Genomic DNA, 55,822 nt, shown 5'->3' on the forward strand with positions numbered 1-55,822 from the left:
CATCGCGCGGCGTATGGAGGACGAGGGGGTCCCGTCGGGCACCCCGGACGTCACCGTGGGCTGATACACCGAGGAGGGGAACCGACCATGCCGTTTCTGGAGAACATCCGGGGCCCGCACGACCTCAAGGCGCTCACCGGTGAGGAACTGGAGGCGCTCGCCCAGGAGATCAGGGAGTTCCTGATCAAAGCGGTGGCCAGGACCGGGGGCCATCTGGGACCGAACCTCGGTGTCGTCGAGCTGTCCATAGCCCTGCACCGCGTCTTCGACTCGCCCGCCGATCGCATCCTGTGGGACACCGGGCACCAGTCCTACGTCCACAAGCTGCTCACCGGCCGTCAGGACTTCTTCAAGCTCCGCCACAAGGGCGGGCTGTCCGGCTATCCGTCACGGGCCGAATCCGAGCACGACATCATCGAGAACAGCCACGCCTCCACCGTGCTGGGCTGGGCCGACGGCCTCGCCAAGGCCAACGAGGTGCGCGGTGGCACGGACCATGTGGTCGCCGTCATCGGGGACGGGGCGCTGACCGGCGGGATGGCCTGGGAGGCGCTCAACAACATCGCCGCCGCCCGGGACCGCCCCCTCGTCATCGTCGTCAACGACAACGAGCGCTCCTACTCGCCGACCATCGGCGGACTCGCCAACCACCTCGCCACCCTCCGCACCACCGACGGCTATGAGCGCTTCCTGGCCTGGGGCAAGGAGGTGCTCCAGCGCACCCCCGTGGTCGGCCAGCCGCTGTACGGATCGCTGCACGGCGCCAAGAAGGGGTTCAAGGACGCCTTCGCGCCGCAGGGCATGTTCGAGGACCTCGGGCTGAAGTACGTCGGCCCCATCGACGGCCATGACACCGAGGCGGTCGAGTCGGCGCTGCGCCGCGCCAAGCGGTTCCACGGCCCGGTCCTCGTCCACTGCCTCACCGAGAAGGGCCGGGGCTACCGGCCCGCGCTGGAGGACGAGGCGGATCGTTTCCACACCGTCGCCGCGATGGACCCGCTCACCTGCGCGCCGCTGACCCCCTCCGGCGGCCGCTCGTGGACCTCGGCGTTCGGCGAGGAGTTGGTGCGGATCGGCGCCGAGCGGCCCGATGTGGTCGCCCTCACCGCCGCCATGCTGCACCCCGTGGGCCTCGCCGACTTCGCCGAGGCGTACCCCGAGCGGGTGTGGGACGTGGGCATCGCCGAACAGCACGCGGCGGTCTCGGCGGCCGGGCTCGCCACCGGCGGACTCCACCCGGTCCTCGCCGTCTACGCCACCTTCCTCAACCGCGCCTTCGACCAGCTGCTCATGGATGTCGCCCTGCACAGATGCGGGGTGACCTTCGTGCTGGACCGGGCCGGTGTCACCGGCACCGACGGGCCCAGCCACAACGGCATGTGGGACATGTCCGTCCTCCAGGTGGTGCCGGGGCTGCGGATCGCCGCCCCGCGCGACGCCGACCAGCTCCGCGCCCAGCTGCGGGAGGCGATCGACGTGGCCGACGCGCCGACCGTCATCCGCTTCCCCAAGGAGTTGGTGGGGGAGCCGATTCCGGCGATCGACCGCGTCGGCGGGATGGATGTGCTGCGCCGGGGCGAGGACGTCCTCCTCGTCGCGGCCGGGGTGATGGCCGACGTCGCGCTGCGCGCCGCCGAGCTGCTGGCCGGACGCGGCATCGGCTGTACGGTGGTCGATCCGCGCTGGGTCAAGCCCGTCGACCCCGAGCTGCCCGGACTCGCGGCGCGCCACCGGCTGGTGGCGGTCGTCGAGGACAATGTGCGCACCGGCGGGGTGGGCGCGGCGGTCGCCCAGACCCTGTGTGACGCCGAGGCCGACCTGCCGGTGCGGACGTTCGGCATCCCCGAGACGTTCCTGGCCCATGCCAAGCGCGGTGAGGTGCTCGCCGACATCGGGCTCACCCCCGCCGAGATCGCGGGCCGGATCGGGGCGGCCCTGACCCGTATCGACGCGGTCCCCCCGGAGCGGGCGGGCGCCCCTGCCGGGGCCCGTACCGCCGCCGGGGGCCGTACCGCAGCCGCCAAGGAGAGCCAGGCATGACAGCAGCCGAGCAGCAGCGGCGTTCGGGCTTCGACCTGGGCAAGCTCCTGGCCGAGCGGGCGTCGGAGCGGTACGACCTGCACACCCGGCACCTCAACCACCAGTTGCCCCGGATGCTGCACACCATCGGCTTCGACAAGGTCTACGAACGGGCCGAGGGCGCGTACTTCTGGGACGACGAGGGCCAGGACTACCTCGATATGCTCGCCGGCTTCGGGGTGATGGGCCTGGGCCGCCACCACCCCGTGGTCCGCAAGGCGCTGCACGACGTCCTGGACGCCGACCTGGCCGATCTGACCCGTTTCGACTGCCAGCCGCTGCCCGGTCTGCTGGCCGAGCGGCTGCTGGCCCACGCCCCCCATCTGGACCGGGTCTTCTTCGGCAACAGCGGCACCGAGGCCGTCGAGACGGCCCTGAAGTTCGCCCGCTTCGTGACCGGCAAGCCGCGCGTCCTGTACTGCGCCCACGCCTTCCACGGGCTGACCACCGGCTCGCTGTCGGTCAACGGCGAGGACGGCTTCCGCAAGGGGTTCGCCCCGCTGCTGCCCGACACCGCGATCGAGATGGGCGACCTCGACGCGCTGGAGCGGGAGCTGGCGCGTGGGGACGTGGCGGGGTTCGTGGTGGAGCCCATCCAGGGCAAGGGGGTGCACGAGACCCCGCCCGGCTTCCTGCGCGCCGCGCAGGAGCTGCTCCACCGCCACAAGGCCCTGCTCATCGTGGACGAGGTGCAGACCGGCCTCGGCCGCACCGGGGACTTCTTCGCCTACCAGCACGAGGACGGTGTCGAACCGGATCTGGTGTGCGTGGCCAAGGCACTCTCCGGGGGCTATGTGCCGGTCGGCGCGACCCTCGGCAAGGACTGGATCTTCAGACGGGTCTACTCCTCGATGGACCGGGTGCTGGTCCACTCGGCCAGCTTCGGCTCCAATGCCCAGGCCATGGCGGCCGGGCTCGCGGTCCTCGCCGTCATGGAGGACGAGGAGGTGGTGGCCAACGCCCGCCGCACCGGTGAGCTGCTGCGCGACCGCCTCGCCGCGCTCGTGGACCGCTACGAGCTGCTGCACGACGTCCGCGGCCGGGGGCTGATGATCGGCATCGAGTTCGGCCGACCCAGCTCACTGGGGCTGCGCAGCCGGTGGGCGATGCTCCAGACCGCGCGCAAGGGGCTGTTCGCGCAGATGGTCGTCGTACCGCTGCTGCGCCGCCATCGCATCCTCACCCAGGTCTCCGGCGACCATCTGGAGGTCATTAAGCTGATTCCGCCGCTGATCATCGGCGAGCGGGAAGTGGACCGTTTCGTCGAGGCGTTCACAGCGGTCATGGACGACGCGCACGAGGGCGGCGGCCTGATGTGGGAGTTCGGCCGCACTCTCGTCAAACAGGCGGTGGCGGGCCGCTGACCGACGGGGGACCGGCATGATCGACGCGACCGCCGTGCGGGCCGTCAACGCGATGACGGCGAGGTGGGCGCGGGCGGCCGTGACGGACGAGGGCACGGTCCTCGCCGCCGCCGGGGTCTGGCCGCTGCTGGCCCTGCTCGCGGGCGGTGCCGGTGGCCCCGTCCGCCAGGAGCTGGAGGGCGCGCTGGGCGTCGGCGCGGACGCGGCGACGGCACTCGGCGGCGAGGTGCTCGGGGCGCTGGACGGCATGGCCGGCGTCGACGCGGCCACCGGGCTGTGGACCCGTCGGGACCTGCCGATCCGGCCCGGGTGGGAGGCCGCGCTGCCGCCGGGCGTACGCGCCACGCTGACCGGGGACGGTGAGCGCGACCGCAAGGAGCTGGACGCCTGGGCGTCCCGGCGCACCCGGGGCGCGATCACCGAGATGCCGGTGCCGCTCACCCCCGCCACCCTGCTGGTGCTGGCCGGAGCGCTCACGGTGCGGACCGACTGGGTACAGCCGTTCCGGCCGGGCCCGCTGGTGCCGAGGGGCGGACCGTGGCGGGACCGGTCGCTGGCCGGGCTCACCCGGTTCACGGAGGACCTCGACGGGGCGCTGCGGGTCGTCCCCGACACCCCGGCCGGCCCGCTCACCCTCTCCGGGGTCGCGGGCGGCAACGGGCTGGATGTGCATCTGGTCCTCGGCGCCGAGGGCGTTCCCGGCGGCGAGGTGCTGGAGGCCGGGATCGGCGCGGTGGCCGGGCGGTGCGAGGGGCGGCCCGGCTCGGCGCTGCCGCCCGGTGAGGCGGGGCCCGGGGTCCGGGTCATGGAGGTCCCGAGCCGGGACCCCACGCCCCGGATGGCGCTCACCACTCCGCGGTTCACCGTGAAAGCGCGGCACGATCTGCTGCGCAGAGCCGGGCTGTTCGGGCTGCGCACCGCCCGGGACGCCTCGCGCGGCCACTTCCCGGGGATCAGCCCCGCCGCGCTGGCGCTGTCCTCCGGAGAGCAGTCCATCACCGCCTCGTTCAGCGCGGAGGGCTTCTGGGCGGCGGCGGTGACCGCGTTCTCCCTGGCCCCCGGCTCGGCGCCGCCGCGGCGCACGGCGAAGCTGATCAGTGTGCGGTACGAGCGGCCGTTCGGCTTCCTTGCCGTGCACCGCGCCAGCGGTCTGGTGCTGACGGCGGGGTGGGTCACCGAGCCCGAGGCCGGGCCCGCCACCATGTGGTGAGCCGTAGGGCCCCAGGGCCCTACGGGCTCACGGGCGCGCCGTCAGCCGGTGAGCAGCCGCTCCCGCAGCCGCTCGCGCCGCTCGGGGTCGAGGCCGAGCCCCTCGGCGAGATAGCGCTCGGTGCCGCCCCAGGTCTCCTCGATGGTCGCGAAGGCCGCCGCCAGATATTCCGCGCGGGCGTCGAAGAGCGGCAGCAGCAGCGCCATGACCTCGGGGGACATGGGGTCGGAGCTGTCCGAAGGATCGCCCTTGCGCCAGATCTTGTAGCGGCGGTGGGCGGCGGCCGATTCGAGGTAGTCGGCCTCGATGGTCTCCTGGTCGACTCCGAGGGCCAGTAGGGTCACCGCGATGGACAGCCCGGCCCGGTCCTTGCCGGCCGAACAGTGCATCAGCACCGGTGAGCTGTCCTCCGCCATATCGCTGAGGATCCGGCCGTGCTCGACCAGCCGGGTGGTGATGATGGAGCGATAGGAGCCGATCATGCGCTTCTCGGCCCGGCCCTCGGAGAGCAGCTCGCGCAGGGTCTTCAGATCGCCCTCGCGCACCATCGTCCAGAACCCGGCGCCGTCGGCCGGGTCGGACAGCGGCAGATTGACGTTCCGGACCCCGCGGAGCGTGACGTCCGGGCCCTCCAGCTTGATGTCGGCGGCGTTGCGGAAGTCGAAGACGGTGTGCAGTCCGAGCGCGTCGAGGAAGGCCGTGTCCGCCTCCGTGGCATGGGCGAGATGGCCGCTGCGGAACAGCACACCCGGGCGTACGCGGCGGCCGTCGGCAGCCGGCAGTCCACCGAGATCACGGAAGTTGCGTACCCCCACCAGGGGTGTTTCGGCCTGGGGGACCTGCGGCGACTGTGACTGCTGCGGCACGGGCTCTCCTTCACGATCGGCCGCCGACGCGGCTCGTCGACAGGTGGCTGAAGCTGACCCTACGACATGGGTGCAACAGGCAATCGGCCCCGCGGGAACGCGGGCATCGGGTGGCCTTCGAGCCCTGCTCGGCGGTGGTGGCCGGATCGATCCGGGCATGCTGGCCCGACCGACCGGCTGTGGACCTCCGGCGACCTCGGCGCCGCCGTGTTCTGCCTATTCCGCCTTTGCCGAAACTGACCAGGTGGGATAGATCACCCCACGTCAAGCCCTGGTTACGGTGGCGTAAGTCACGCCATCGGGTGAATGATGTCCCGACGTGGCAGACGATAAGGAGAGATTCAGCAACGGTTCCATCGGGTCGTACGCAGCCGTCGGCGACAGCTTCACCGAGGGCGTCGGCGACCCCGGTCCTGATGGGGTGTTCGTCGGCTGGGCCGACCGGCTCGCGGTCCTGCTGTCCGACCAACGACCCCAAGACGATTTCCGCTACGCCAATCTGGCCGTACGCGGTCGACTCCTTGACCAGATCGTGGCGGAGCAGGTGCGGCGCGCCATTGAACTCGGCCCGGATCTGGTCACCTTCTGTGCGGGCGGCAATGACATCCTGCGGCCCGGCAGCGACCCCGACGATGTCGCCGACCGCTATGAGACGGCCGTCGCCGACCTCCGGGCGCGGGTGGGCACGGTGCTGCTGTGCACGGGCTTCGACACCAGAGGGGTGCCGGTGCTGCGCCATCTACGGGGCAAGATCGCCACGTATACGGCGCATGTGCGGGCGATCGCCGACCGCCATGGCTGCCCGGTGCTCGACCTGTGGTCGCTGCGCTCGGTGCAGGACCGCCGGGCCTGGGACGCCGACCGGCTGCATCTGTCGCCGGACGGTCACACCCGGGTCGCGCTGAGGGCCGGTCAGGTGCTGGGGCTCGACGTCCCCGCCGACCCCGATCAGCCCTGGCCCCCGGAGGGCCAGCGCACCGCGGCCGAGGTGCGCCGGGACAACATCCACTGGGCGCGTGAATATCTGGTGCCCTGGATCGGCCGACGACTGCGCGGAGAGTCGTCGGGTGACCATGTGGAGCCCAAGCGGCCCAATCTGCTGCCGCTGCGGCACTGAACGTTCCGTGACCCGAAGCGGTCCCGGAGGAATAGGGGCAGACCCCCGTTGGCGCCCCGCGGTCGACCACCTGGTGCGCTGTCGCTGCCCCTATTCCCTCGGCACCGCTCGTACGTCGCGTCGTCGCCGGGCCGCTAGACCGAGACCGCCAGATACGCCCAGACCGCGCGGCCGGCGCCCCCCTGGTTCGGCCTGACCCCCCATGCCTCGGAGAGGGCCTCCACCAGCATCAGCCCACGGCCGCCCTCCTGGTCCGCGCTCACCGAGCGGGCCTCCGGCACCGTGCGCGCGCACCCCTGGTCGGCCACCTCGAGCCGCAGCCGGGTGCCTATGAGCTGGAGCGAGCAGCGAACCTCCTCGCTGGAGGTGTGGCGCACCGCGTTGGTGAACAGCTCGGAGACGATCAACTCGGCGCTGTCCAGGGTGTCCTGGTCGATGCCCCATGAGCGCAGCCGCCGGACGACATGCCTTCTCGCCTCGCCGACGGACGTGCTCAGCGCCGGAAGACGAAACACGTCGTGGCGGGGCGGAGCGACCACGATGCCGCCGCGCCCTAACCGGAGAGCCTCATAGGAAGGAGCCACGCCGACACTATGCTCTGTCACGCTCGCGTATGGCAAGGTTCAATCTGTAAATTACAGAATCGCAAGCGCAGGCTGTTCGGAATGCTGAGCCCATGCCAGACTGCTGTGTCGTGAAGGTACTTGGAGGGGGACGGTAGTGGCGGATGCGCGGGCGGGCGGAGCCCCGACCGTCCTGCGAGTCGTGCTCGGAAAACGGCTCCAGGACCTTCGGGAGAAGGCCGGGCTGTCGTTCGAACAGGCCGGGCGCGCACTGGATGTCACCCATGCCACGATCCGCCGGATGGAGAAGGCCGAGGTCGGCCTGAAGCTCCCGTACGTCGAGAAGCTGCTGCGGACGTACGGCGTCGCCGACCCCGAAGAGGTCGAAGGGTTCCTCTCCCTCGCGCGCGAGGCCAACAAGGCCGGCTGGTGGCACCGGTTCCGTGACGTCCTGCCGGAGTGGTTCAACACCTTCGTCAGCCTCGAGGTCGAGGCCAATCTGATCCGGGCCTACGAGCCGCACTACATTCCCGGGCTGCTCCAGACCGAGGACTACGCCCGCGCGGTGCTCCGCGCGGGCATGCCGCATGCGCCCGAGACGGAGATCGAGCGCAATGTCGCCCTCCGTTTGGAACGCCAGGCCCTGCTCACCCGGGACAACCCGCCGATGCTGTGGGTGGTCATGGACGAAACCGTGGTGCGCCGCCCCATCGGCGGCGCCGAGACCATGCGTGCCCAGATCACCCGGCTGATCGAGGAGGCCGAGGCCCCTCATATCCGGTTGCAGATCATGCCGTTCGACGCCGGCCCGCACCCGGCGATGTACGGTCCCTTCCATATCTTCCGGTTCCCGATCCCGGAGCTGCCCGATATCGCGTATACGGAGACGCTCGTCAGCGGCTCCTACTTCGACCAGCGCGATGATGTATCGGCGTTCCTGGAGGCCCTGGACCGGATGTGCGCGCAAGCCGCGCCTGCACAGACGACTCAGGCCATTCTGAGTCGCATTCGCAAGGAGATCTGAACGATGGATCGCATATGCGGGAACCGCCGCGTCTACAGCGGCATGCCGGCCAGGGAACTCGGCAGCGAGGGCTGGCACAAGCCATGGAGCGGCGGCAATGGGGGAAGCTGCGTCGAGGCGATGAGACTGACGGACGGGCGGGTGGCGCTGCGCCAGTCGACCGATCCGGACGGACCGGCCCTGATCTACACCCATCTGGAGATGAAACGCTTCATCCAGGGGGCCAAGGCCGGGGATGCGGATTTTCTGTTTCTATGACGTCCGGCTCTGTGACGCTCATCGTGACCACACGGGGATCGAGGGGGAAACAGTGTGACCGACCGACCACGAAGCGCCCGGCGGGGGCGGCGCCGGGACGCGCTCCAGCACACCGCCCGCGAACACGTCGTACAGCGGAAGCGACTCCAGGTGCACATAGCCGATATGGCAGTCGCAGACGGCCAGCGGACAGGGACGGGGCCGTAGCGCCGCGCGGTACGACCCGTCGTAGAGATTGCCCAGCTCGGTAGGGACGAAATGACAGCGGCGCACCGTGCCGTCGCCGTCCACCGAGACCACCGAGGCGCCGGTTCTGCATGGCAGACCGGCGCTTCGGTGCGGATGGCGGCTGTAGCCGAAAAGCGGATCCAGCGTGGTCCACTCCGCCGCCTCGGTGTCCGTGTAGGTGTGGCCCTCGGCCGCGTTCACCCACAGGTACACCTGGCCGGGGAGGTCGGCGCGCAGCCTGCGGGCATGGTCCAGATGGGCGGGCTGCGGATCCGGACTCGGACCAGGGGACGGCCGTCCGGCTCGCCCTGCTGGACGCGGTGCTGGGGCAGCATGACGCGCCCTGGCCGGCGGCCGTCGCGGACGAGGCGGAGTCCGATCCGCTGGCCGGTGTCGCCGCGGTCGCCCGCGCCGCCGGCTGGTGGTGGCCGTACGAGAAGGCCGTGATCGTCGCGGAGCGCCCGGTGGAGCTGCACCGCGACGAGGCGGGCCGGCTCGACCGCGGCGACGGCCCCGCGCTCGCCTTCCCCGACGGCTTCGCGCTGTACGCGTGGCGGGGCATGCCGGTGCCCGCGGAGTTCCTCGGGCGGCTGGGGGAGTTGACCCCGGACCGCATCCGCACGGAGGAGAACGCGGAGCTGCGCCGGGTGATGCTGGAGCACTACGGCTATGAGCGCTATCTCGAGGAGTCCGGAGCGCAGCCGGTGCACCGCGACGAGACCGGCGTCCTGTGGCGTATCGCGCTGGACGGGGACGAGCCCGTGGCGATGGTCGAGGTGGTCAACTCCACGCCGGAGCCGGACGGTACGCACCGCACGTACTGGCTGCGTGTGCCGCCCCGCGTCCGGACCGCCCGCGAGGGCGTCGCCTGGACCTTCGGGGTGGACGCCGATGCCTACCACCCCGAGCGCGAGACCTGATTCCCGATCCGGTGGCGGTTCCGGTTCCGCTCAATTACTCATCCGGGCACAAAGGTTTGGTCTATACCTTGACTGGTATAGACCAAACCGCTTGAGTGTCCCTCAGAGTTCCGAGCCCCCCCACACGAAGGAGATCGGCCTCATGTGGAACCGACGTGTTCTGGCACCGCTCGCGGCGACCGCGGCGGTGTGCGCGAGTGTGCTTGTCATGCCCATGGCCTCGGCCTCGGCGGCGGGGACGACCGCCCAGGCGGTGTGCGCCCACCCGAACGGGGTGGCGGAGGAGTCCTGTGCCTCCGTGGATCAGCAGGCGGCCGCCTTCGTGGTGAGCGAGGCGCAGTTCAACCAGATGTTCCCGAACCGGAACTCCTTCTACACCTACCAGGGCCTGACCGACGCCCTGAGCGCGTACCCCGGCTTCGCCAACACCGGCAGCGACACCGTCAAGAAGCAGGAGGCGGCGGCCTTCCTGGCCAACGTCAACCATGAGACCGGCGGCCTGGTCCACGTCGTGGAGCAGGACACCTCCAACTACCCGCACTACTGCGACTCGAGCCAGCCCTACGGCTGCCCCGCGGGCCAGGCCGCGTACTACGGCCGTGGGCCGATCCAGCTCAGCTGGAACTTCAACTACAAGGCCGCGGGCGACGCCCTCGGCATCGATCTGCTCGGCAACCCCTGGCTGGTGGAGCAGGACGCCGCGGTGTCCTGGAAGACCGCGCTGTGGTTCTGGAACACCCAGACCGGGGCCGGTTCGATGACCCCGCACGACGCGATGGTCAACGAGCGGGGCTTCGGCGAGACCATCCGCAGCATCAACGGCAGCCTGGAGTGCAACGGCGGCAACCCCGGCCAGGTGCAGAGCCGGATCGACGCCTACCAGCGGTTCGTCCAGATACTCGGCACCACCCCCGGTTCCAACCTGAGCTGCTGACCGGCTGCTCATCGGCAGCTGATCGGGACCGACCTGGACTGACCTGGACCGATCTGGACCGATCGGCCGTTGAGGCCATCCGGTCGGCTGCCATGCGGTGAGCGGCCATCCGGTCGGAAGCGAGGAAATTGAGGTGCGCCGCTCCGCCGCCGCACGCCAGCCTTGAGTACATGGCGTGGACGGTGACGTACGACCTCGAGGAGTTCCGGGCCGCGGCGGGCGGCTTTCTGCGCGCCCGCCCGGCCCGGCACACCACTCTGCTCACAGTCGTCTCCTCCCTGGTGGCTGCGGGCAGCGGCAGATATGGCGACCAGCCGCCGGTCTACGGCTGGTGGACCGGGGCGGGCCCGGTGGAGGGCGCGTTCCTGTGCACCCCGCCCTACCCCCCGCTGCTCTCCGAGCTGTCCGGCGAGGCGGCCCGGGAGCTCGCCCGCACCCTCGCCCGGGACGGTGAGCGGCAGATCACCGGGGTGAACGCCGGGCGCGAGACCGCCGAGACCTTCGCCACCGCCTGGCAGGCGCTCACCGGTGCGGTGAGCGGTGTCGAGCAGGCCCACCGGCTCTACCGGCTCGATGGCCTCACCCCGCCCGACCCCGCCCCGCCGGGGCGGCCGCGGACCGCCACCACCGCCGACCGCGATCTGCTGATCACCTGGTGCGAGGGGTTCGCCCGCGAGGCCGGCGCGCTGAGGGGCGATGCCGCCGCCCAGGTGGACGACAAGCTGGGCCACGGCGGGATCACCCTGTGGGAGCTGGACGGCCGGCCGGTGGCCTGCGCCGGGATCACCCGTACGGTCGCGGGCATGGCCCGGGTCGCCCTGGTCTACACCCCGCCCGAGCTGCGCGGCCGTGGCTACGCGGGCGCCGCCACGGCCGCCGTGAGCCGGGCCGCGAGGGACGCCGGGGTGAAGGAGATCCTGCTCTTCACCGATGTCGCCAACCCCACCAGCAACGCCCTCTACCAGCGCCTCGGCTACCGCCCGCTGGAGGACCACCTGGTGTTGTCCTTCTCCTCCGCCTCCTCGGCCTCCTCGGCCTCTTCCGCCCCCTCGGCCGGGCGCCGCGATCCGGAACAAGGTCACCCCTCGTAAGAGTTGTGTCATTGCAGCCCGACGGCACCGTGCGTCGGGCCGCCCCGCCCTCTCACCCTGGAGGATTCGTGACCGGCTCCCATCCGACACGTTCCCGGCTCACCGCCGCCCTGCGCCCCGCCGCCTTCGGGGCGGATCCCGGTGGGGAGCGGATGGAGCGCATCCGACGGTCGCCGAACTTCGCGAACGGTGTGTTCGTCAACCCGGTGGGCGCCCGCACCGTTCCCTCCGGCTCGATGCTGAAGTTCGCGTCCACCTACTTCCGCAAGGAGGAGCGAGTCCGCAGGGCCCCGGCCGGGACCGTGCCGGTGCACCCCACCACCGTCGCCGATCTGGCCACCCCGCCCGCCTCCGGGCTGCGGCTGACCTGGATGGGGCACTCCAGTGTGCTCGCGGAGATCGACGGGCGGCGGGTGCTGTTCGACCCCGTCTGGGGACAGCGCTGTTCGCCCTTCTCGATGGTGGGGCCCAAGCGGCTGCACCCGGTGCCGGTGCCGCTGCGCGAGCTGGCGCCGGTGGACGCGGTGGTCATATCCCATGACCACTACGACCACCTGGACATGCCCACGATCCGGGGGCTGGTGCGCAGCCATGCGATGTTCGTCGTCCCGCTCGGGGTCGGCGCCCATCTGGAGCGCTGGGGCGTCCCGGCCGACCGGATGACCGAGCTGGACTGGAACGAGTCCACCGAGGTCGCAGGGCTCACGCTCACCGCCACCCCAGCCCGCCACTTCTGCGGTCGCGGGCTGCGCAACACCCAGCACACCCTGTGGGCCTCCTGGGTGGTGACCGGCTCCGGGCACCGGATCTACCACAGCGGGGACACCGGCTACTTCCCCGGTTTCGCGGAGATCGGCGCGGCGCACGGGCCGTTCGACGCGACCATGATCCAGATCGGTGCGTACTCCGACTACTGGCCGGACATTCATATGACGCCCGAGGAGGGCATGCGCGCCCACCTCGATCTCCAGGGCGGGGACCCGGCGAAGGGGATCATGTTGCCGATCCACTGGGGCACCTTCAACCTCGCCCCGCATCCGTGGGAGGAGCCCGCCGACGGCACGGTGACGGCGGCGGAGGCGACCGGGGCCAGTGTGGCCGTTCCGCGTCCGGGCCAGCCGTTCGAGCCGGCGCGCGGGCTGCCGCTGGAGCCGTGGTGGCGGGCGATCGCGGCGCGCCCGGTGCGGGAGGCGCCGGCTCGGGCCGAGGGCGCGGCGGAGCCGACGGCCGCCGCCGGTGTGTCCGGGGCGAAGGGGGCGACCGGAGCGGGCGCGGACCCCGCGATGCCCATACCCCAGTCGTAACAAGGCGGTTGGTACCGCCCGTTCCGGGTCGGATCGGCGCGGGGCTTCTTTGTCGATCGGCGTTGATCGGTGTTGATCGGCGGCGAATGGCGTCGAAACCCTTGTGGTGGACACGACGTGCTCGGTTCAATGGTTAGGAAAGGTTCCTAACGGATCGCCTCAGGGGCCGGGGCTGCCCCGGTGCGCCCTGAGGCGGTCGCGCGCACTTCCCCCACAGTCGACAAGGAACGGAGTCCCCATGTCCCCCATGCCCAGGAGGATCGGCCTCGCGGCGGTGGCCGTCGCGGTACCCGCCGCGCTCGTCTTCACCGGCGTCGGAGTCGGGCAGGCGTCCGACCACCTGCCGTTCTCGTCGGACGTCCAGCGCCACTCGGCGCACAAGGCCGTCGCGGCGAGCGACCTGGACGACCCGGCGAAGAAGGAGATCGCCATGAAGCTGGTCTCCAGTGCCGAGAACTCCTCGCTCGACTGGCGCGCCCAGTTCGAGTACATCGAGGACATCGGCGACGGCCGTGGCTACACCGCGGGCATCATCGGATTCTGCTCCGGCACCGGCGACATGCTGGAACTCGTCGAGTACTACACCCAGCAGAAGCCCGACAACGCCCTGGCCAAGTACCTCCCCGCGCTGCGCGAGGTCAACGGCAGCGACTCCCACGACGGCCTCGACCCGAACTTCACCCAGGACTGGAAGCAGGCCGCCGGCGACAAGGCGTTCCAGGACGCCCAGGAGCACGAGCGCGACCGCGTCTACTTCAACCCGGCCGTCGAGCAGGGCAAGAGCGACGGTCTGGGCGCGCTCGGCCAGTTCATCTACTACGACGCGATCGTGATGCACGGCCCCGGCGACAGCCAGTACAGCTTCGGGGGCATCCGTAAGACCGCGCTGTCCAAGGCCAAGCCCCCGGCGCAGGGCGGCGACGAGACCGCGTACCTCAACGCCTTCCTCGACGCCCGTGTGGAGGCCATGAAGAGCGAGGAGGCACACAGCGACACCAGCCGGGTCGACACCGAGCAGCGGAAGTTCCTCGACGAGGGGAACTTCGACCTGACGCCCCCGCTGAAGTGGCAGGTCTACGGCGACTCGTACGAGATCAACTCCTGACCGCTCCACCGGTCCCCGCTTGCTAAGCGGGACACTGTCCCATATCTTCAATCGGGACAGTGTCCCGTTTATTTGGCGTGGGGATGGAGTACGGCTATGTCGACATATCTGCTGGTGCACGGAGCCTGGCACAGTGGGCAGTGCTGGGAGCGGGTGGTCCCGTTGCTGACGGCGGCCGGGCATCGGGTGCTGGCGCCGACGCTGACCGGCTACGGCGACACGGCGCATCTGGCGGGCCCGGAGGTGGGGCTGGATACGCATGTCGACGACATCGTCGGGCTGATCGCCGAAGAGGACCTCACCGACGTGGTGCTCGTCGGGCACAGCTATGCCGGGCTGGTCATCTCCTCCGCGGCCAACCAGCTCCCGGAACGGATCGCGAACCTGGTCTATCTCGACGCGATGGTCCCGGAGCACGGCGAGAGCGCGGCGGATGTCATGCCCTTCACCCAGGCCATGATTGACCATGCCCTGTCGTCCGAGAGCGGCTGGCGGATTCCGCCCATGGCCGGAATGGAGCCGTCCTCGGGCCTGTTCGGGGTCACCGAACCGGCAGATGTGGAGTGGCTGCGGTCGATGCTGTCGGATCAGCCGGTGCGCTGCCTCCAGCAGCCGGTACGGCTGGACAACCCGGCCGCGAACGCGATCCCGCGGACGCATATCCACTGCGTCGCCAATGTGCCGGAGGGCTTCTCCCGGCGGCCCGTCCCCGCGATCCAGCCCAACGGCACCCCGGCACAGGTGTGGGAGCTGGAGACCGGCCACGACTGCATGATCACCATGCCCGCCGAACTCACCGAACTGCTGCTCAAGCTCGGCTGAGCAGCCCTGGCCTCGGCCCGAGGCCGAGTCTCAGCCCGACGCCGCCTCCACCAGGGCGCGCATGATCCGTACGTCATCGCCCGCCTCCGGATGCCACTGGACGCCCAGCACCAACGCCTCCGCGTCCGGCAGCTCCACCGCCTCCACCGTTCCGTCGTCGGCGGCGTGGGCGGAGGGGGTCAGGCCCTTCCCCAGCTGGGCCACGGACTGGTGGTGGAAGGTGGGGACGGTCACCGGGTCCGGGAGGATCGCGGCGAGGAGCGTGCCCGGGACCGGCTTCACCTCGTGGTGGTCGAAGACCCCGGGCGTGCCCGAGTGGCCGTCCAGGTGCTGGAGGAGCGTGCCGCCGAGGGAGACGTTCAGCAGCTGGTGGCCGCGGCAGATGCCCAGCAGGGGAGTGCCCGAGGCCAGGGCCGCCTCGATCAGGGCCAGCTCCCAGGCGTCACGCTCCCGCGCGGGCGGGCCGGTGCGCGGATCCACCTCGGCCCCGTAACGCACCGGTTCCACATCAGGGCCGCCGGAGATGACGAGCCCGTCGAGGCGGGAGACCACGCCCGCGGCGGCGGCCGGGTCCTCGTCCGGCGGCAGCATCGCCGCCAGGCCGCCCGCCCGCTGGACGAGCCGGTGGTAGCCCGCGGGCAGCAGCGCGGCGGGGAGGTTCCATACGCCCCAGCTCGCCGAGGGTTCGAGATAGGTGCTGACGCCGATCAGGGGCTTGGACACCGGGGACTCCGATCTTCGAGGATCTGTTGCGGCTCGGGCTCGGTCACGGACGGTTCTCGGTCGCCGGACAGCGCTCACGGGACGGTGTTCAGTCGCGGGACAGTTCCGCCTCGGCCTCCGCCAGCGCGGCGAACTCCTCCTCCGGCGCGGCCGCCACCAGGCGGTGCCGACTGTAGAAGGCGAAGTAGGCCAGCGCCACAGCGTAGACGCCGAGCGCGATGAAGGCCGCGTCCTTGTCCACCAGGAAGGTGGCCACCAGCGCGGAGCAGGCCAGGACGAAGGCGATGGACGACGTCACGGTGCCGCCCGGGGTGCGATAGGGACGCTCGAGACCCGGTTCGCGGCGGCGCAGGACGATATGGGAGAGCGACATCAGGGCGTACGAGATGGTGGCGCCGAAGACCGCGGTGTTGAGCATCCGGGCGCCGTCGCCGGTCCACGCCGCGAGGGCGAAGCCGATGGCGCCCGGGACCAGCAGGCCGAGGAACGGGGCCTTGCGGCTGCTGGTCAGGGAGAGGAAGCGGGGGAGGTAGCCGGCCCGGGAGAGGGCGAACAGCTGCCGCGAACCGGCGAAGATCAGGGAGAAGAAGGAGGCCACGAGCCCGGCGAGGCCCGCGTAGTTGACGATGCGGGACAGCACCGTCGCCTTGCCGCCCGGCTGGAGCGCCTCGACCAGCGGATTGCCCGCGTCCTGTACGGCGCCGGAACCGCGCGCCCCCGTCGCCGCCAGAAAGGTGACCAGGGCGAGGAGCAGCAGGATGCCCATGGACCAGGCCATGGCCTTCGGCAGCGTACGGGCCGGGTCCCGGGTCTCCTCCGCCGCGAGCGGCACCCCCTCCACCCCCAGGAAGAACCACATGCCGAAGGGGAACGAGGCCCAGATGCCGAGCAGCCCGAACGGCAGCCAGGAGCCGGCGCCGAAGGCCGAATGGTCCACCGGGATGTTGTTGAGCGAGTCCGCGTCGAAGTCGGTGAAGGCGCCGACGGCGAAGATCAGCAGCGCGGCGACGGCGATGGCGGTCACGACCAGGCTGAACCGCAGGGCCTCGCCCACGCCCCACAGATGGATGCCGATGAAGATGGCGAAGCACGCCAGATAGACCGGCCAGCCGGACTCCAGGCCGAAGAGCCCGAGCGATTCGACGTAGTCGCCGATGAAGATGGAGATGGCGGCGGGGGCCAGGACGTACTCGATGAGGATCGCCGTACCGGTGAGGAAGCCGCCCCAGGGGCCGAGGGCGCGCCGCGCGAAGCCGTAGCCGCCGCCCGCCGTGGGGAGGATCGCGGCCAGCTCCGCCAGGGCGAACACCATGCAGGCGTACATCAGGCCCATCAGCAGGGCGGCGATGGCGAGGCCGCCGAAACCGCCCTCCGCCAGGCCGAAGTTCCAGCCGGAGAAGTCGCCGGAGACGACATAGGCGACGCCGAGGCCGGTCAGCAGCAGCGGCCCGGCGCTCCCGCGGCGCAGGGTGCGGCGCTCCAGATATGCGTCCTCGGGGGACGGCGCGGCGGCGCCGCCCGGCGGGGCGCCGTCGACGGAGGCGCGGGCGGATCGGGTGCGGGCGGATTCGCTACCGTCGGCCATGGGGGCTCCTGGTCCACACGAGGGGGCGATGGCAAAGGTGTGGGGCCATACCTTTGCCTTCCGGTCGGCGATGCGCAAGACCTCTGCGTAAAACCGTGGTTAAGGAGCCATTGCCCGGAGGGCTGGGGCGGGCCAAGAGAAGGGGCCGGGCCAGGACAAGGGGCCGCGGGCCAGGAGAAGGGGCCGCCGCGCCCGGAGAAGCGGGCCCGGCCAGGAGGCGGGAGCGTCGGACCCGGAAGTGGGCGCGTCAGATCAGGAAGCCGCGCAGCAGCGCCGCCGTGCCCTCGCAGTGCTCCCGCATCACCTCGCGCGCCCCGTCCGCGTCCCCGTCCAGCACCGCCTCCACCATCGCCCCGTGCTGGGCCTGGGAGTGCTCGAGGTTCTTCACCAGCAGCGGGATGCAGTCCAGCAGGTCGTTGACGGTCGCGCGGACGGCCGCGTACTGGGCGGCCAGCGACGGTGAGCCCGCCAGCTCCGCGAGCGTGAGGTGGAACATCGTGTCCAGCCGGCGGTAGTCGGCCAGCGGGGCGTCCCGCGTCGCGTCCAGGGCCGCCCGCAGCCGCCGCGCCTGCCCGTCGCCGCGCCCGTGCGCGGCGCACAGCCCCGCCGCGCCCACCTCCAGGACCTCGCGGAACCGAAGGGTGTCCTCGACGTCGACCGCCTCGACCCGGCGCCGCAGCTCGTCCTCGCCGCCCACGGCGGGCTCGGGCCTGGCCCGGACGAAGGTGCCGCCGTAGCGGCCGCGGCGGCTCTCCACCAGACCCTGGTCCTGGAGCACCTTCAGCACCTCGCGCAGGGTCACCCGGCTGATCCGCAGCCGGTCGGCCAGCTCCCGCTCGGCCGGGAGCCGGCCGCCGTCGGGGACCAGCCCCAGCCGCAGCACCTGGAGTATCTGCTCCAGCGCCTCCTCGAAGCCGTTCCCCGCGCGCACCGGGCGCAGCACCGGCGCCAGCCGGTCGTCCGCCGCGCTCCCGGGCCCACTCCCGCTCTCGCTCATCGAACCGTCCGCACCTACTTCCCAATCAATGGTCTGCGGTACTACCTTAAGGCCCACCCCGCGCCTCCGGCCCCTCCCCGGACCCGCGGGCTCCCCGAATCTCCCGCACTCCCCCGAGCCCCGCACCCCCCATTACCTCGAACTCCCCGAAACTCCCCGACGCAGGAGGCCCACCGTGGCAGACCGCACGCCCCCGCTCTCGGTCGACGAGCTGACCAGACTGGTCGCCGCCGGGGAGATCGACACCGTCGTCCTGGCCTTCACCGATATGCAGGGAAGGCTCCAGGGCAAGCGGTTCGCCGCCCGCTTCTTCCTCGACGACGTCCTGGCGCACGGCACCGAGGGCTGCAACTACCTCCTCGCCGTCGACACCGAGATGAACACCGTCGACGGCTACGCCATGTCCTCCTGGGAGCGCGGCTACGGTGACTTCGCCATGCACGGCGACACCGCCACCCTGCGCCGCACCCCCTGGAACCCCGGCACCGCCCTCCTCACCGCCGATCTCGCCTGGCACGACGGCAGCCCGGTGGTCGCCTCCCCGCGCCAGATCCTGCGCCGTCAGCTCGACCGGCTCGCCGAGCGCGGCTGGACCGCGTACACCGGCACCGAGCTGGAGTTCATGGTCTTCAAGGACAGCTATGAGCACGCGTGGAGCGCCGGCTACCGCGGGCTGACCCCCGCCAACCAGTACAACGTCGACTACTCCGTCCTCGGCACCGGCCGGGTCGAGCCCCTGCTGCGCCGCATCCGCAACGAGATGGGCGCCGCCGGGATGACCGTCGAGTCGGCCAAGGGGGAGTGCAACCTCGGCCAGCACGAGATCGCCTTCCGCTACGCCGACGCCCTGACCACCTGCGATCAGCACGCCGTCTACAAGACCGGCGCCAAGGAGATCGCGGCCCAGGAGGGCATGGCGCTCACCTTCATGGCCAAGTACGACGAGCGCGAGGGCAACTCCTGTCATATCCACCTCTCGCTGCGCGACGAGGCCGGGTACCCCGTGCTCGCCGACGACGAGGGCCCGTACGGCATGTCGAAGACCATGGGCCACTTCCTCGCCGGGCAGATCGCGGCGATGCGCGACTTCACCCTGCTCTACGCCCCGAACATCAACTCCTACAAGCGGTTCCGCCCCGGCTCCTTCGCGCCCACCGCCGTCGCCTGGGGCCCGGACAACCGCACCTGCGCGCTGCGCGTCATCGGCCACGGCCCCTCCCACCGGCTGGAGAACCGGCTCCCCGGCGGCGATGTCAACCCGTACCTGGCCGTGGCCGGGATGGTGGCCGCCGGGCTGTACGGCGTCGAGAAGGAGCTGGAGCTCCCCGAGGTCTGCACCGGCAACGCCTACACCGGCGGCGCCGAGCAGGTGCCCACCTCGCTGCGCGACGCCGCCGAGCTGTGGCGGAACAGCCCCATAGCGCGGGACGCCTTCGGCGACGAGGTGGTCGAGCACTACCTCAACATGGCGCGCGTGGAGCAGGACGCCTACGACACCGCCGTCACGGACTGGGAGCGCTTCCGGTCCTTCGAGCGCATGTGAGGAACCACCAGGTGAACGAGTCGCTGAACGAGTACCCGCATCGACACCCCGACGACCACCCCCATGAGCACCAGATCCTCAACCCGGCCACCGAGGAGGTCATCGCCACCGTCCCCGCCGCCACCCCGGGCGATGTGGCCGCCGCCGTCGCCCGCGCCACCGAGGCGCAGCGCGGCTGGGCCGCGCTCGCGCCCGCCGACCGGGCCCGGCTGCTGCGCCGCTTCGCCGCCGTCGTGGACGGGCGGATCGAGGAGCTGGCCGCCCTCGAGGTCCGCGAGGCGGGCCATCCGATCGGCAACGCCCGCTGGGAGGCGGGCAATGTGCGCGATCTGCTGGACTACGCGGCCGGGGGAGCGGAGCGGCTGAGCGGCGCCCAGATCCCGGTGGCCGGCGGTCTGAACGTCACCTTCCATGAGCCGCTCGGCGTGGTCGCGGTCATCGCGCCGTGGAACTTCCCCATGCCGATCGCCGCCTGGGGCACCGCGCCCGCCCTGGCCGCCGGGAACGCCGTGGTCCTCAAACCGGCCGAGACCACCCCGCTCACCGCGCTCCGCCTGGCCGAACTCGCCCTGGAGGCGGGCCTTCCCGAAGGGCTCCTCCAAGTGCTGCCCGGGGCCGGGCCGGTCGCGGGCGCCGCGCTGGTCGAGCACCCCGGCGTCGCCAAGGTCGTCTTCACCGGCTCCACGGCCGTCGGCAAGCAGATCATGGCCACATGCGCCGCGGGCGTGAAGCGGGTGACCCTCGAACTCGGCGGCAAGAGCCCGAACATCGTCTTCGCCGACGCCGACATCGAGCGCGCCGCGGCCTCGGCGCCCGGCTCCTTCCTGGACAACACCGGACAAGACTGCTGCGCCCGCAGCCGCATCCTGGTCCAGGCATCCGTCTACGACCGGTTCATGGAGCTGCTGGCGCCCGCCGTGACCTCCTTCGCGGTCGGCGACCCGGCCGACCCCGCCACCGCCATGGGCCCGCTGATCTCGGCCGCCCAGCGCGAGCGCGTACGGTCCTACGTGCCCGAGGACGCGCCCGCCGCGATCCGCGGGGACGCCCCGCAGGGCAAGGGGTTCTGGTACCCGGCCACCGTGCTGGAGGCCACCGGCCCCGGGGACCGCGCCGCCGTGGAGGAGATCTTCGGCCCCGTGGCCGTCGTCCTCCCCTTCGAAGACGAGGCCGACGCCGTACGGCTGGCGAACGCCACCGACTACGGCCTGTCCGGCTCGATCTGGACCCGGGACGTGGGCCGCGCCGTGCGGGTCTCGCGCGCCGTCGCCGCCGGGAACCTGTCCGTCAACTCGCACAGCAGCGTGCGGTACGCCACCCCCTTCGGCGGCTACAAACAGTCCGGCCTGGGCCGGGAGCTGGGCCCCGACGCCCTTGCCGCCTTCACCGAGACCAAGAACGTCTTCATCAGCACCGAGGAGCAGTGACGTGACCGAGACCCCCGTGTGCCGCCGTCTGGTGGGCCGTACCGCCGTCGTCACCGGAGCCGGCAGCGGTATCGGCCTGGCCACCGCGCGCCGCCTCGCCTCCGAGGGCGCGCACGTCGTCTGTGCCGATATCGACGAGAGCGCGGGCAAGGCCGCGGCCGACGAGGTCGGCGGGCTCTGCGTCCAGGTGGACGTGACCGACCCCGAGCAGGTCGAGGCGCTCTTCAAGACCGCCTTCGACACCTATGGTTCGGTGGACATCGCGTTCAACAACGCCGGTATCTCCCCGCCCGACGACGACTCGATCCTCACCACCGGACTCGACGCCTGGAAGCGGGTCCAGGAGGTCAACCTCACCTCCGTCTATCTGTGCTGCAAGGCCGCGCTGCCGTATATGCGGCGGCAGGGCCGGGGCTCCATCATCAACACCGCCTCCTTCGTGGCCGTGATGGGCGCCGCCACCTCGCAGATCAGCTACACCGCCTCCAAGGGCGGGGTGCTGGCCATGTCCCGTGAACTGGGCGTGCAGTTCGCCCGCGAGGGCATCCGGGTCAACGCGCTGTGCCCGGGGCCGGTGAACACCCCGCTGCTGAAGGAGCTGTTCGCCAAGGACCCGGAGCGGGCCCAGCGCCGGCTGGTGCACGTACCGGTGGGCCGGTTCGCCGAGCCGGCCGAGATCGCCTCCGCCGTGGCCTTCCTGGCCAGCGATGACGCGTCCTTCGTCAACGCCGCCGAGTTCCTCGTGGACGGCGGGATCGCCGGGGCATATGTCACGCCGTTGTAGTCCGGGTGCGTAGTCCGGCCATCCGCGGTGTACGGACCCCAGCCCTGGCCATAGGCTGACCGAGTGACCATGAACACGCCCCCCGGCTGGTACCCCGATCCCGGCTACGCAGGTAACGGCCCCGCCATGGAGCGATGGTGGGACGGCTCCGCCTGGACCGAGTACACCCGTGATGCCTCGGGCGCCGCGGACCTGGCCTTCGGCCCGCCGCCGATGCCCCCCTACCTGCCAGGGCAGCGGGGGGGCCGGGGCCGCGGGCCGAGGATCGCGGCGCTCTCCGTCGCCGTCGGCGTGGTCGTCGCCGCGATCGTCGGCGGCATCGTGCTGCTGGGCGACGGCGATGACGACGGTGGCAACGCCGCCCAGACCGGGCCGGCCCCCAGCACCTCCGCGCCGGACGACGGCGGCGACCCTGTCCCGGACGTCCCGGACAGCCCCTCCGACGGGCCCACCGGCACCCCCGGCACACCGCCCGACTACGACCCGAACACCGCCCCGGATCCGGGCAACGGCATCAGCCTGCCGGTGCTCACCGGCTGGCAGTCGGGGCGCAGCAGCTCCGGCGGCGCGGGCGTCACCACCTCCCGCTACCCGTGTCCGGGCGACCCGTCCACCGACTGTGTGCGCGGCGGCGCCTTCTCCCGGACCGCCGAGGGCTACAAGGCCACCTCCGCCAAGGGGATAGCCAAGGAGGACATCGCGCAGAACGCCGAGGAGTCCTACGGCACCGACCAGAACACCGACCGCAAGGCGTATGGCGGGATCACCTCCCACAAGCAGCTGAAGGCGTCGGAGGTCGAGGTCGCGGGCAAGGAGGGCTATCTGGTCCGCTGGAAGGTGGTGACGAAGAAGGGCGACGACGGCATCGTGCAGTCGGTGGCCTTCCCCTCGCCCACCATGCCGGACACGATGGTCGTGGTCCGCTTCGGATTCGACATGAGCGACAAGGCGCCGCCGCTCAGCGACATGGACAAGATCGTCAAGGGCATCGAGGCGCTGGCGGGCGACGGCCGGTCCATCTAGCCGCGCACGGCGCCCGGAAGGGGCCCTTCAGAGGAACGTCCGGCCCTCGCCCCGATACGTGGGCGCGTCGGCCACCACCCGGCCCTCCTCGATCAGCCGCAGCGTGTCGAACCGCTCGCACAGCTCACCGGCCTTGGCGTGCCGGAACCACACCTTGTCGCCGATCAGCAGATCGTCGGCGGCCGTGCCCCGCAGCGGGGTCTGCACCTCGCCCGGCCCCTCCATCGAGTCGTACACCAGCCCCTCCGGCAGATACGGCACCGGCAGCCGGTCCCGGCCCGCCACGCCCGACGCCGGATAGCCGCCGCCGAGCACCGTCACCACGCCCACCCCGGGCCTGCGCACCACCGGCTGGGCGAACAGGGCCGCCGGGCGGCCGCGGAAGGAGGTGTAGTGGTCGAAGAGGCGCGGCTGGTAGAGCCCGGAGCCGGCGGCGATCTCGGTCACCGCGTCCTCCGCGGCGGTGTGCTGCACACTGCCCGTACCGCCGCCGTTGACGAACTCCAGGTCCGCCACGGCCCGCACCGCGCGCACCGCCTCGGCCCGGCGCGCCGCGAGCTCCCGGCGCGCCACGCGCTGCATCAGCCGGACGGCGCGTGAGCGCAGCGGACTCCCGGGCACCGCGTCGCCCACGCCCGCCACATGTCCCTCGTATGCCATCAGCCCGACCAGCCGGAAGCCGGGGCGGCGGGCGATCGCCCGCGCCAGCTCGGCCAGTTGCTCCGGTTCGTGCAGCGGTGAGCGCAGCGTCCCGACCCGCACCCGCCCGCCGAGCATCCGCAGCGAGGTATCCAACTCCAGGCAGATCCGGACCTCTTCGGTCCCGGCGCGAACGCTGTCGATCAGATCGAGCTGGGCGAGGTCGTCCACCATGACGGTCACGGCCTCCGCCAGCTTGGGGTCGCCGGTCAGGGTGGCGAAGCCGTCCCGGTCGGTGGAGGGGTAGGCGAGCAGGACATCGTCGAACCCCTCGCGCGCCAGCCACAGCGACTCCGGGAGCGTGAAGCTCATGATCCCGGCGAAGCCGTCGCGGGCCAGGACCCGCTCCAACAGCGCCCGGCAGCGCACCGATTTGCTGGCGACGCGGATCGGCTTTCCTCCCGCCCGGCGGACCAGATCGCGTGCGTTGTCGTCGAAGGCTTCCAGGTCGACAATCGCCACGGGGGCTTCGAGATGGGCGGTGGCCCGGTCGTACCGGGCCCGTTCAGCGGCGGCAGCGGACATGGACGCAGCTTGCCAGACCGCTATTACCACTGGGTAGAGGGCGGCTGGTGTGCAGGGCCCCCGGCTGCCCGTAGAGTGTCGCGCACGCCACGACCGGCAGGTCAGCGGCGTGTTGTCCGTATACGGGCCCGCCTGCCCGAAAGGCGGTGCGGTGGCGCGGCGAACCGGACGGAGCCAGGTGAAACAGGTGTCGACGGGTGCGAGGGGGTGCAGGTGAGCACCGACGCGGAACAGGCGCACTCACCCTACGACACGCCCCCACCACGCCCCGCACATCCCCCGCGCACGGCGCCCGCACAGCCTTCCGCGCCCCCTCCGCGCCCCACCACCTCGCCCGGGTTCACCCCGGATCCGGACACCCCCGTCCTCGGCGTAAGAGCGAAGCTCCCGTATCCGAGAGGCACCGCCGGGGCGTCCGGCACCCGGATGCCCCCGCGCCCCTCCGCACCGCCGCGCGTCGGCGGGCTCTTCGCGGACGGCGGCCTCTTCGCGGACGGTGGGCGGGCCGGGCGGCGCAGACCGCCCAGCCGTACGGCGGCCGCCGCCGCGAGCCTCGTCCTCGGCCTCGGGCTGCTCGGCGGGGCGGCGGCCGGGAGCTGGCTGGGTGACGGCTCCGACACCCCGCCGTCCATCGCCGACACCTACGCCCACGCCCGCACCGTCTGGTACAGCGTCCCCGTGGACGACCTCTTCCCGCGCACCCTGCGCGGGAAGGGTGAGGGGCCCGGCGGCGCCGACCGCCTCTGGACCCGGATAGCCGTCGCACCGGACAGCAGCTGTGGCGGTGGATTCGATCCGCTGCTCGCCAAGGCGCTGGCCCCGGTGGGCTGCAAACGGCTGGTGCGCGCCACGTACACCGACGCCACCAGCACCAGCGTCACCACCGTCGGAGTGCTGATCACCACCTCGGGACCCACCGGGATGCGGGCGCTGCACCAGCGCTTCGTCGCCGAGAAGCTGGACGAGCGCAGCGATCTGATGCCTCGCCCGTACGCCGCCAAGGGCACCGCGGCGGCCGGTTTCGGCGATGAGCAGCGCGCCAGCTGGCGGATCCGGATCCTCACCGACGCCCCCGCCGTCATCTACACCGTCAGCGGTTTCGCCGACGGCCGTAAGGTCACCGACCCGCAGTCGGCGGGCGAGGCGACCCAGCGGGGCGCCACCTCGTCCCCCGCGCAGTCGGGCCTCGGCAACGATGCCCGGGGCATCGCCGACCGGATCGAGGCCGGATTCCGCCGGGCCCTGTCCATATTCACGGAGTCCTCGGAGTCCTCGGAGTCCTCGGAGTCCTCGGAGTCCTCGGAGTCCTCGGAGTCCACGGGGTCCTCGGAGTCCACGGAGACCACCTCATGACCGGGCTCGGGCGGCGCCTCGCCGTGGCCCTCGCCGCCGCCGGGCTGACCCTGGTGCCCGCCGCGCCCGCGGACGCCGACGGCATACAGGCCCAGGAGTGGGCGCTGGAGGCACTCCACGTCCAGGAGGCATGGCAGACCACCAAGGGCTCCGGGGTCACCGTCGCCGTCCTCGACACCGGCGTCGACGACGGCCACCCCGACATCGAAGGCCAGGTGCTGCCCGGCAAGGACCTCATCGGCTTCGGCGCCCGGCGCGGTGAGCGGGCCTGGGCCCGCCACGGCACCGCCATGGCCGGAATCATCGCCGGGCACGGCCACGGTGCGTCCGGCGGCGAGGGCGTGCTGGGCGTCGCGCCGAAGGCGCGGATCCTGCCGGTGCGGGTGATCCTCGAGGACTCCGACCCCGCCCGTAAGAAGGCCCGCTCGACCCGTGGCGGCGCGCTTGCCTCCGGTATCCGCTGGGCGGCCGACCACGGCGCCGACATCATCAACCTCTCGCTCGGCGACGACAGCGCCTCCGCCCACCCCGAGGCCGCCGAGGACGCCGCCGTGCAGTACGCGCTGCGCAAGGGCGCGATCGTGGTCGCCTCCGCGGGCAACGGCGGCGAGAAGGGCGACCGGGTCTCCTATCCGGCCGCCTACCCCGGGGTGATCGCCGTGACCGCCGTCGACCGCTACGGCTCCCGCGCCGCCTTCTCCACCCGCCGCTGGTACGCCACCGTTTGCGCACCCGGTGTCGACGTGGTCATCGCCGACCCCGACAAGCGCTACTACGAGGGCTGGGGCACCAGCGCGGCCGCCGCCTTCGTCTCCGGCTCCGTGGCCCTCGTCCGCGCCGCCCACCCCGAACTGAGCCCGCGCCAGGTACGGCAGCTCATCACCCGCACCGCCCAGGACGTCCCCGAGGGCGGCCGCAGCGACGACCTCGGCGCGGGCCTGGTGGACCCGGCGGCGGCGATCGCCGCGGGCGGCAAGATGAAGCCGGACGCCCAGCGGCCCGCCGTGGCCGCCGCCCCGAAGCGCTTCTTCGGCAACGGGCCCGGCCACGCCCAGGGCGAACACGAGGACTCCGGCCCCAACCAGATGGCGCTGCTCGCCGGGATCGCCGGGGCCGCCCTGGTCGTCGCGGCGGTCGCCCTGTGGCGCGGCTCGGGACCGCTGCGAGTGCCCCCGAGACTGCGCGCGCTGCTTCCGACGAGCCGTACGCGCTGAGCGGGGCGCCGGGCCGGGGCCCGGCGGCGGTCGTCGGCCGCGCTCGTTCCTGCGTGCCGCTTGCCGGGATCAACGGGCGTGGGCCACCGCTACGGCCGTACGCGCCACCTCTTCGACCAGCGTCACCCCGGCGCGCAGATCCGTATTGCCCTCGGAGAGCACCGCGAGCAGATGGGTGCGGCCGCCCGTGGTCACCGCGCCGATGCTGTTCACGACCCACAGCCCCGTGGCGTCGCGCGGCATCCAGCCGTTCTTCAACCGCGTCCCGCTGCCGGTGCCGTCGGCTGCGGCCGAGACGCCCCAGCTCTGACGGGCGGTGACGCGCCCCATGAGGGTCCGCAGATACGCCCGGGAGCGCACGCTCAGCGGGGCGGCGTCCAGGAAGACCGCACGCAGCAGGGTCAGCTGATCGGCCGCGGTGGTCCGCGTCAGCCCCCAGCGCCCGCGCTCGTCGCCGCGCGTATCGGTCAGCCCGAGCCGCGCCAGCGCCGCCTCGAGGCCGTTCGTCCCGCCGATCGTGTGCCACAGCGCCGTCGCCGCGTCGTTGTCGCTGTTCTCGATCATCACGGTGGCCTGCGAGCGCTCCTCGGCGGTCAGCCGCCGTCCCTCGTCCTGCGCCCCGAGCAGCAGCGCCGCGAGGATGCCGACCTTGACGACGCTCGCCGTGGCGTACGAACCGTCGCCATGGACCCCGCTCGCCCCCGACCCGGTCTCCAGGACGGCGACCGAGAAGTCCGCGCCGGAGCCCGCGGCCACCGGGGCCAGCGCGTCGGCGAGCGCCCCGCTCAGCCCGCCCGGACCGGACAGGGCCGGGCCGCCGTCGTCCACGCGCTCCACACCGTCTCCTTCGCTGCCGCCCCCGCCGAGGGGTGGGGGTGCGGGTGGATCTCCTCGCTGTCGATACCCTCATGGCGTGGCGCTCAAGAACATTCCCGACTCCGGCTTCTCCGACGACGACGGCTCCGCCGACCCCCGTCTGGCCGCGGCGCTCGCCGCCTGGGCCGATGACCGCTCGGCCGAACCGGAGGTGCTCGCCGCGCTCGCCGACGCCCGCCTGCTCGTTCCCGTGGTGGCGATCCTGGGGGAGGCGGAGGAGGCGGAATCCGGGCCGCGCGAAGCGTCGGTTGAGGGTGGTGGTGGGCGACGGGGATCCGGGCCGCGCGAAGCGTCGGTTGAGGGTGGTGGTGGGCGACGGGGATCCGGGCCGCGCGAAGCGTCCGTTGAGGGTGGTGGTGGGCGACGGGGATCCGGGCCGCGCGAAGCGTCGGTTGAGGGTGGTGGTGGGCGACGGGGATCCGGGCCGCGCGAAGCGTCCGTTGAGGGTGGTGGTGGGCGACGGGTGGGCGGACTGCGCCGGGAGAAGACGAGCGATATGGCGGTGCCCACGCTGGAGGCGCCCGGCGGCCGGCGCGCCCTGCCCGCCTTCACCTCGCTGGAGACGCTGGCCCGCTGGCGGCCGGACGCCCGGCCGGTGGCCGTACCGCTGCGCCAGGCGCTGGAGGCCACCGCCCATGAGAAGGCGGACACCCTGGTCCTGGACCTCGCGGGCCCGGTGCCGTACCAGCTGACCGGCCCGGCGCTGCTGGCCCTCGCCGAGGGCCGGACCAGCGCCGATCCGCTCGCCGACCCGGCCGTGACCGAGGCGGTGCGCACCGTGCTGGCCGCCGAGCCGGAGGTGCTGCGGGCCCATCTGGCCCCGGCGGCGGACGCCGACGGGATGCTCGCGCTCGCCCTGGCGCCGGAGGCGCCCGCGCGGGAGACGGCGCACCGGGTGGCGGGCGCCCTGGCCGCCGACGAGGTGCTGCGGGCGAGGCTGGTGCGCGGGCTGACCCTGGCCCTGCTGCCGCCGGACGCGAAGGTCCCCGGCGAACCGCTCTTCAGCCGCTGAGGAGGCGGGAGTCGGCGCTCCCCGCTCGGACCAACAGGCGAATCGTCCCGATTCCCCCCACAATGCTTAGGCGACTGGCGGTCGGAATCTGCGTGAGGAGAGCGCCATGGAGACGAGAACGGTCGTAGCGGAGTTCATCGGGACCGCGATGCTGGTCCTCTTCGGAGTCGGTTCGCTGGTCCTGGCGGGCGACTACATCAACGCCCTCGGGATCTCGCTCGCCTTCGGCTTCACGCTGATCGCGATCGCCTTTGCGTTCGGACGCATCTCGGGCTGCCACATCAATCCGGCGGTGACCCTCGGCGTGCTGCTGGTCAAGCGCATCGACATCCGTACGGCCGTCCAGTACTGGGTCGCGCAGTTCGTCGGCGCGATCGTGGGCGCGGCGGTGCTCTTCCTGCTCGCCAACCAGGTGCCCAGGCTCCAGACGGCGGACGCCTTCGGCAGCAACGGCTACGGCGGCCGCTCACCGGTAGGCATGGGCGCGGGCGGGGCCTTCCTCGCCGAGGTGCTGCTGACCTTCCTGCTGGTCTTCGTCTTCCTCACGGTGACCCACTCGGTGGCCCTGGTCGGCGCCGAACCGGTCCCGGTGGGCCTCGCCCTCGCCGCGGCCAACCTGGTCGGCATCCCGCTGACCTGGGCCTCGGTCAATCCGGCGCGCAGCTTCGGCCCCGCGATCTTCGCGGGCGGGGACGCGCTGGGCCAGCTGTGGCTGTTCATCGTCGCACCGCTGGTCGGCGGGGTGCTCGCCGCCGTGGTGCACCGGTTCACCCATCTCCATCCGGCGGGCCAGGCCGAACGGGAGCAGGCGCATCCGCCCCCGACGACCGGGCCGTGGGGACGGCTGCGCGGCGGCCATCGCCCCGAGGCGGGCGATACGGAGACCAAGGGCCCGGAGGCGGCCTGAGCAGAGCAGGCCGCTGCCGGGGCCGACTGCTGCCGGGGCGGGCCCCAGGGGCTGGGTCTGGTTGGGTCCCGGGGGCCCCAGGGGGCGGGTCCCGGCGCCGAGGGCCGGAGGCTGTCGGCCCCGAGGGGTTCAGCCGAAGACCGGGCCGGTGAACTTCTCGCCCGGCCCCTGCCCCGGCTCGTCCGGCACCACCGACGCCTCGCGGAAGGCGAGCTGGAGCGACTTCAGACCGTCCCGCAGCGGGGCGGCGTGGAAGGAGCTGATCTCCGTGGCGCTTGCCGTGACCAGCCCCGCCAGGGCGTTGATCAGCTTCCGCGCCTCGTCCAGGTCCTTGTGCTGGGGGCCCTCCTCGGCCAGGCCGAGGTTGACCGCGGCGGCGCTCATCAGGTGCACCGCGACCGTGGTGATCACCTCGACCGCGGGCACATCCGCGATGTCCCGGGTCATCCGGTCGAAGTCGGGGGCCGGCGGCTTCCCTGCGTTGGCGTCGCTCATGGTGGTCGGGGCTCACTTCCTGATGGATGGTGGGCCCCAGCCTAGGACGCCGTCCGCCGGGCGTAGGTACCGGTCGCGGGGAACGGTCCGTACCGGTCGCGGGGAACGGGCCGGGTGGCACCGACGACGGGTCCGGGTGACCGCTGGGTGATACATCCTGTGGCAGTGCTGGTATCGTAGATAAACGACCGGCTGGTCACTTGCGTGTCCGGCCCACAAGTGGAGGCTCCGCGCTCCCACCTCCCGATCCCCCGGGTCGGCAGGTCATCGGTCAGGCTGCGCCCCGCGGTGATATCGCGGCGGTGCTCCCGGTCAATGAGGAGCCCCGCCTGTGTACCGTCCGGGGCGTTTTGTGCGCCACGGCGCGGTGGTCTCAACCGAAACAGACTTACGCGGCAGTCCGCCAGGCGGTCGCGTGGTGCAACCGAGGAGGATCCATCAGCGCCGAGCCCCGCATCAACGACCGGATTCGCGTCCCCGAGGTGCGACTCGTCGGTCCCAGTGGCGAGCAGGTCGGCATCGTGCCGCTTGCCAAGGCCCTGGAGCTTGCGCAGGAGTACGACCTCGACCTGGTCGAGGTGGCGGCGAACGCCCGTCCGCCGGTCTGCAAGCTCATGGACTACGGAAAGTTCAAATACGAGTCGGCCATGAAGGCCCGTGAAGCGCGCAAGAACCAGGCGCACACGGTCATCAAGGAGATGAAGCTCCGGCCGAAGATCGACCCGCACGACTACGACACCAAGAAGGGTCACGTCGTCCGGTTCCTCAAGCAGGGCGACAAGGTCAAGATCACGATCATGTTCCGCGGCCGTGAGCAGTCCCGGCCCGAGCTGGGCTACCGACTGTTGCAGCGGCTCGCCGAGGACGTCCAGGAGCTGGGCTTCGTCGAGTCCAACCCCAAGCAGGACGGGCGCAACATGATCATGGTTCTCGGTCCGCACAAGAAGAAGACCGAGGCGATGGCCGAAGCCCGCGAGGCGCAGGCCGCCCGAAAGGCGGAGCGCCAGGGCGTTCCCCACCTGGACCAGTCTCCGGACACGTCCGTGGAGCAGCCTGCCGAGGAGCCCGCCGAGGCCTGAGGCGACAGCCTCGACCCCCGGGACCCTGGTCCCGACATAGACCGACATAACAGACGCTTCCGCGCACACCGGTCCGCGGTCCGATAGAGCCACGCCCGGATGGGGCGGAAGCGCCCCGACGAGGAGAGAACGGCGACATGCCGAAGAACAAGACGCACAGCGGTGCCAGCAAGCGATTCAAGCTCACCGGCTCCGGCAAGGTGGTGCGCCAGCGCGCCGGTCGCCGCCACCTTCTCGAGCACAAGCCGTCCACGCTGACGCGCCGCCTGGCCGGAAAGGTCGAGATGGCCCCTGCCGACGCCAAGAAGATCAAGAAGCTTCTCGGCAAGTGACGCCCCGCCCCGCTTCGGCGGGGCGAGCGCCAGACCGGGACCCGGACCTATTCGTTTCCGGGCCGCGTGAGTCACCCGCGGCCCCGTACAAGGAGTTAACCAAGTGGCACGCGTCAAGCGGGCAGTCAACGCCCACAAGAAGCGCCGGGCGATCCTCGAGCAGGCCAGCGGCTACCGGGGCCAGCGCTCCCGCCTGTACCGCAAGGCCAAGGAGCAGGTCACCCACTCTCTGGTCTACAACTACAACGACCGCAAGAAGCGCAAGGGCGACTTCCGTCAGCTGTGGATCCAGCGCATCAACGCCGCTGCCCGCGCCAACGGCATGACGTACAACCGCTTCATCCAGGGTCTGAAGGCCGCCAACATCGAGGTGGACCGCAAGATCCTGGCCGACCTCGCGGTCAACGACGCCAATGCGTTCGCCACGCTGGTCGAGGCGGCGCAGAAGGCGCTGCCGAGCGATGTCAACGCGCCGAAGGCCGCGTAACCGCTGCGCTGAGCTGTACGCCACGGACCCGCAGGTGAAGGCTCACCTGCGGGTCCGCACATGTGGGTGCCTCCTGCTCGGGCCTCGTCGCCGGGTACCGCCCGGTGGCCGGGTTGTGTCTCTCCTGGGGTTTCGTTGCCGGGTGCGGCCCGGTGGCCGGGTTTGCCCACGATGTTCCGCCTCGCGGATTGTCGGCGACGGGTGTGCCGCCGGTGCCTGGGGTTTCGTTGCCGGGTGCGGCCCGGTGGCCGGGTTGTGTCGACCCGTCCCGCCCGGCGGGACGATTGCCCACAACAGGGTTCGCCGGTCCGTTGCTCCCCGCAGCGGGGCATGCCGTATCTGCCGCTGGGGCGGGGTGTGCCGCTGGTCCCTGGGGTTTCGTCGCTGGGTGCCGCTCGGTGGCCGGGTTGTGCCCACCCGTCCCGCCCCGCGGGACGATTGCCCACAACAGGCGTTGCTTTCGCGTCGTACCCGCCGTCGGGGCGGGGTATGTCGCTGGCGCTTGCGCGGGTGGTCCTTCCCGGGGGGCGCCCGATCGTTCTGCCGCGCGGAACGATTGCGCACGACCGGGTGTGTTTCGCCCCCGCGGGGCGATGCCCGCGGCCAGGCCATCCGCAGCCAGCCCCCTGCGCCCGCCCCTCCGGGGCGCGGGCCTGCCCCGGCGCTGGCCCGCTCCTTCGGGGGGCCGGGGGCTCGCCCCCGGATTCGGGAAGGGGCGGGGTGGGGAAAACCCCCGGCCCGCCGCACCACCGTCGCCCACGACCAGGAATCGAGAACCCATGGCCGCTCCCGAGCTGACCTCGCTCAAATCGCCGCGCGTCACCACCGCACGACGGCTGGGCAAGCGCAGCTTCCGCGGTAAGGAGCGGCGGTTCATCGTCGAGGGGCCGCAGGCCGTACGGGAGGCCATAGCGCACCTCGTGGAGGTGTACGTCACCCCCGAGGCCGCCGACCGCCACGCGGACATCCTCGCCGCCGCCCGCGCCGCGCACCTCCCCGTCCTCACCGCGTCCGACGAGGTCATCGCGGAGATGTCGGATACCGTCACCCCCCAGGGCATCGTCGGGCTGTGCCGCTTCCTGGACTCGCCGTTCGAGGAGATCCTGCGCGCCCGGCCGAGGCTCGTCGCCGTCCTCGCCAACGTCCGCGACCCCGGCAACGCCGGGACCGTGCTGCGGTGCGCCGACGCCGCCGGGGCGGACGCGGTCGTGCTGACGGACGCGTCCGTGGACCTCTACAACCCCAAGGCCGTACGCGCCTCCGTCGGCTCCCTGTTCCATCTGCCCGTCGCCGTCGGGGTGGACGTCGAACACGCGGTGAGCGGGTTGCGGGAGGCCGGGGCGCGGGTGCTGGCCGCGGACGGGGCGGGGGAGCGGGACCTGGACTCCGAGCTGGACGACGGGCTGCTGGGCGGACCCACCGCCTGGATCTTCGGCAATGAGGCATGGGGCCTGCCGGAGGCTACCCGCGCACTCGCGGACGAGGTGGTGCGCGTTCCGATTCACGGCAGGGCCGAGAGCCTCAACCTCGCGACGGCCGCCGCCGTGTGCCTCTACGCCTCCGCTCGTGCGCAGCGCGCTCCCGCAGGGTGCCGCTCCGTCACATCGACCTAGTAGGGTTGCCCCACTCTGGGAGGGGACCGAGAGGGGGTGTGGGGATGGACGTCAGGACCTCCGGCGCCAGGGCGGCCGATGCCCATGCGCCCGGAGCGGAGCCGCCCGGCGGGGAGCGTGACCACCCGTCCACCGGGGCGGGGCCCGGTGTGCCGGGCGGTGCGCCGGACGGGCTCGGGCCGCATCCCGACGAGCTGCCCGACGGCCTGGTGGTGGCCGATGAGACCGGCCTGGTCACCTGCTTCAACGCGGCGGCGGCCCGGATCACCGCCACCGACCCGGCGGACGCGATCGGCAGCCGGCTCGAGGTCGCCCTGCCGTTAGAGGACCTGGACGGCCGGCGCTGGTGGGCGCTGACCGATCCCTATGGAGGGCTGGCCATCCGGGCCGGTCAGCCCGAGCGGAATCTGCTGCTGCCGGGCGGGCGCGAGGTGCTGGTCTCGGCCCGCTATGTGCGTGAGCGGCCGACCGGTCCGGTGCGCCGGGTGGTGGTCTGTCTGCGCGGCACCGAGGCCCGCCGCCGCACCGAGCGCAGCCATGCCGAGCTGATCGCGACCGTCGCCCATGAGCTGCGTTCGCCGCTGACGTCCGTGAAGGGGTTCACCGCCACGCTGCTGGCCAAGTGGGAGCGGTTCACCGACGACCAGAAGCGGCTGATGCTGGAGACCGTCGACGCCGACGCCAACCGGGTCACCCGGCTGATCGCCGAGCTGCTGGACATCTCCCGGATCGACTCCGGCCGGCTGGAGGTGCGCCGGCAGCCGGTCGACCTCGCCGCCGCCGTCCGCCGCCATGTGCAGGCGCTCACCGCGGCCGGGCACACCGCCGAGCGGTTCCTGATCAGGGTCAGGGGGCCACTGCCCAGGCTATGGGCCGATCCGGACAAGATCGATCAGGTGCTGGGCAATCTGCTGGAAAACGCGGTGCGCCACGGCGAGGGAACGGTCACCATTGATATCGCGCCCGCACCGGCCAAGCCGGTCGCGGACGGCCCCACTGTCGAAAGGACCGCCGTCACCGTGAGCGACGAGGGCCCCGGTATCCCGGAGGAGTCGATGAGCCGCGTCTTCACCCGCTTCTGGCGGGGCAGCAAGCGCGGCGGCACCGGCCTGGGGCTCTATATCGTCAAGGGCATCGTCGAGGCGCACGGCGGGACGATCACCGTCGACCGGGCCCGCGGCGGCGGCGCGGAGTTCCGATTTATCCTGCCCGTGGGCACCCCGGCCTATCTGGCCTGATCCACCCGCGGGCTTCTCCAGCACGGGGCGGACCCGCGTGCGGCGCCCGCCGCACGGCGTCCCCCGGAACAGCACCCCTCGCGCGCCCCTTAGACTCGGGCTTTGGCACCTTTGGCGTCCCCTGCATGGGGCGCAGCGGTCGCAGCCGGTCGAGCCGGGGTCGCGCAGCCGGGGGGCACCTCCCAGCGGTAGCTGGGGGACAAACGGAAGCACGGGAAGAGATGTCGGCACCCAATAAGTCGTACGACCCTGTCGAGGTCGAGGCACTGAAACCGGAAGAGATCGCCCGCAGGCGGGACGAGGCGCTCGCCGCCATCGCCGCCGCAGGCGACCTCGAGGCGCTGCGCGAGGTGAAGGTCGCCCACAGCGGCGACCGCTCGCCGCTCGCGCTGGCCAACCGTGAGATCGGCGCCCTGCCGCCGCATGCCAAGGCGGACGCGGGCAAGCGCGTCGGCCAGGCCCGCGGCCAGGTCAACCAGGCGCTGAAGGCCCGGCAGGAGGAGCTGGAGGCGGAGCGCGACGCCCGGGTGCTGGTCGAGGAGGCGGTGGATGTCACCCTGCCGTACGACCGCACCCCGTCCGGCGCCCGCCACCCGATCACCACGCTCTCCGAGCGCATCGAGGACGTCTTCGTCGCGATGGGCTACGAGGTCGCCGAGGGCCCCGAGGCGGAGGCCGAGTGGTTCAACTTCGACGCGCTCAACTTCCCGCCCGACCACCCCGCCCGCGAGATGCAGGACACCTTCTTCGTGCGGGGCGAGAAGGACGGTGAGCCGTCCGGTGTGGTGCTGCGCACCCACACCTCGCCGGTGCAGATCCGGTCGATGATCGACCGTGAGCCGCCCATCTATGTGATCTGCCCGGGCCGCACCTTCCGCACCGATGAGCTGGACGCCACCCACACCCCCGTCTTCCACCAGGTCGAGCTGCTCGCCATCGACGAGGGTCTGACCATGGCCGACCTCAAGGGCACGCTCGATCACATGGTGCGGGCGCTGTTCGGCGAGGGCATGTCCACCCGGCTGCGGCCGAACTTCTTCCCGTTCACCGAGCCGTCCGCCGAGATGGACATGTTGTGCTACGTGTGCCGTGGCGAGTCCGTGGGCAACCCGGACCGGCCCTGCCGCACCTGCTCCAGCGAGGGCTGGATCGAGCTGGGCGGCTGCGGAATGGTCAACCCGCGGGTGCTCATCGCCTGCGGTGTCGACCCGGAGAAGTACAGCGGGTTCGCCTTCGGCTTCGGCATCGAGCGGATGCTGATGTTCCGGCACAACGTGGAAGACATGCGAGACATGGTCGAGGGTGATGTGCGCTTCACCAGGCCCTTCGGGATGGAGATCTGATGCGGGTCCCGCTTTCTTGGCTGCGGGAGTACGTCGACCTGCCCGCCGGTGAGACCGGCCGTGACGTACAGGCCAAACTCGTCGCGGCCGGACTCGAGGTCGAGACGGTCGAGCAGCTCGGCGCCGGCCTCAAGGGCCCCCTGGTCGTCGGGCAGGTGCTGGCCATCGAGGAGCTGGAGGGGTTCAAGAAGCCCATCCGCTACTGCCAGGTGGATGTCGGGCAGGCCAACGGCAGTGGTGAGCCGCAGAACATCGTCTGCGGTGCCCGCAACTTCGCGGTCGGCGACAAGGTCGTGGTCGTGCTGCCCGGCGCCGAGCTGCCCGGCGGCTTCGCGATCGCCGCGCGCAAGACGTACGGCAAGGTCTCCGAGGGCATGATCTGCTCCGCCAGCGAGCTGGGCATGTCCGACGACCACGACGGCATCATCGTGCTGCCGCCGGAGCATGAGACCGGCACCGACGCCATCGAGCTGCTGGAGCTGGTCGACGAGGTCCTCGACATCGCCGTCACCCCGGACCGGGGCTACTGCCTGTCGATGCGCGGCATCGCCCGCGAGACCGCGATCGCCTACGAGCTGCCGCTGCGCGACCCGGCCCTCCTCGACGTGCCCGCGCCCAACAGCCACGGCTACCCGGTCAAGGTCGCCGACCCGGTCGGCTGCGACCGCTTCACCGCCCGCACCGTCACCGGGCTCGACCCCGAGGCGCACTCCCCGATCTGGCTCCAGCGCCGGCTCCAGAAGGCCGGGATGCGCCCGGTCTCGCTCGCCGTCGACATCACCAACTACGTGATGCTCGAAATCGGCCAGCCGCTGCACGCCTACGACCGCTCCCGGGTCAACGGGGCGATCGGGGTGCGCCGCGCGGAGCCGGGCGAGAAGCTCACCACCCTCGACGGCACCCAGCGCGTCCTGGACGCCGAGGACCTCGTCATCACCGACGAGAGCGGGCCCATCGGCCTCGCCGGGGTCATGGGCGGCGCCAACACCGAGATCGCGGATGTCTCCGCCGACCCCGGGTCCGGCCAGGTGGCCGGCACCACCGAGGTCGTCATCGAGGCCGCCCACTTCGCCCCCGTCCCGGTCGCCCGCACCGCCCGCCGCCACAAGCTGTCCTCCGAGGCGTCCCGGCGGTTCGAGCGCGGTGTCGACCCCGAGGCCGGCTCGGCGGCGGCGCAGCGCACCGTCGACCTGCTGGTGCTGCTCGCGGGCGGCACCGCGGAGGTGGGCGTCACCGAGATCATCGCGCCCAGCGCCCCGCACACCATCACGGTGCCCGCCGACCACCCGGACAAGGTCGCGGGGGTGTCCTACGGCCGTGAGATCGTGGTGCGCCGGCTCCAGCAGATCGGCTGCGATGTCTACGGGGCCGACGACCTCACCGTCACCGTCCCCAGCTGGCGGCCCGACCTCACCGACCCCAACGACCTGGCCGAGGAGGTCATCCGGCTCGAGGGGTACGAGAACCTCCCCTCGACGCTGCCCCGGCCGCCCGCCGGGCGTGGGCTGACGGAGCGTCAGCGGCTGCACCGCCGGGTCGGCCGGGCGCTGGCCGGGGCCGGATATGTCGAGGCGCTGAACTACCCGTTCATCGGCGAGGAGGTCCTCGACCAGTTCGGGCTGGCCGCCGACGACCCGCGGCGCGATCTGGTCCGGCTGGTCAACCCGCTGTCGGACGCCGAGCCCGCGCTCCGTACGACGCTGCTGCCCGGACTGCTCGGGGCGCTGCGCCGCAACGACGGGCGCGGTGAGCATGACCTCGCGCTCTTCGAGACGGGCCTGGTCTTCCGCGCCACCGGCGACGAGCCGGCCGCGGCCATCCTCCCCGTCGACCGCCGTCCCACCGACGAGCAGATCGCCGGGCTCGACGCCGCGCTGCCGCACCAGCCGCGCCGCGCCGCCGTCGTCCTCGCCGGCGACCGCGAACAGGCCGGCTGGTGGGGCAAGGGCACCCCGGTGAGCTGGGCCGACGTCATCGAGGCGGGCCGGATCGTGGCCCGCGAGGCGGGCGCCGAGCTGATCGTCCGCCAGGACCAGCAGGACCCCTGGCACCCGGGCCGCTGCGCCGCGCTGCTCGCCGTCGTCGACGGCCAGGAGATCCTCGTCGGCAACGCCGGGGAGCTGCACCCGCGCGTCACCAAGGCCCTGGGCCTGCCCGAACGCACCTGCGCGATGGAGATCGAGCTCGACCGCCTGGAGCAGGCCGGCACCGGCCGGGTGGAGGCCCCCCACGTCTCCGCCTTCCCGGTGGCCACCCAGGACGTCGCCCTGGTCGTGGACGCGTCGGTGCCCACGGCCGAGGTCGAGTCGGCGCTCCGCGAGGGTGCGGGCGAACTGCTCGAATCCCTCCGCCTGTTCGACGTCTTCACCGGTGAGCAGCTCGGTGAGGGCCGGAAGTCGCTGGCCTACGCGCTGCGCTTCCGCGCCCCGGACCGAACGCTGACCGCCGAGGAGATCGCGACATCCCGCGACGCCGCGGTCTCGGCAGCCGCCACCCGCACCGGCGCCACCCTCCGCGGAGCCTGACACCAACCGGCTCCCACCACCGCAACACACGGGGCGCCCCCACTCCGGGGGCGCCCCATCGCCGCCTCCACGCACCACACCGCGCCTCGCCGTACCCCGGGCGGCGGTGGGGTGTTCGCCGGTCTGCACAGGCCGCTCCGCATCACCGCATGCGGCTCCAGCATGGCGGTCTCCGCGCTTCGGCGTGCTGGGGGCCACCTGGGGTGGCGGCCCCACACGCCTCGCCATCTCCGGACCGGCGCCGAGCAGTGCGCGGTTGGGCCGGTGCTCGCTTGGCCGTGTTGGGGGCGGCCCGGAGGCGGCGTGTCCACGCGCCTCGCCGTATTCGGATCGTGCCCGGGTCCGGGTCCGCCGACGTCGAGTTGGAGCGGGTGCTGGACGCCGCGCTGTGGGCGGTGCTTCGTCGTACTCGGGGCCGTTCAGCGGGCGCTCGGCCGGCCAGTGGGTGCGCGTGCGACAGGCGCATCGGGAACCAGAAGTCCCCGAGGCCAGCCGCATCGCGCGCCGCCGAGATACGCGTCGCGCGGGTGGCTGCCGCCGCGGTGGCGGCGGCTTGGCGTGCAACGGCCGCCTTGCGGGCGGGGCTTTGGGGGGTTCCGGCCCCCCCCCGCCCCCCCCACCCCCCCCCCCCGCCCCCGGCAAAAAACCCCCATCCGTCCCCGCCCCGGGGGGGGGTGTGGGGGGGGGGGGGCGTGCCCCCGCGAGGCCATGCCCCGCCACAGGGTCGGACCGTGACCCTCCGCCAGAATACCTCTATGCCTTGGATTCGTAGGAAAAAGTAGTGCAACAGTCTACGATTCGAAGGAGACGTCTTTAGGGAGACCCGCATGGCCACACCACTCACCGCCGCAGCCTTCCTCGCCGCACTCCGAGCCGAGGGCGTGCGCGTGCAGGAGCACAACAACTGGCGCACCCACAACCGCAACTCCAAGGGCCCGTGGGGGCCGGTGCACGGCGTGATGATCCACCACACCGTCACGAAGGGAACATCGGACACCGTCAAGATCGTGCGAGACGGGTACTCCGCACTACCCGGACCTCTCTGCCACGGCATGATCGCCAAGGACGGCGTCGTGCACCTCGTCGGCTACGGACGCGCCAACCACGCCGGACTCGGCGACCCGGACGTCCTTGCCGCCGTCATCGCCGAGCGTCGCCCGCCCGCCGACAACGAGGCCACAGTGGACGGCAACCGCGCCTTCTACGGCTTCGAATGCGAGAACCTCGGCGACGGACACGACCCCTGGCCCGACGCCCAGATCGACGCCATCGTCCGCGTCATCACCGCCATCTGCCGGAAGCACGGCTGGGGCGCCCGGTCCGCGCTACGCCACCTCGACTGGCAGCCCGGCAAAGTCGACCCGCGCGGCCCCGGGATGGACTGGGACACGGTCCTCGCCGCGGTCGCGAAGCGACTCGGCAGCAAGCCCCCGACCACACCGCTGCCCACCCCGGCCAAGCCGAAGGTCGACCTGTCGCAGCTCATCGCCGCAGCCAAGTCGAACCCGAAGGCGTCCGGCCAGCCCGTCACCTACACGGGCGTGAAGACCGTCGAGGCAGCCCTGGTCGACGAAGGACTCCTCTCGAAGACCTACTCCGACGGCCACTACGGCACCACCACCGTCGCCTCCTACGCCGCCTGGCAGAGGAAGTGCGGCTACACCGGCAAGGACGCCGACGGCATCCCCGGCCGCTCCCCCCTCGAACGCCTCGGCTCCAAGCACGGCTTCACCGTCACCGCCTAACCATCACCAGATAAGGAACCCGCCATGTCGAACCTCACCACCCTCGGCAAGACCGCCCAGACCTACACCAAGGACCTGGGCGAGCGCGTCGTGTGGACCTTCCTCACCGCCTCCGCAGGCGTCGCCCTCGCCTCCGGACCCGCCGACATGTTCCACCTGAGCTTCTGGCAGGGCGTCGGAACCGCCGGCATAGCCGCCGCGGGCAGCCTCCTCAAGGGGCTCGCCGCCCGCATCGTCGGCGACAAGAACAGCGCCTCGACCGCCCCCGGCGTCTGATCCTGCCTACGTTGCGCGACCCGGAGGGCGCCTCATGGACGCCGCCATGGTCACGGCGATAGCCGCACTGGCTGCCTCGCCCGTGGCCGCGGTGGCCGCCATGTACGGCACCAAGGGCGCGAACCGGGCAGCCCGGGAGGGCGGAGTCATCGGCGGCTACAACAACCTCACGGACCAACTCCAGGAGGAGCGCAAGGAACTGCGCGCCGACCTGGCAGCCGCACGTGCCGAACTCGCGGCCGAGCGAGCCGAAGTCGCGCGGCTCAAAGCCGTGGTGGCCCAGCTCGGGGGGCAACTATGACCCGCGCCGAGCGCATGCTGTACCGCCGCCGACACCTCCTGTGGATTGCCTCCGCCTTGCTGTTCCTCGGCGGCGCGATCGCGCTCGCATTCCTGCGGATCGAACACGAGTCGAACCGGGGCGATCAGCTCGCCACCGAGGCGGACCTGCGCGGCACCGCCGTCAGCACCCTCGCCACCGACGTGCGGCAACTGCGGGCACAGCTCAAGGCCGAAGGCAAGACGCCGGTCGCACCCGACCCGACGAAAGCCGTGGAAGACCTCCCGGACCGGGCCGAGGTGCCGGTACCAATCCCCGGCCCGAAGGGCGACAAGGGCAACCCGGGCAACCCTGGCCGCAATGGAAGAGACGGAAGCGACGGCAAGGCGGGCGAGCCTGGCCAGGACGGTTCCGCCGGCACCCCCGGCAAGGATGGAGCCCCTGGAGCCGACGGCCAGGACGGGGCGCCAGGCGAGAAGGGCGACAAGGGCGATCCGGGAGAGAAAGGGGATCCCGGCGAACGCGGCCCAGTCGGCCCCGCCGGCCCGACTTGCCCCGACGGGTACAGCCCCCAGGCGCCGAGCTACGACCCCGACGCCCTTGTGTGCCGCAAGGACGGGGCGCCCCAGCCGGAGCCGACCCCCAGCCAGGGCCGCTTGCTGCTGGGCTGGATCCTCAGAGACGAGAGAGGAGCTGATGGTGGTCCTCGCACGCTGACCGGTCTACCCTGACACGACGCCGCCCCGCCTGCTTTCCTCAGGCGGGGCGGCGTGCTGCGCGGAGTTAGGCGCCCTGCCGGAACTTCGGTGTAATGTCCGCGAACACGGCCTCGGCCGCGTCCACATGCGCGGCGTTCCGCTGCCCCTTGTTGCGGCGGTCCCAGTAGCCGACGGTCGTGGCGGGGTTGTCGTGGTCGGCGAACGCTTGTACCTCGGCCAGGTCGACGTGAGCGTCGAGCATGTGCGTGATGCGGCTGGCTCGCAGGACATGAGGAGTGAGCTTCCGGCAGACCTTGCACTTGGCGAACGAGTGCTTCTCTGGGCCGTCGACGTTCCCGCAAGTGAGGACGCGCGCCCTGCGCCCCAACCGGGTGAGGAGTCGGGCCACGTCGTGCCGGTCGAGTCGGTTCCCCTCCGAGTCGAGGAGTAGTGGTCCCTCGGAGCGACCCGTGGTGTGGGCGTCGAGCATCTCAGCGACGGACAGGGGGAGCGGGAGGATGCGCTCCTTGTGCTCCTTCCTCGTCACGTCGAGATACGAGCGGCGCCCGCGCTCGATCCGGTCGGTGACGTTGGCGGCGCACATCTCGGAGACCCGTCCGGCGAGCGCGTACAGGAGCGAGACGACGAGGAGGTCGAACTCGTTGTCCGCTTGGGTAGCGACGGCCTGGATCTCCTCGACTTCCAGGACCGGGGTGGACGTGGACGTGTTGGCCTTGTCGACCTTCGGCCGGTCGTCCTGGGTGACGGGGTTCTTCGGCAGGTCGATCTTTTCGGCGGCGTAGGTGTGGAGCGAGGACAGTGCGTTGAGGTACCGGGCGATGGTGGTGCGGGCGATGCCCTCGCCTTCCTTGTCGAGTCGCCAGGTTCGGATCTGGTCGGCGGTGAAGCAGCCAAGGAAGAACCGTTCGTGGCCGATCTCTTGAGCGTAGGCGGCCCAGACGCGGCGGATGTCGTCGACGTAGGTTCGCTTGGTTGTGATGGCTCCGCGGCGGGTGGAGGTGAGCCAGTCGAGGATCATCACGAACGTCTCGGGTGTGACGGCTTCCGCGAGGAGTTCGGCGCGCGGCTTGTAGGTGCGCTCCTGTCCGTGGCGAGCGACCTGGACGACGCCAAGGTCGTCGGTGAGCTTCTTCCAGACCCGATCGAACAGGTCCGAGCCGGGCAGCGCGATCGACTGCCCGGCTCGCTGGGTGGGGAGACCGTCGGTCATCAGTGCTTGACCTGGCCGCTCAGTAGATCCGTCAACAGGGCCAGACCCCCATTCGGGGAGCGCCACTGCTCACGACCGGTTGCCCGCTCCCGTTGAACGGGCTGCCAGCCGAGGATCAGCAGCTCGGCCTTCTGTCGGGCGCGGGTGAGCACCGAGCCGAGAGTCAGGCTCAGCTCGTAGTCCTGGCGGGGCTGGCCACTACCGTCGTCTCCGTGGAGGAACCAGCCGTAGCCGGTGCGGCCCGAGTCGTCGGGGCGGGTGCCGTGCTGCCACAGGTGGTAGATCTCGCCATCATGACGGGTGCTGTGGATCGTGTCGCTGTTGCTGGTCCAGGTGAGGTGGGGCTTCCAGGGCATGTGTGGTTCTCCTAGCGGGCGTTGGTCGTGTAGTGCAGGTCGCAGCGGGTCAGCACGGACGTGTCCGCGCGGAGCTTGAAGTCGGTGGGCTCGCCGGTGTCGAGGTAGCGGGCTTCTCCGATCAGCAGTCCCGCGCTCTCCTTGTTCATGTGGGGAGAGATGTGATCCGGGACGTCCTCGCGACGGGGGGCCTCGGCGAGAACGACCGGGCGCAGGGGGCGTTCGTCGGGCAGCGCGAATACGGCGCCGACCCTCAGGCTTCCGAGGTGGCAGGTGGTCCACTGCTCGCGATCGGTCCATCTCCTGCGGGCGACGAGTCCCGCTATCTCGGTGAGGTGCACGGCGGACTCTTCTCTCAGATTCCGTAGTGGGTGCGGTATTCGGTGATGAGCCCGACGCCGATCTTGGTGATGGCGGTAGGGCGGTGCTGGCCAGCCTGGGCGCGGCGCAGGTATGCGGCGCGGATCTGGGAAAGCACCCGGTCTGAGGTCATGCGGTGCATGACGGTTTCCAGGTCGTGTTCGTCGACGCCCTTGTTGGCGATCGCCTGGGCAGTGGTGGCCGCGATGTACGCGACGACATCGGTCGTGGTGTTGAGGTGAACCGTCTTCGCGCTCATCGCTTACTCCCGGGGTCTACTCCTTGGCGATGACACCAGTGTCCTCCTATCTTGCTGACACTGTCAACAGGTTTCGTGCGGCAATGCGTTGACCGGCGCATCGGGAAACCGGGATGATGCCTGCATGACCACACCTGCACGCACGGGCGGCCTCACAGAGATTGGCGAACTCCTGGGTGTAAGCCGTCAGCGCGCCTTCACTCTGGCCAAACGGGCAGACTTCCCGGCGCCGATCGCCGCTAGCCGGGCTGGCCGCGTGTGGGATCTTGATCAGGTGGAGGAATGGGGGAAGACCTGGGACCGCCACAACAAGGGCGGGCGCCCTCGGCGGTCAGGGCGGGGCCCAAAGGAGATCAACTCATAGCGCTTAAGGGAACGTTATGCGCTACGTCGCCCCGGACGATCGCGGTCCGACCCCTTCCCCGGCCAGCCGATCCGGGTTCATCCTGTGGGGGCGCGGGCGCTTGCCCCCAGGCGGTGCCCCCTCATGCGCCCTGCCCCTCACGGGGCGGGGCGCGTTCGTCCCTCCCGGCCTCCCCACGGGAGGGCCGACAGGTGTCAGCGCCGCGTGCCACACTGGATCCACGGCAGGACGCGCACGCCGGAGCCGCTTGACGGTCAAGGTTCACCGAATCCGCGGAGACGCCCCCTGCTTCGGCAGGGGGCGTCGTGCTGTCGGCGGCCCTATGCGCCTACCACGTCCCGCTTCCGTGCCCCGTCTGCGTGTGCCTTCCCCATGAGCGAGCCCTCTTCCTGCTCGTAGTGAGACAGGGCCAGACCGAGACCGAAGAAGGTGGGAGCCCACTCACCCACGAAGATGCCCCACCGGTCGGCGCGGTCGAGGCCCCTGCCGGGCTCGGCGCGGAGCGAGGCGGCCCAGGTGAGGACGGACAGGCCGATGGAGGCGACAGCAGCGGTGTAGGCGTGCTCCGAGCGCAGGCCGATATCGTGCAGCTTCTTGATCACGACGATGCTCCTTCGGGAGATTCCCCCCTCAGGTCCACCCTCGTGTGCCCAGGTTCCGGCGAGTGACGCAGTTCAGCTCAGGTGTCCTCGCCGCGCGCTCGCTTGGCGGCGCGCACGGATTCCTCCAGGGCGGCCATGAGGTCGATGGCGGGCGCCGGCTCGGGCGTCACGGTGAGCTCGCCCCCGGAAGCTTTGGCGTCCACGAGGCTGTTGAGCGCCGCCGTGAACTCGTCATGCAGCTGGTCGATGTCGACTCCGGCGAGCGCATCCATGAGCACCTCGGCCATGGCGAGCTCCCGGTCGGTGAGCGGTGCGGGGGAGGAGAGATCGCCGGGGTCGCGCAGTTCCTCGGGCCACAGCAACGTCTGTAGGAGGAGCATGCCGTGCCGCGGTCGGAGAGCGGCGAGGCGCTCGCGGCTGCGGATGGCGACTTTGCAGATAGCGAGGCGGCCGCTGCGGGAGAGGGCTTCGACCATGAGCGCGTAGGGCCGCTGGGCGCCGGCACCGGAAGCCCCGATCCAGTAGGGACGGGAGTAGAGGATCGGGTCGACCTCTTCGGTGCCGACGAAGCCGAGCACTTCGATGACGTGCTTGGTGGGCAGCGGCAGGGCTTCAAAGTCGGCGTCGCGGAGGATGACCTGTCGGCCGTCGGGGGCTTCCCAGGCTCGGGCGATATCGGTCTGCTGGACTTCGATGCCTTCGAGTTCGCAGACGCGCCGGTGGCGGATGCGTCCTCCGCAGGCGGCATGCACGGTGTGGAGCCCTGGGCCGTGCTCCTCCGTAGCGGTGAAGAGCTGACAGGGCAGCGCCACCATTCCGAAGCTGATTGTGCCGCTCCAGATCGCCCTCATGCGTCGACGGTAGGGCCGTGTGGCGGGGTGTGCCCCTGGTCAGCCCCCATCCGGGTATTCGAACTAGAATCGAACGGTGAGTGTGGAGGAGTGGCGCGCGAAGGCCGGGCCGTGGGCGCGGGCGACCATGCCGGACGGCCAGGAGCTGGACGTCATCCTCACCCAGTGGACCCGCACCCCAGACGGCGCCTGGTGGGCGGAGTGCGAGGCGATCCTCCCGGCCCGCTACCAGCACCCCGACGGCCGCACCAAGGTCACCGGGGCACCCACCCCGATCAGCGTCCCGAGCGGCCAGATCACCCCGATCCCCGGCGAGGACTACAGCGGCGTGCCCGTCGATGGGGCGATCGCCGGGCGGCAGTGGGTGATCGAGAAGCTTCACCAGTACACCGAGGACGATCCCGCCCGCCGCCTGCACCGCCGCGACTGCTGGCAGGCCCGCGACTCCCACGAGCGCATCACCACCGAGGATGCCGTGGAGCGGCTCGCCCGCAAGGTCGTCGTGCGGTGCGACGTGTGCCGACCCGATAAGGCCCTCCGCCGCTGACCGCCGTGCCACACTGGTTCTGGCCCCCGCCGCATCCCCCGTCGGCGGGGGCCGCTTCGCGCCCCGGCGTTGTCGGCGCCCCTCGTACCATGGGGTCATCTATCCGATTTCCTGCGTGGGCTGCGCAGCTACTCGGAGCACCGCCCCGTCGAACCGGCGGGGCGGCGGCACGTCAAGCCGTCTCCGGTAGCCCGCCCCGCTGGGCTGAGGCCCACGCCACCACCAGCCGCGCATACTCCGCCCGCTCAGCATCAAACAGTGGCCGACCAGCCCGCTCCTCCATGAACCGCCGGATCGCCTCATTCGCCGCAGCAGCAGGCGCGAGAGGCGGGGGAGCAGGGGTCTCGGGCATGCGAACAAGACTACGACCCGTCTGTGACAACGGCCCCCGATTCAGGCGTCCGGCTTGGGCTCCGAGATGAACGTGCCCTTCGCGGGCAGGGTGGTCACCAGCCCCCGCTCCCGCAGCTCCTGCACGGCTCGCCGTATCGACGCGATCGACACCCCATACTCCTGCGCCAGATCCCGCTCACCAGCCAGACGCGCCCCCGGCTGCAACCGACCCGCCCGGATCTGCCACGCCACATGGTCCGCGACCTGCATGTACACGTAGGCAGCCGCAGCCGGATCCACCACCGGTTCGCGATCTTCGCTCATGTCAGCAACGTAAAGCGGCCCCCAGCAGGGCACATCTCCAGAGGGCGGTGCACCGCACTGCACCGCTACGCACCGCACTGCATAGCGGTACGATGCTTGACCCCCGCAACCGTGCGACCGGCCCGGGGGCATGGACCACCTGGAGAGAGCAGGCAGACATGACGGAGCCTACGGCCCGGCCACGCCACAACAGCAGCCCCCGAATCGAAGCCCTCGCCGCCACCCTGACCGCAATCACGGGGAATGAGCCGCGGGTCAGCGCGGACGGGCTATGCACCCGGATCGAGTCCGACCTGCCCGCCCAGCTCACCAACCGGCAGGGGCGCATGCTGTACTTCGCCCTCGCCGACACCGACCACTGCGGCATCGACCCAGGCGGCTACGTATGGGCCGAATTCAATGATCTCCCCGACCTGGACCGGCTCGGCCCCGATCAGCGCGCCGGCCGCGCATGCGCCCTCTGCGGGGCCACGCTCTACACATGCCGCTTCCTCGGCGCCGCCCAGGGCGTGCAACTGTGGGCGTGCAGCCCGATCTGCCCGACCACACCTCTGGCCAGGGGTTAGGCAGGCTGTCACCAATTCACTCGGGGTGTGAATATGCCGTGGTTCACTCAACCCCAGAACGGTTCAAGCGCCACACCGGGTCCTACACCCGCACGCGCCACCGATCAACGGGGAGGACCAAATCAGCTACCTCAACGGGGAGACCATCCGCGGCATACCGAACACGCTGAAGCATCCAGGCGGCAGCACCAGCAGCAAGACCCGTCAATTCGGCCTCCGCGGCAGTGATCTGATGCGCCACGATCTCACACCGGTACGAGGCATGCCCCCTGCGCCGACTGCGCCGCCATGTCGTACACAGCCCCACCGTGACACCGCACTCGTCAACCAACTCCACCGATTGGCGGGTGACCCGCGTCCGTGGCGGCACTCCGAGACGGGCGGCGAGGTCTCCGTCTGCGAGCGGTCGACTGTCGGCCCGTTTCGCATCCCGCCCCACGGGCCAGTCGACGTCGACGGAGACGAGGGTGCGCACAGCCGGAGGGTAGGCCACGTAGGGCCGGGCGCGGCGGACGCCCTCAAGGAGTCCTTCGCGTCGCAACTGCTGTATGGCGTGCTCGACTACGCCGCGGCCGACCCGGTACTCGGCCTGGAGTTGGGCGTGTGAGGGGATGCGGTAGCCGGGCGGCCAGTCGCCGTCCTGGATGAGGCTCCGGAGGTGGGCGGCGAGCCGCTGGTACGGCGCTCCACCCATTTAGCAGGCCCCCAGCAGCGGACGATCTTGAAGGCGTCACGCTACGGAGGGCTCGAAAATCTTCCGGCCGGAAGATAGCGTCGAATGATCGACGACTGAGACCTTGCGGAGCCTCCGTTGGCATCGCCGCAGGGGAAGGGCAGTGCACCCTAAAATCGCACACACGTTCACACGGTCGAGTGAAAAACAGGATGGTCGCAGCACTGCTGGGCAGGGGGAGAACCGTGATGCAGCTACGCCTCCAGGAGACAACCATGGACAGGGGAGAGATCCTCAGTCTCTACGCATGGGCCACCGGGACCTGCTTCCGGTGCGCCAAGACCGGCACCCCCACCATCCTGCTCGCCGAAATCACCCCACCCGCCGGCGACCACTACGAAGTCCGTGTCTGCGAGCGGTGCGTCCTTGAGCTTGAGGATGAGAGACGCCGCTACGCGGAGCGCACCGGCCGCGAATACAAGCCTGGACGACTGGGGCGGTGTGAGCCGTAGACATCGACACGAGGCGCCTGCCGGGTGCCTCATCTGGCCGTAGACGGCTTGGCTGGGGGCATCTCTGCTGGGGAGCCTGTGGGGAGAATTGCGGCCCAGGGGAGCACTTGGGGAGGCTCATGCGTCGCCACTCATCTCTAACTGTCTCCACTCGCCTCAAGGAATCCCAGCAGGTAGTGCCCTCAGAGGGCGCGCAGAGACAACAAACAGGCAGGTACCCGACCTTCACGGCGGCAGTGGGAGAACATCTGGCTGCGCACCAAGCGGTACGACGCCAACGGCAAGGTGGTCTCCGGCACCGGAGGCGTCTGCTACCTCTACTTCCCGGCCAAGCCGAGCGCCGCCCAGCGGCGGGTGCTGAAGGAGCTCGGTATCCGCTGAGACCGGGCGGGGACGGGCCCGGGGGCGCCCGGGTCTCCCCGGACGTCGGTGAGCGGACCCGAGGCCCCTGCCGGGCAGGTCCACATCTGAGCGCACTACGCGGCGGCGCGCACCTCCCGCGCGGCGTCCGCGTGGAGCGCGACGCGGACCAGGGCCGCGGCCAGCCGGGGCAGGTCCTCCTCGGCCACCAGCCCCGCCAGCGACCGTGCGCTCTTCGGCAGTCCGACGCGCTCGGCGCCCTCCAGCGCCTTGCGGTCGAAGTACGGGGCGAACTCCGGCCAGAGGCCCTGCGCCTCGCGCAGGAAGATGTTCACCCCGGCCGGCCCGATGCCGTTGATTCCTCGCAGCAGCTTCTTCGGGTCCCCGGCCTTCCGCATCCGCCGCAGATCGCCCCCGTACTCCCGGTTCACCAGCTCGGCCGCCTCCCCCAGCTGGGTGGCGGTCCGCTCGTCGTAGCGCCGGTAGCCGCCCTCGCCCAGCGCGTCGACCCGCCGCTGCCAGTCGGCCTCCGCCATCCGCCGCGGGTCGCGCATCCCGGCGTCGAAGAGGGCGCGGGCGGCGGCGACCGCGATATCGGACCTGATCCGCGCGGACAGCAGATGTGCGAGCACCAGCAGCTGGTAGAGCGGGCCGGGGGCGTCGCGGAGCTTGATCCCGGCCTCGGCGGCGAAGGTCGTGCCCTGCTGGTCGAGCAGAGTGCGCGCCACGCTCTCGTTCTTGTCGCTCATCGCCGATCCCGCCTCGTCGTATGGTGCCGTCGCGTCGGACACGGGTACCCGGCGACGGCTCGCTCATTCGGGGCCGCTCCGCATGATCTTCCAAATGCGGGTGGCGACCTGGAGGTTGAGCCTGCTGTCCACGTCCGCCAGATCGCTGCCGCCGATCTCGCGGATCCGCTGGAGCCGGTAGCGCAGGGTCGAGCGGTGGATCACCAGCGCCGCGGCCGTCTCGCTGTAGTTGCCGCCGCGGTCGAAGTACTGGGAGAGGGTCTCCACCAGGTCCGTGTGGTGCAGGGCGTCGTAGTCCAGCAGCGGGCCCAGCCACTCCCGGACGAACCGCTCGACCTCACAGTGGTCGTTCCCGGTGCGCAGGATCCGGTACAGCCCCAGGTCGTCGTAGAGCGTCATGCCGTTCGCGCTGTGCGACCAGCGGCGCACCTCCAGCGCCCGCAGCGCCTCCTGGTACGAGCGGGGCACCTCGTGCGGGGTGGCACAGCGGGCGCCCACCCCGATCGCCCCGCTGTCCGTGCCGAGCTCACGGCTCAGCGCCGGGTGCAGCGACCGCTCGCCCGGTGCGCCCTGGGCCACCAGGACCGCCGTGTCCGAGCGCAGGGCGGGCAGGATCCGCAGGCCGAGGCCGGTGGCCGCCCGGCTCACGGCCTTGAGGAAGACATCGTCGGCCGGCCGGTCCGTCCAGCGCACCACGATCACATGGTGCGGCCCGTGCAGATCGTGGCCGACCGCCTCCGCGCGGGCGTACGCACCGGCGTCGTCCGTGCCCGAGAGCAGATCGTCGACCAGCTCCCGCCGCAGCCGCAGCTCCACCTCGGCCAGCTCGCGCAGATGCGCCAGCTCCAGGCCCAGCGAGGTCGCGGCGTGGTCCAGCGCGCGCACGGCCCGCTCATCGGCCCGGCCGTCCGGGTCCACCAGGCAGAGCGCGCCCAGCACCTCACCGCGCGGATCGGCCACCGCCACCAGCCGGTCCCGCATCCGCATCGGGCGCGGCCGGCGGATGGCCTCCCGCAGCAGCTCCTCGCGGTGCGCCGGATCGGGTTTGGGATAGGGGTCCGGGCGGCCGGGGCCCGCCCAGGCCCTGAGGTTGCCGAACCGGTCCTCGGCGGCGGCCGCGAGCCCGGTGATCCGGTACAGCGTCCGGACGATCCCGTCCTCGCCGTCGCCGTGGGCGGCCGAGCGGGCGAGGGCGTCATGGACCTCGCGCAGCTGGCAGAGGTCGGTCAGCGAGGAGTCCAGCCGCCGCCGTATCGCCTCCCGCTCGTCCCGCGCCCGGCGCAGCTCCTGGGCCTGCACGCGCTCACGGCGGCGCGCGGCGTCCGCACGGCGGTGCGCGGCGGCGGCGGACAGCGCGGCGGCCGTCTGCCGTACGAGCAGGGAGAGCAACAGCCGCTCGTCCTCGCCCGGCCGGTCGCGGTAGCTCACCACCAGGGCGCCGTGCAGCCCGTCCGGCTCATCCGGCCCGCCCCGCTCGCGCAGCCCGAACGCCCAGCCCCAGGCCCGCCGGGGGAACCGCACCGGCCCGTCCCGTCCGGCCAGCTCCCTCACCTGCGCGTCCAGGGCCTCGGTGGCGCGCGGGCCGTCGTCCGGACAGCGGACCAGACCCTCGCCGAGCCGTAGGTATCCCGCCTCGGCGCGGCCCGCCCCGACCGCGCTGACCTGGGCCATCGCCCGGCGCAGTATTCCTGCCTCGTCCTGGCCGTCGACCCCGTCGAAGCTGGTGGACAGGGTCAGACAGCGACGCAGCAGCAGATCGTGGGCGACACCTGGTGGGGCCATTGGGTCACTCCGTGCGTCCTCATGTGTCCCGTGCGTCCTCACGCCTCCTCGCGGAGATCCACCCGGCGAGTACCCCATTCATGGTAATTCACCGCATGAGGGTGAAAATGGCGCACGGATTTCGATCCGCTGGGAGCAGTGGACGGCGGGACGGCCGGCCCCGCGGTGGCCGGTCCGCTTCCCGCCGGGCGGACCGGAGGGCGAGCGGGCGGGCCGGGAGGTCCGCGCCTGTGCCGCGACGCGCGCGGGGCGCCCGGACGCGCCGACGTGATGGATTTCCCAATTCGACTGCTCACACGCGGGGTTGGCGCCCCGCCAGAACGCGGCCTCCGAAGGGGGTTTCGAGGACCGGCTTTCACTGGCCCGCCCTCTGGAGGACCGAGGTCAACGCGGTGGTTGGGCCGCTGGCAGATGCCTGTGACAGATGCTCGTCGGCCCCCGGCGGCGCCCATCTTCATGATCGCATCCGGATTGAAGATTTCCGTTTTTCCTTTCCTCATCGAACGGTTGATCAGTAATCTCGCCTCAGCAGCGGGTTGCCGTGCCGCTCTTCGTCGTGCTCAACTTCCCCGAGGACGCGGACGACCCGAGGGCGGCCCCGGAAGCCGGAAGAGGGCGAAGGAAGTGCAGGACGTGGACTGGCAGCCGGAGGGCACCGACGCCACAGGCGAGGACGCGGCAGGCGAACGGGACACAGCTCATAGGGCCACAGCCCATCGCGGCCGCCCCGGGGAGCGCACGATATGACCTCCGAATCGGGCGGGCCGAGATGTGAACGCGGCGCCGGGGACGCCGCGGAACACCCCGCCCCCACGGACAGCGACCCGCTGAGGCGCTTCGCGGGCATCTGGTGCCGGGCCGTCCACCCGCTGGCGGCCACCACGATGACCCCCGAGGCGTTCGAGGACTATCTGCTGCCGTTGGCCCACCGGTTGAGTGCCGCCCTGCGCTCCTCCCCCTTCGACACCGAGGCCGCGTACGGCGTCGGGGCCGCGCTGGTGGACGCCCACTGCACCGAGCCCGAGGCGCTGCCCGCCATCCTGGGCGTCATCGACGCCCATCTGGTGTCCTGCTCGACGCCCGCCGCGCCCTCCCGCCGGCCGTCCGCCGAGCCGGGCCACGAGCCGCCGGCCGACGAGGAGGCGCGCGCCCGCTGTGTGCGGCTCCAGCACGCCCTCGCCGCCGGATTCGTCCGCGAGCTGCGCAAGCGCGAGCGCGATGAGCAGGCGGCCATCTCCCGGGCCGCGCTGGCCGCCCGGACCGAGGCCGAGAAGGCGCTGCACACGAGCGAGGCCAAGTTCCAGGCCGTCTTCGAGGGCGCGGTCATCGGCGTGGGCATCGCCGGACTCGACGGCGAGGTGCTCGTCGTCAACGACGCCATGGCCCGGATGTTCGGCGGGATGGACTTCTTCCGCCCCGGCCGCAACGTCACCGAGTTCGTCCACCCCGACGACGTACCCGGCGCCCATGAGCTCTACCGCGAGCTGGTCAGCGGCGAGCGCGACCACTTCCGCATCGAGAAGCCGCACTACCGCGACGACGGCAGCGAGCTGTGGACCAATCTGACGGTCACCCTGCTGCGCGACTCCAGCGGCGCCCCGCAGTACCAGCTCGCCCTCGCCGAGGACATCACCGAGCACCGGCGGCTACGGGAGCGGCTGCGCTACGAGGCCACCCACGACGAGCTGACCGGGCTGCCCAACCGCCCCCTGTTCCTGGAACGGCTGGACCAGGTGCTGGCCGCCGGCGACGACGCCGACCGGTTCGGCGTGTGCTACCTGGACCTGGACGGCTTCAAGGCCGTCAACGACAGCCTCGGGCACATCGTCGGCGACCGGATGCTCAAGGCCGTCGCGGAACGCCTCCAGGGCTGTGTGAACGCCCCCGCCGAGCTGATCGCCCGGGTCGGCGGCGATGAGTTCCTCGCCCTGGTCACCGGCCCCGCGGCGCAGGCCGACGGCGCCGCGCTGGCCCGCCGGATGCTCGCCGCGCTCGCCGAACCCGTCCGCGTCGAGGGCCGTGAGCTGCGGGTCCGGGCCAGCATCGGGGTGGTCGACGGCCGGGCCGGGGAGATCGGCCGGGCCGAGGTGCTGCGCAGCGCCGACATCACCATGTACCGGGCCAAGGCCGCGGGCGGCAATCGCTACGAGATCGCCGACGCCGACTCCAACGCCCGGGTGATCGCCCGCCACAGCCTCACCAACGGGCTGCCCTCCGCCCTGGAGAAGGGCGAGTTCTTCATCGAGTACCAGCCGCTGGTACGGCTCACCGACGGCACTGTGCGCGGTGCGGAGGCGCTCGTACGCTGGCTGCATCCGGTGCACGGAGTGCTCGGCCCCGACCAGTTCATCCCGCTCGCCGAGGACACCGGGCTGATCGTCCCGCTCGGCCGCTGGGTGCTGGAGCAGGCCGCCCGGCAGGCACGCGAGTGGCGCGACGCCGACGACGAGGGCGGCGAGCCGCTGCGCGTCAACGTCAATCTCTCGCCGTGCCAGCTGAGCCATCCCACGCTGGTCTCCGACACGGTGGCGGTCCTGGAGAACGCCGGGCTGTGCCCCAGCGCGCTGTGCCTGGAGGTCACCGAGAACGACCTCATCGGCGCCGACGAGAGCGCCCTGCGGCCCCTGCGGCAACTCGCCGACCTGGGCGTGGACATCGCCCTGGACGACTTCGGCACCGGCTACTCCAACCTGTCGTATCTGCGCCGGCTCCCGGTGAGCACCCTCAAACTGGACCGTTCCTTCACCCGGGGCATGCAGCGGGCCCCGGCCGACCCGGTCGACGTCAAGATCGTCGAGGGGATCGTCTCGCTCGCCCACACACTGGACCTCGCGGTGACGGTCGAGGGCGTGGAGACGGCCGTCCAGGCCGAGCATCTGCGCGGGCTGGGCTGTGACACCGGCCAGGGCTGGTACTACGCCCGCCCGGGCCCGCCCGAGCGGCTGCACACCCTGGCGCTGGCCGACGCGAGCTGAGGGCGACGCCGGGGGAGGGCGCGGGCAGATGGTTGTCCGCCGCCCTCGCACGCCCTTGGGGCGCCCCTCGCGCCCATGTGGCTGCCCCCTCGCGCCCATGCGGACGATGGGGCCGCGCTCAGCTCGCCGCGTCGTCCAGCAGCCGTGAGCGGATCAGGAACCGCACACCCTCCGGGGCCTCCAGGGAGAAGCCGCTGCCGCGGCCGGGCACCACATCCACCGTGAGATGCGTATGGGCCCATCGCTCGAACTGCGAGGCCGACATCCAGAAGCCCACCGGCTCCTCGACCCCGTCCACCTCCAGCTCCCCGAGCAGCACATCCGACCCGCCCGTACGGAACTCGCCGAGCGGATAGCACATCGGGGCGCTGCCGTCGCAGCAGCCGCCCGACTGGTGGAACATCAGCGGCCCGTGCTCCGCCCTCAGTTGGCGGATCAGCTCGGCCGCGGCCGGGGTCAGCGCGATACGGTCCATGGGCGATCCCTCTCCGGTCATCTCGCCGAGCGGTCAGGGGCCGGGCCCAGCGAACCTCCGGCCACGTTGCGAGAACGTTGCCCTCTCACCATGCCACCGGCAGCGCGCGCAGCCCATAGGCGACGAGCGCGCGAGAAGGGCGCATGCCGGGAAACGGCCCCGGTCATGCGCCCTTTTCGGGGTCTAGAAGAAGCCCAGCTTCTTCGGGGAGTACGACACCAGGAGATTCTTCGTCTGCTGGTAGTGGTCCAGCATCATCTTGTGGGTCTCGCGGCCGATCCCGGACTGCTTGTAGCCGCCGAAGGCGGCATGCGCCGGGTAGGCGTGGTAGCAGTTGGTCCACACCCGGCCCGCCTGGATGGCGCGCCCGGCGCGGTACGCGGTCGAGCCGTCCCTGGTCCACACCCCCGCGCCCAGCCCGTAGAGCGTGTCGTTGGCGATCCCGATCGCGTCGTCGAAGTCGGAGAAGCGCGTCACCGCGACCACCGGGCCGAAGATCTCCTCCTGGAAGACCCGCATATGGTTGCCGCCCTCGAAGATCGTGGGCTCGACGTAGTAGCCGCCCTCCAGCTCACCGCCGAGTTCGGCGCGACTGCCGCCGGTGCGGACGCGGGCGCCCTCCTGCCGGCCGATGTCCAGGTAGGACAGGATCTTCTCGAGCTGGTCGTTGGACGCCTGGGCACCGATCATGGTGTCGGTGTCCAGCGGATGCCCTTGAGCGATCTTCTCCGTACGGGCCACGGCGGCGTCCATGAACGCCTCGTAGTGGCCGTCCTGGACCAGGGCCCGCGAGGGGCAGGTGCACACCTCGCCCTGGTTCAGGGCGAACATGGTGAACC

At 71.6% G+C, this 55,822-nt stretch carries 54 protein-coding genes and 3 pseudogenes (1 of these 57 cut by a window edge); 36 read left to right on the forward strand and 21 right to left on the reverse strand.

Translation table 11 applies throughout. The features are described from left to right. Positions 1–87 precede the first annotated feature (87 nt). Genes dxs through NQU54_RS15010 form a run of 3 tightly spaced genes read left to right on the forward strand, consistent with a single transcriptional unit; the run spans position 88 to position 4,653 of the window. Entirely contained in the window at positions 88–2,040 is a 1,953-nt protein-coding gene (dxs, locus tag NQU54_RS15000) for a 1-deoxy-D-xylulose-5-phosphate synthase (protein ID WP_257631492.1), read from the forward strand. Further along, positions 2,037–3,443: an aspartate aminotransferase family protein gene (locus NQU54_RS15005; protein WP_257631493.1), complete on the forward strand. Its 1,407-nt coding sequence runs from the start codon at positions 2,037–2,039 to the stop codon at positions 3,441–3,443. Before dxs ends, NQU54_RS15005 begins: the two co-directional genes overlap by 4 nt. 16 nt (positions 3,444–3,459) lie before the next feature. Next, positions 3,460–4,653 carry a serpin family protein gene (locus NQU54_RS15010; protein ID WP_257631494.1) on the forward strand — a complete coding sequence of 398 codons (1,194 nt, stop codon included), beginning with the start codon at positions 3,460–3,462 and terminating at the stop codon, positions 4,651–4,653. Positions 4,654–4,694: 41 nt separating this feature from the next. Here NQU54_RS15010 and NQU54_RS15015 read toward each other — a convergent pair whose 3' ends face one another. Continuing rightward, positions 4,695–5,519: a tyrosine-protein phosphatase gene (locus NQU54_RS15015; RefSeq protein ID WP_257631495.1), complete on the reverse strand. Its 825-nt coding sequence runs from the start codon at positions 5,517–5,519 to the stop codon at positions 4,695–4,697. 319 nt (positions 5,520–5,838) lie between these two features. Here NQU54_RS15015 and NQU54_RS15020 point away from each other — a divergent pair, with 319 nt between their 5' ends. Then, positions 5,839–6,636 (forward strand): SGNH/GDSL hydrolase family protein, encoded by a 798-nt coding sequence (locus tag NQU54_RS15020; protein WP_257631496.1) that lies wholly within the window; start codon positions 5,839–5,841, stop codon positions 6,634–6,636. 134 nt (positions 6,637–6,770) lie between these two features. On the opposite strand, the gene NQU54_RS15025 is transcribed toward NQU54_RS15020, so the two are convergent. After that, entirely contained in the window at positions 6,771–7,220 is a 450-nt protein-coding gene (locus NQU54_RS15025) for an ATP-binding protein (RefSeq protein ID WP_231981214.1), read from the reverse strand. Positions 7,221–7,356: 136 nt separating this feature from the next. Here NQU54_RS15025 and NQU54_RS15030 point away from each other — a divergent pair, with 136 nt between their 5' ends. Together NQU54_RS15030 and NQU54_RS15035 are read left to right on the forward strand one after the other, a co-directional pair. Then, entirely contained in the window at positions 7,357–8,223 is an 867-nt protein-coding gene (locus NQU54_RS15030) for a Sco1979 family transcriptional regulator (RefSeq protein WP_257631497.1), read from the forward strand. A gap of 3 nt (positions 8,224–8,226) precedes the next feature. Continuing rightward, positions 8,227–8,481, forward strand: coding sequence for a DUF397 domain-containing protein (locus NQU54_RS15035; RefSeq protein ID WP_069869657.1), 255 nt, complete (start codon positions 8,227–8,229; stop codon positions 8,479–8,481). An 18-nt stretch (positions 8,482–8,499) separates the two neighbouring features. Here the strand turns inward: NQU54_RS15035 and NQU54_RS15040 are convergent. After that, positions 8,500–8,967: pseudogene (locus NQU54_RS15040) on the reverse strand (STM4011 family radical SAM protein); the annotation flags it as partial. A gap of 35 nt (positions 8,968–9,002) precedes the next feature. On the opposite strand from NQU54_RS15040, the pseudogene NQU54_RS15045 reads away from it, so the two are divergent. From NQU54_RS15045 to NQU54_RS15070, 6 genes and pseudogenes are all read left to right on the forward strand, one after another. After that, a pseudogene (locus NQU54_RS15045) lies at positions 9,003–9,629 on the forward strand (DUF6745 domain-containing protein); the annotation flags it as partial. 142 nt (positions 9,630–9,771) lie between these two features. Next, the gene (locus NQU54_RS15050) at positions 9,772–10,563 is read left to right on the forward strand and encodes a chitinase (RefSeq protein ID WP_167504832.1); all 792 of its coding nucleotides are present in this window, start codon (positions 9,772–9,774) and stop codon (positions 10,561–10,563) included. 170 nt (positions 10,564–10,733) lie between these two features. Continuing rightward, positions 10,734–11,654, forward strand: coding sequence for a GNAT family N-acetyltransferase (locus NQU54_RS15055; RefSeq protein WP_257631498.1), 921 nt, complete (start codon positions 10,734–10,736; stop codon positions 11,652–11,654). Between the two features lie 68 nt (positions 11,655–11,722). Further along, positions 11,723–12,958, forward strand: a complete 1,236-nt coding sequence (locus tag NQU54_RS15060) for an MBL fold metallo-hydrolase (RefSeq protein ID WP_257631499.1) — start codon at positions 11,723–11,725, stop codon at positions 12,956–12,958. 238 nt (positions 12,959–13,196) lie between these two features. Next, positions 13,197–14,063: a chitosanase gene (locus tag NQU54_RS15065; protein WP_257631500.1), complete on the forward strand. Its 867-nt coding sequence runs from the start codon at positions 13,197–13,199 to the stop codon at positions 14,061–14,063. Positions 14,064–14,159: 96 nt separating this feature from the next. Beyond that, positions 14,160–14,885: an alpha/beta fold hydrolase gene (locus tag NQU54_RS15070; protein ID WP_257631501.1), complete on the forward strand. Its 726-nt coding sequence runs from the start codon at positions 14,160–14,162 to the stop codon at positions 14,883–14,885. 30 nt (positions 14,886–14,915) lie between these two features. On the opposite strand, the gene NQU54_RS15075 is transcribed toward NQU54_RS15070, so the two are convergent. The 3 genes from NQU54_RS15075 to NQU54_RS15085 form a co-directional block, all read right to left on the reverse strand. After that, positions 14,916–15,608 (reverse strand): gamma-glutamyl-gamma-aminobutyrate hydrolase family protein, encoded by a 693-nt coding sequence (locus tag NQU54_RS15075; RefSeq protein ID WP_257631502.1) that lies wholly within the window; start codon positions 15,606–15,608, stop codon positions 14,916–14,918. An 88-nt stretch (positions 15,609–15,696) separates the two neighbouring features. Continuing rightward, positions 15,697–17,193: an ethanolamine permease gene (eat, locus tag NQU54_RS15080; RefSeq protein ID WP_257631503.1), complete on the reverse strand. Its 1,497-nt coding sequence runs from the start codon at positions 17,191–17,193 to the stop codon at positions 15,697–15,699. Positions 17,194–17,440: 247 nt separating this feature from the next. Beyond that, positions 17,441–18,190 carry a FadR/GntR family transcriptional regulator gene (locus NQU54_RS15085; RefSeq protein WP_257631504.1) on the reverse strand — a complete coding sequence of 250 codons (750 nt, stop codon included), beginning with the start codon at positions 18,188–18,190 and terminating at the stop codon, positions 17,441–17,443. A gap of 175 nt (positions 18,191–18,365) precedes the next feature. On the opposite strand from NQU54_RS15085, the gene NQU54_RS15090 reads away from it, so the two are divergent. From NQU54_RS15090 to NQU54_RS15105, 4 genes are all read left to right on the forward strand, one after another. Next, positions 18,366–19,733: a glutamine synthetase family protein gene (locus NQU54_RS15090; protein ID WP_257631505.1), complete on the forward strand. Its 1,368-nt coding sequence runs from the start codon at positions 18,366–18,368 to the stop codon at positions 19,731–19,733. An 11-nt stretch (positions 19,734–19,744) separates the two neighbouring features. Next, on the forward strand, positions 19,745–21,160 hold the full coding sequence (locus tag NQU54_RS15095) for an aldehyde dehydrogenase family protein (protein WP_257631506.1): 1,416 nt from the start codon (positions 19,745–19,747) through the stop codon (positions 21,158–21,160). Position 21,161: 1 nt separating this feature from the next. Next, a complete protein-coding gene (locus tag NQU54_RS15100) occupies positions 21,162–21,944 on the forward strand; it encodes a 3-oxoacyl-ACP reductase (protein WP_257631507.1) in 783 nt (260 codons plus the stop codon). A gap of 69 nt (positions 21,945–22,013) precedes the next feature. Continuing rightward, complete coding sequence (locus NQU54_RS15105) at positions 22,014–22,967, forward strand: DUF2510 domain-containing protein (RefSeq protein WP_257631598.1); 954 nt, start codon at positions 22,014–22,016, stop codon at positions 22,965–22,967. A 27-nt stretch (positions 22,968–22,994) separates the two neighbouring features. On the opposite strand, the gene NQU54_RS15110 is transcribed toward NQU54_RS15105, so the two are convergent. Next, positions 22,995–24,191 (reverse strand): amino acid deaminase/aldolase, encoded by a 1,197-nt coding sequence (locus NQU54_RS15110; RefSeq protein WP_257631508.1) that lies wholly within the window; start codon positions 24,189–24,191, stop codon positions 22,995–22,997. A gap of 213 nt (positions 24,192–24,404) precedes the next feature. Here NQU54_RS15110 and NQU54_RS15115 point away from each other — a divergent pair, with 213 nt between their 5' ends. Together NQU54_RS15115 and mycP are read left to right on the forward strand one after the other, a co-directional pair. Beyond that, positions 24,405–25,544 carry a hypothetical protein gene (locus tag NQU54_RS15115; RefSeq protein WP_308408487.1) on the forward strand — a complete coding sequence of 380 codons (1,140 nt, stop codon included), beginning with the start codon at positions 24,405–24,407 and terminating at the stop codon, positions 25,542–25,544. Then, on the forward strand, positions 25,541–26,758 hold the full coding sequence (mycP, locus tag NQU54_RS15120; protein ID WP_257631509.1) for a type VII secretion-associated serine protease mycosin: 1,218 nt from the start codon (positions 25,541–25,543) through the stop codon (positions 26,756–26,758). Before NQU54_RS15115 ends, mycP begins: the two co-directional genes overlap by 4 nt. 69 nt (positions 26,759–26,827) lie before the next feature. Here mycP and NQU54_RS15125 read toward each other — a convergent pair whose 3' ends face one another. Continuing rightward, positions 26,828–27,595, reverse strand: a complete 768-nt coding sequence (locus NQU54_RS15125) for a serine hydrolase (protein ID WP_257631510.1) — start codon at positions 27,593–27,595, stop codon at positions 26,828–26,830. Positions 27,596–27,671: 76 nt separating this feature from the next. Between NQU54_RS15125 and NQU54_RS49770 the strand changes: the two genes are divergently transcribed. Further along, positions 27,672–28,646 (forward strand): SseB family protein, encoded by a 975-nt coding sequence (locus NQU54_RS49770; RefSeq protein ID WP_257631511.1) that lies wholly within the window; start codon positions 27,672–27,674, stop codon positions 28,644–28,646. A 106-nt stretch (positions 28,647–28,752) separates the two neighbouring features. Further along, entirely contained in the window at positions 28,753–29,553 is an 801-nt protein-coding gene (locus NQU54_RS15135) for an aquaporin (protein ID WP_069869677.1), read from the forward strand. A 129-nt stretch (positions 29,554–29,682) separates the two neighbouring features. Here NQU54_RS15135 and NQU54_RS15140 read toward each other — a convergent pair whose 3' ends face one another. Continuing rightward, entirely contained in the window at positions 29,683–30,048 is a 366-nt protein-coding gene (locus NQU54_RS15140) for a DUF1844 domain-containing protein (protein ID WP_069869678.1), read from the reverse strand. Between the two features lie 437 nt (positions 30,049–30,485). Here NQU54_RS15140 and infC point away from each other — a divergent pair, with 437 nt between their 5' ends. The 11 genes from infC to NQU54_RS15195 all read left to right on the forward strand — a co-directional run bounded on the left by infC (position 30,486) and on the right by NQU54_RS15195 (position 41,697). Then, a complete protein-coding gene (gene infC / locus NQU54_RS15145; RefSeq protein WP_257631600.1) occupies positions 30,486–31,127 on the forward strand; it encodes a translation initiation factor IF-3 in 642 nt (213 codons plus the stop codon). Positions 31,128–31,264: 137 nt separating this feature from the next. Beyond that, positions 31,265–31,459, forward strand: a complete 195-nt coding sequence (rpmI, locus tag NQU54_RS15150; protein ID WP_020867203.1) for a 50S ribosomal protein L35 — start codon at positions 31,265–31,267, stop codon at positions 31,457–31,459. Between the two features lie 103 nt (positions 31,460–31,562). Beyond that, positions 31,563–31,946, forward strand: coding sequence for a 50S ribosomal protein L20 (gene rplT, locus NQU54_RS15155; RefSeq protein ID WP_069869680.1), 384 nt, complete (start codon positions 31,563–31,565; stop codon positions 31,944–31,946). 779 nt (positions 31,947–32,725) lie between these two features. After that, positions 32,726–33,559 (forward strand): TrmH family RNA methyltransferase, encoded by an 834-nt coding sequence (locus NQU54_RS15160; protein ID WP_257631512.1) that lies wholly within the window; start codon positions 32,726–32,728, stop codon positions 33,557–33,559. 44 nt (positions 33,560–33,603) lie between these two features. Next, entirely contained in the window at positions 33,604–34,797 is a 1,194-nt protein-coding gene (locus NQU54_RS15165; RefSeq protein WP_257631513.1) for a sensor histidine kinase, read from the forward strand. A gap of 221 nt (positions 34,798–35,018) precedes the next feature. After that, positions 35,019–36,140, forward strand: coding sequence for a phenylalanine--tRNA ligase subunit alpha (gene pheS, locus NQU54_RS15170; RefSeq protein ID WP_257631514.1), 1,122 nt, complete (start codon positions 35,019–35,021; stop codon positions 36,138–36,140). Continuing rightward, positions 36,140–38,665, forward strand: a complete 2,526-nt coding sequence (gene pheT / locus NQU54_RS15175; protein WP_257631515.1) for a phenylalanine--tRNA ligase subunit beta — start codon at positions 36,140–36,142, stop codon at positions 38,663–38,665. Before pheS ends, pheT begins: the two co-directional genes overlap by 1 nt. Before the next feature lie 827 nt (positions 38,666–39,492). Continuing rightward, complete coding sequence (locus NQU54_RS15180) at positions 39,493–40,410, forward strand: N-acetylmuramoyl-L-alanine amidase (RefSeq protein WP_257631516.1); 918 nt, start codon at positions 39,493–39,495, stop codon at positions 40,408–40,410. A 24-nt stretch (positions 40,411–40,434) separates the two neighbouring features. Further along, positions 40,435–40,686: a hypothetical protein gene (locus tag NQU54_RS15185; RefSeq protein ID WP_257631517.1), complete on the forward strand. Its 252-nt coding sequence runs from the start codon at positions 40,435–40,437 to the stop codon at positions 40,684–40,686. Between the two features lie 34 nt (positions 40,687–40,720). Continuing rightward, entirely contained in the window at positions 40,721–40,987 is a 267-nt protein-coding gene (locus NQU54_RS15190) for a hypothetical protein (RefSeq protein WP_257631518.1), read from the forward strand. Beyond that, entirely contained in the window at positions 40,984–41,697 is a 714-nt protein-coding gene (locus tag NQU54_RS15195; RefSeq protein WP_257631519.1) for a collagen-like domain-containing protein, read from the forward strand. The genes NQU54_RS15190 and NQU54_RS15195 overlap by 4 nt, the downstream gene beginning before the upstream one ends. A gap of 52 nt (positions 41,698–41,749) precedes the next feature. Here NQU54_RS15195 and NQU54_RS15200 read toward each other — a convergent pair whose 3' ends face one another. The 6 genes from NQU54_RS15200 to ku form a co-directional block, all read right to left on the reverse strand. Continuing rightward, positions 41,750–42,895 carry a tyrosine-type recombinase/integrase gene (locus NQU54_RS15200; protein ID WP_257631520.1) on the reverse strand — a complete coding sequence of 382 codons (1,146 nt, stop codon included), beginning with the start codon at positions 42,893–42,895 and terminating at the stop codon, positions 41,750–41,752. After that, the gene (locus tag NQU54_RS15205) at positions 42,895–43,251 is read right to left on the reverse strand and encodes a hypothetical protein (protein ID WP_257631521.1); all 357 of its coding nucleotides are present in this window, start codon (positions 43,249–43,251) and stop codon (positions 42,895–42,897) included. Before NQU54_RS15205 ends, NQU54_RS15200 begins: the two co-directional genes overlap by 1 nt. 11 nt (positions 43,252–43,262) lie before the next feature. Then, positions 43,263–43,592, reverse strand: a complete 330-nt coding sequence (locus NQU54_RS15210) for a hypothetical protein (RefSeq protein WP_257631522.1) — start codon at positions 43,590–43,592, stop codon at positions 43,263–43,265. A 14-nt stretch (positions 43,593–43,606) separates the two neighbouring features. Beyond that, positions 43,607–43,870 carry a hypothetical protein gene (locus tag NQU54_RS15215; RefSeq protein ID WP_257631523.1) on the reverse strand — a complete coding sequence of 88 codons (264 nt, stop codon included), beginning with the start codon at positions 43,868–43,870 and terminating at the stop codon, positions 43,607–43,609. 684 nt (positions 43,871–44,554) lie between these two features. After that, the gene (locus NQU54_RS15220; protein ID WP_257631524.1) at positions 44,555–44,836 is read right to left on the reverse strand and encodes a hypothetical protein; all 282 of its coding nucleotides are present in this window, start codon (positions 44,834–44,836) and stop codon (positions 44,555–44,557) included. 77 nt (positions 44,837–44,913) lie between these two features. Continuing rightward, positions 44,914–45,687 carry a non-homologous end joining protein Ku gene (gene ku / locus NQU54_RS15225; protein ID WP_257631525.1) on the reverse strand — a complete coding sequence of 258 codons (774 nt, stop codon included), beginning with the start codon at positions 45,685–45,687 and terminating at the stop codon, positions 44,914–44,916. 76 nt (positions 45,688–45,763) lie between these two features. Here ku and NQU54_RS15230 point away from each other — a divergent pair, with 76 nt between their 5' ends. Then, positions 45,764–46,234, forward strand: a complete 471-nt coding sequence (locus NQU54_RS15230) for a DUF6233 domain-containing protein (RefSeq protein WP_257631526.1) — start codon at positions 45,764–45,766, stop codon at positions 46,232–46,234. 393 nt (positions 46,235–46,627) lie between these two features. On the opposite strand, the gene NQU54_RS15235 is transcribed toward NQU54_RS15230, so the two are convergent. Beyond that, complete coding sequence (locus NQU54_RS15235; protein WP_257631527.1) at positions 46,628–46,891, reverse strand: winged helix-turn-helix domain-containing protein; 264 nt, start codon at positions 46,889–46,891, stop codon at positions 46,628–46,630. A gap of 158 nt (positions 46,892–47,049) precedes the next feature. Here NQU54_RS15235 and NQU54_RS15240 point away from each other — a divergent pair, with 158 nt between their 5' ends. Next, positions 47,050–47,457, forward strand: a complete 408-nt coding sequence (locus NQU54_RS15240) for a hypothetical protein (RefSeq protein ID WP_257631528.1) — start codon at positions 47,050–47,052, stop codon at positions 47,455–47,457. A gap of 82 nt (positions 47,458–47,539) precedes the next feature. Here the strand turns inward: NQU54_RS15240 and NQU54_RS50090 are convergent, their stop codons facing one another. Then, entirely contained in the window at positions 47,540–48,151 is a 612-nt protein-coding gene (locus NQU54_RS50090) for a GntR family transcriptional regulator (protein WP_372505887.1), read from the reverse strand. A gap of 254 nt (positions 48,152–48,405) precedes the next feature. Between NQU54_RS50090 and NQU54_RS15245 the strand changes: the two genes are divergently transcribed. Both NQU54_RS15245 and NQU54_RS15250 read left to right on the forward strand, forming a co-directional pair. Then, positions 48,406–48,642: a hypothetical protein gene (locus tag NQU54_RS15245; protein ID WP_257631529.1), complete on the forward strand. Its 237-nt coding sequence runs from the start codon at positions 48,406–48,408 to the stop codon at positions 48,640–48,642. A gap of 228 nt (positions 48,643–48,870) precedes the next feature. Then, positions 48,871–49,023, forward strand: a pseudogene (locus NQU54_RS15250) (peptidase C39 family protein); the annotation flags it as partial. A gap of 95 nt (positions 49,024–49,118) precedes the next feature. Here NQU54_RS15250 and NQU54_RS15255 read toward each other — a convergent pair. Together NQU54_RS15255 and NQU54_RS15260 are read right to left on the reverse strand one after the other, a co-directional pair. Beyond that, positions 49,119–49,751, reverse strand: a complete 633-nt coding sequence (locus NQU54_RS15255) for an HhH-GDP family DNA glycosylase (protein ID WP_257631530.1) — start codon at positions 49,749–49,751, stop codon at positions 49,119–49,121. Between the two features lie 63 nt (positions 49,752–49,814). Next, positions 49,815–51,533 carry a PucR family transcriptional regulator gene (locus NQU54_RS15260; RefSeq protein WP_257631531.1) on the reverse strand — a complete coding sequence of 573 codons (1,719 nt, stop codon included), beginning with the start codon at positions 51,531–51,533 and terminating at the stop codon, positions 49,815–49,817. Positions 51,534–52,276: 743 nt separating this feature from the next. Here NQU54_RS15260 and NQU54_RS15265 point away from each other — a divergent pair. Continuing rightward, positions 52,277–54,508 (forward strand): putative bifunctional diguanylate cyclase/phosphodiesterase, encoded by a 2,232-nt coding sequence (locus NQU54_RS15265; RefSeq protein ID WP_257631532.1) that lies wholly within the window; start codon positions 52,277–52,279, stop codon positions 54,506–54,508. Between the two features lie 118 nt (positions 54,509–54,626). Here NQU54_RS15265 and NQU54_RS15270 read toward each other — a convergent pair whose 3' ends face one another. Both NQU54_RS15270 and adh read right to left on the reverse strand, forming a co-directional pair. Further along, the gene (locus NQU54_RS15270; protein ID WP_079153532.1) at positions 54,627–54,983 is read right to left on the reverse strand and encodes a DUF779 domain-containing protein; all 357 of its coding nucleotides are present in this window, start codon (positions 54,981–54,983) and stop codon (positions 54,627–54,629) included. A 183-nt stretch (positions 54,984–55,166) separates the two neighbouring features. Further along, a protein-coding gene (gene adh, locus NQU54_RS15275) for an aldehyde dehydrogenase (RefSeq protein ID WP_257631533.1) crosses the window boundary here: on the reverse strand, positions 55,167–55,822 show its 3' end. Its footprint extends 868 nt past the window's final position; the window shows 656 of its 1,524 coding nt (coding positions 869–1,524); its start codon lies off the right edge, out of view; the stop codon is at positions 55,167–55,169.

Origin of the sequence: Streptomyces malaysiensis subsp. samsunensis (assembly GCF_024519315.1) — a bacterium.
Classification (GTDB): domain Bacteria; phylum Actinomycetota; class Actinomycetes; order Streptomycetales; family Streptomycetaceae; genus Streptomyces; species Streptomyces malaysiensis.

Excerpts from the sequence above, each read along its gene's own strand:
- NQU54_RS15200 (WP_257631520.1), bottom strand. The coding sequence starts at position 42,895 with ATGACCGACGGTCTCCCCACCCAGCGAGCCGGGCAGTCGATCGCGCTG.
- NQU54_RS15070 (WP_257631501.1), top strand. The coding sequence starts at position 14,160 with ATGTCGACATATCTGCTGGTGCACGGAGCCTGGCACAGTGGGCAGTGC.
- dxs (WP_257631492.1), top strand. The coding sequence starts at position 88 with ATGCCGTTTCTGGAGAACATCCGGGGCCCGCACGACCTCAAGGCGCTC.
- eat (WP_257631503.1), bottom strand. The coding sequence starts at position 17,193 with ATGGCCGACGGTAGCGAATCCGCCCGCACCCGATCCGCCCGCGCCTCC.
- NQU54_RS15010 (WP_257631494.1), top strand. The coding sequence starts at position 3,460 with ATGATCGACGCGACCGCCGTGCGGGCCGTCAACGCGATGACGGCGAGG.
- NQU54_RS15245 (WP_257631529.1), top strand. The coding sequence starts at position 48,406 with ATGGACAGGGGAGAGATCCTCAGTCTCTACGCATGGGCCACCGGGACC.
- pheT (WP_257631515.1), top strand. The coding sequence starts at position 36,140 with ATGCGGGTCCCGCTTTCTTGGCTGCGGGAGTACGTCGACCTGCCCGCC.
- NQU54_RS15190 (WP_257631518.1), top strand. The coding sequence starts at position 40,721 with ATGGACGCCGCCATGGTCACGGCGATAGCCGCACTGGCTGCCTCGCCC.
- NQU54_RS15105 (WP_257631598.1), top strand. The coding sequence starts at position 22,014 with ATGAACACGCCCCCCGGCTGGTACCCCGATCCCGGCTACGCAGGTAAC.
- NQU54_RS15265 (WP_257631532.1), top strand. The coding sequence starts at position 52,277 with ATGACCTCCGAATCGGGCGGGCCGAGATGTGAACGCGGCGCCGGGGAC.
- NQU54_RS15050 (WP_167504832.1), top strand. The coding sequence starts at position 9,772 with ATGTGGAACCGACGTGTTCTGGCACCGCTCGCGGCGACCGCGGCGGTG.
- NQU54_RS15055 (WP_257631498.1), top strand. The coding sequence starts at position 10,734 with ATGGCGTGGACGGTGACGTACGACCTCGAGGAGTTCCGGGCCGCGGCG.
- ku (WP_257631525.1), bottom strand. The coding sequence starts at position 45,687 with ATGAGGGCGATCTGGAGCGGCACAATCAGCTTCGGAATGGTGGCGCTG.
- NQU54_RS15085 (WP_257631504.1), bottom strand. The coding sequence starts at position 18,190 with ATGAGCGAGAGCGGGAGTGGGCCCGGGAGCGCGGCGGACGACCGGCTG.
- NQU54_RS50090 (WP_372505887.1), bottom strand. The coding sequence starts at position 48,151 with ATGGGTGGAGCGCCGTACCAGCGGCTCGCCGCCCACCTCCGGAGCCTC.
- NQU54_RS15195 (WP_257631519.1), top strand. The coding sequence starts at position 40,984 with ATGACCCGCGCCGAGCGCATGCTGTACCGCCGCCGACACCTCCTGTGG.
- NQU54_RS15035 (WP_069869657.1), top strand. The coding sequence starts at position 8,227 with ATGGATCGCATATGCGGGAACCGCCGCGTCTACAGCGGCATGCCGGCC.
- NQU54_RS15110 (WP_257631508.1), bottom strand. The coding sequence starts at position 24,191 with ATGTCCGCTGCCGCCGCTGAACGGGCCCGGTACGACCGGGCCACCGCC.
- NQU54_RS15260 (WP_257631531.1), bottom strand. The coding sequence starts at position 51,533 with ATGGCCCCACCAGGTGTCGCCCACGATCTGCTGCTGCGTCGCTGTCTG.
- NQU54_RS15135 (WP_069869677.1), top strand. The coding sequence starts at position 28,753 with ATGGAGACGAGAACGGTCGTAGCGGAGTTCATCGGGACCGCGATGCTG.
- mycP (WP_257631509.1), top strand. The coding sequence starts at position 25,541 with ATGACCGGGCTCGGGCGGCGCCTCGCCGTGGCCCTCGCCGCCGCCGGG.
- NQU54_RS15235 (WP_257631527.1), bottom strand. The coding sequence starts at position 46,891 with ATGAGCGAAGATCGCGAACCGGTGGTGGATCCGGCTGCGGCTGCCTAC.
- NQU54_RS15180 (WP_257631516.1), top strand. The coding sequence starts at position 39,493 with ATGGCCACACCACTCACCGCCGCAGCCTTCCTCGCCGCACTCCGAGCC.
- NQU54_RS15270 (WP_079153532.1), bottom strand. The coding sequence starts at position 54,983 with ATGGACCGTATCGCGCTGACCCCGGCCGCGGCCGAGCTGATCCGCCAA.
- NQU54_RS15240 (WP_257631528.1), top strand. The coding sequence starts at position 47,050 with ATGACGGAGCCTACGGCCCGGCCACGCCACAACAGCAGCCCCCGAATC.
- rpmI (WP_020867203.1), top strand. The coding sequence starts at position 31,265 with ATGCCGAAGAACAAGACGCACAGCGGTGCCAGCAAGCGATTCAAGCTC.
- NQU54_RS15255 (WP_257631530.1), bottom strand. The coding sequence starts at position 49,751 with ATGAGCGACAAGAACGAGAGCGTGGCGCGCACTCTGCTCGACCAGCAG.
- NQU54_RS15160 (WP_257631512.1), top strand. The coding sequence starts at position 32,726 with ATGGCCGCTCCCGAGCTGACCTCGCTCAAATCGCCGCGCGTCACCACC.
- NQU54_RS15165 (WP_257631513.1), top strand. The coding sequence starts at position 33,604 with ATGGACGTCAGGACCTCCGGCGCCAGGGCGGCCGATGCCCATGCGCCC.
- NQU54_RS15185 (WP_257631517.1), top strand. The coding sequence starts at position 40,435 with ATGTCGAACCTCACCACCCTCGGCAAGACCGCCCAGACCTACACCAAG.
- pheS (WP_257631514.1), top strand. The coding sequence starts at position 35,019 with ATGTCGGCACCCAATAAGTCGTACGACCCTGTCGAGGTCGAGGCACTG.
- NQU54_RS15005 (WP_257631493.1), top strand. The coding sequence starts at position 2,037 with ATGACAGCAGCCGAGCAGCAGCGGCGTTCGGGCTTCGACCTGGGCAAG.
- NQU54_RS15140 (WP_069869678.1), bottom strand. The coding sequence starts at position 30,048 with ATGAGCGACGCCAACGCAGGGAAGCCGCCGGCCCCCGACTTCGACCGG.
- NQU54_RS15065 (WP_257631500.1), top strand. The coding sequence starts at position 13,197 with ATGTCCCCCATGCCCAGGAGGATCGGCCTCGCGGCGGTGGCCGTCGCG.
- NQU54_RS15215 (WP_257631523.1), bottom strand. The coding sequence starts at position 43,870 with ATGAGCGCGAAGACGGTTCACCTCAACACCACGACCGATGTCGTCGCG.
- NQU54_RS15205 (WP_257631521.1), bottom strand. The coding sequence starts at position 43,251 with ATGCCCTGGAAGCCCCACCTCACCTGGACCAGCAACAGCGACACGATC.